We start from the raw sequence: 57,671 nt of genomic DNA, 5'->3' as shown, positions 1-57,671 counted from the left end.
TTGGCACACGAGAAACGCACGCGACATGTGTGTTAGCACACTTGGTTCGTGCCTGGGAAGTGCTTTGCAATACATCCCGTAGGCAGGGGTTTTCTGGGATGGTCTCTTCAGGCCAGCTCGACGCGTCGCAGCCAGCCACACAAAGACATGATCGTGCGTGTATACACCATTCTCATTCTTCTCGTAAACGGCATGGCTGGTGATCGAGGATAAGCGAGGCGGATTCGATGATCTACGACATTTCCCCCTCCGAACTTCAGGCCATCGGGACCATCCGGCTAGCGCGCAGCGGCCGGGCCCCATATCGGGCTCGGCAAACTGTCAGCGTTTGGCTGGAGCCTGAGCATCCCGCCCGGGAGATAGCGGTCTTGGCAGCGTCGGAGCTGGTCACCAACGCGGTGAGGTACGCCGACGCTCCCAGCTCCAGTGCTGGTCCTGGTGGCAGTCCGGAGGCGATCACGCTCGAGCTGTATCAGGGGCGCGACTACCTGCGACTGGCGGTGACCGATCCCGGATCGTCCTGCTCCGAGCCGTCGTGTATCCCGCTCCAGGCGCCGAGCCTGGACGCCGAGCGGGGCCGGGGACTGGCGATTGTGGAGGCCCTGTCACGCAATCGGTGGGGTAGCTACCGAGTGCCCCCGGACGGGCTGCGCCTGGTGTGGTGTCACCTCGACCTCAACCCGACACCAGCGCAGGTCGAGGAGTTGTTCCGCTCCCCCATATAGCTGACCCGCCTCAGCTCGCTCACGGGTTCCTACTGGCCGGAAGGTCAGAGAGCTGTGGTGGGCCACCGTCTCCTGTCCTGTTCATCCCGCTGATCGGCACCGCCATCTTGGTCGACTCACTCACCGCTCCCGGCAGCTACCCGCGTCGGTGACGATCACGGCACTCATGGGCGGGCCGAGCCCCTCATCTCTGTCTAGCTCGGGCACTGTAACCGGGTCCGCTGTCGGGCTGCTCATGGCCGCTTCCAGCTCACCCGGGCCCCTGAGCCTTCCCCGGTTCTGTCTCCCTCGTGAATGGAGTCTCTGGTCATGTCTCGCCAGAAGACGATCATTGTGTTGGCTGTGTTGCTGACCGCCGGCGACATCGTCTTCGCCTTGCTGGCCCCTGCCAGCATGACCAAGCCGGTCTCTCTGGTCCTGGTCATTGCCCTGCTGATCGGCTACCTCTTCGCCGCTCTGCGGTCGATCTACCGCGCCCGGCGAGCCGCCAGCCGCAACCAGGCCCAGCCGGAACACCCCCAGCCGCCGTACCCGCCTGCCCCGTGAACAGCAGGCCGTCCCCCTCCCGACCACCTGTCCATCCTTTGGAGCCAGCCATGCCCGAGCCTGTTACCCCGACCATGGCCGCGCAAGCCATCACCTACCTCACCAACCTGCAGGAACTACTGCATGATCTCGGCCTGCACGCCCGCCTGCTCACCCCGGACGAACGGCTACCGTGTCTACGGGTGATCAACCCTCAAGCCGCCACCATGTCGGAGATCATCTCCGCGGCGCCGAGGGACGACCGATGGTTGTTTTGGTGGTCATGGCCCGAACCCATCAATGACGTCACCGATCCCGCCACAGCCGCCAAACGCATCTGCCACGTCCTGGCCACCACACCAGCGGGCACCGCATAACCATGGTCAGTGCGACACAACCGACGTTCACGTGGACGCCCGATGCCGACGCCCGGCAACCCCAAGGATGCTCGTCAGCGGCGGGGTTGCGTCCCTTCGGGTTGTCTGCGTGCCGGGTGCGATAGCCTCCAGCATCCACGGTCGCCCCTCAAAGGGGTCGAACGCATGTGGGTGGCAGCATCCCATGACGTTTCTCGGGCTAACACTGAGCGGTGGCGCAGTCGCGCTCACCGCATCCTCGAGACCAGCGGCAGCCCCATTCCTCAAAGGCCCAGGTCAGCCACCTCCCTCGGCGACGATCATCACGACCCGCCGTTCGCCGGAACGTCACCGAAAGGCGATCCCTCGCCTCCTGCGATAGCCGCGGCCGGACCCCGGCGACGCGACGCAACGCGGTGGGCCGTCCAAAAGACGTCCGGCAGCAGCGCCCCCTCTTTTGTTTGCGTGTGCTGCTGTCGGGCTCGGGCCCCTGCGGGTAAGACGCGGATGCCCCACATCCCTGGGGCCGCATCATCCCTTCCTTACCCACAGGGCTCCTCCCCACGGGGAGGCCAGGAGCGGAAGATCAAGGAAGCAGGTCGGCCGAGCCACGGCCGACCTGTCTCCCCGACCACGTCTACTTCCCGAAGGTTAACGTGCCCCTCTCGGACGTGATTGTGGTCGCCCTGCCGGTGGCAGGTGGATCAACGAGCCGCCGATCTCTCTAGACGTGTCGTTCGCCGTCGGCTTGTGGTCTGTTCGGGGCCGGGCGGTGCGGCGTCCCGGCAAGGCCGACGGTGGTGCCGACGACGGTGCTTGCGCGGCGAGCAGTGCGGCGGTCGCTTCTGCTGCCGCGGCGGCGGCTTCAGGGTAGACGCTGGTGTAGGTGTCGCGGGTGAACGCCGACGAGGTGTGCCCGAGCGTTTCCTGCACAATCTTGATATCCACCCCGGCCGCGAGCATGGCGGTGGCCGCTCCGTGGCGCAGGTCATGCAGCCGGATCGGCGGCAGACCAGCTTCATAGCACAGCCAGTAGAAGCGGTCGGTCACGTGCTGTGGGTGCAGCGGCCGGCCCAGCTCATCGGTGAACACGAATCCGGACTCGACCCATTCTCCGCCGACCGCCAGCCGTTCCCGAGCCTGACGCTTCTTGTGCTCTTTCAGGATGGCCATCGTCTCTGCATCCACCGCGATCTCACGGTCACTGGCATCGGTCTTCGGGGTGCCCTGGATCGCGGCCCAGCCGAGCTGGGTGATCTGCCAATGCACGCCGATCCTGCTCTTTTCGAAGATGACGTCCGGCCAGCGCACCCCGACCCCTTCACCACGCCGCAGGCCGCGTACCGCGATCAGCCGATACAACGCGAACAGCCGATCCCGGCGGGCGTAAGCGAGAAACGCCGACGTCTGTTCGGGGGTCCACACCATCACCGGCGACGGACGCGGAGCACCGATGTAGGCGGCGATCGGGTCGACCCGCTTGCCTTCGCGAGCTCGCTTGAGCCGGTCGGCGTGCTTGGCGTGGTCCTTGCGCCACTGGGTGACCTTCTCGGCGGTCCAGATGACGGGCTTGGGGCGGACGGCGGGAGCCAGTTCAACGACGGCGGCCGGGTTGAAGTCCAGCAGCCGGTCCTGGCAGATCGCGACGTTCAGCGCGTGCCGCAAGGTGGCGCGGATGCGATGCAGGGTGGTCGGGCCGACCGGACGCCGGTAGCGGACCGATGCCACGCGGGCGGGGTCGCCGCTGGCGCGCTCGGTGGCGATGATGTCGTTGAACTCCTCGATCGCGTCGAACATGCCCGCGATGTCGGAGACTCGTAGCCGGTCCAGCCGGATATCGCCCAGGTAGAGGTTGAGGTAGAGGCGGAGGTGGGCCTCGTAGGAGCGTTTCGTGGTCGCCTCGATCGCGCGCTTGCGCCCCAGGAACTCCCCCAGCCATTCGGCCACGGTGATGTGCCGGTTCAGGTCTTGGCGGGTGCGGACCTTGCGCCGCACCTCTTCGGTGTCGGGCAGGTTCTTGGTGTCCTTGAGGACCGACAGCATCAGCTTGGTGATCTGGCGCCGCACGGTGGGGTCGTTGTCGAGGGCGAGCAGGCCGCGGGCGTGGTCCAGTTCGGCCTCGGCGTCCTCCAGGGTGGCGAATCCGCTGCGGCGCAGCGGGCTACGCCGCTTGCCGTCGGCGTGTGCGGGCAGTTCGAGCTGGTAGGCCCAGGAGCCGTGAGTGGTGCTCCAGCGCTGTCGGCCGTCTCCGTGCGGGCGGCGCAGTTTGGGGCAGGTCTTGCTGATGTTCTTGCCCGTTGCGGGGTCGATGCAGCTGCAGATCTTGAATGTGGTGCCCTTGGCGACTTTGAGCTCCTTGCTCGCCGCCTTATCCGGGTCTTTCGCCATCGTGGTCATCCTTCCTCGCGTGCGGGGCGGCTCTCGCTGCCGCCCTCGTTCGTGTGGTCGAGTAGCGCCCGCAGCCCGCGCACCGGCACCGCGTACCGGCCACCGATACGCAGCACCCGGCACGGAAACTCACCTGCCTTCGCGAGGCGGTATGCCTTGGTGCGGCCCATGCCGAGCAGCCGCCCGGCCGCGAGCAGGCTGATCACCTCCGGCGCCACCTGCACCGAGTGGCCGGTTGGGGTTGTGCTGGTCATGCATCACCTCCATGAGCATTGATGAACAGGACATACGGGCCGCATGGATCGCGCGTCCCCGGCGGGCTGTGGTGTGGGCGCTACGCCCCCAACCCGGGCCCCGCCCGGCCCCGGGCGCGGGGGTGTGACCGCCGTTCATCGACGGACGGCCACAACCCCCGGCTCGGGGTCCGGTACCGGGGCGGGCGGGTGGCAGGCGGTATCGACGCCCACCTCCACGGCCCGCGTCAAGCGAAATCCGCAGGTCCACGCCAGCGCCCCAGCGCCCGGCCCGAATCCGGGCCAGGAACCGGGGGCTACGCGGGGCTACTCCAGCTCGTGGACGGTTGCCAGTGCAGAGCCAGGATCGAGCTCGGCCGACGAACCCTTGGGTTCCTGCTGAAGATCCTTCAGTTTCCGTGAACCCGCCGGTATCTCAGACCGGCGAAACACGAGCAGATCCTCATGCGCGACGGCGTGAATCGGCATGCCGCGTGCCCACCCCTTGCGCGCTTCATGGAGCTGGAAGAACGACGCCCGATTCAGCAACCGACCCTCGCCGAGCCCACACAGGAGGCACACGATCCGATCCACGAACACCAACCCGGCCTCCTCGGCCAGGCGGTGGACGTGGCCGGGCAGGTCAACCAACTCGCCGCGTACGCGGTAGGGCCGGACCGTGATCGCCGCGACGCCGCCCGGCCGCAGCAGCGTCACGCATCCGGCCAGGATGCGGCCGAACCCCTCCAGCAGGTGCGGGAGCTGCTGGTGAGCGAGGTTGGCGCGGTCGGCCGAGTAGCGCTGGTTCCACTTGCGCACGCCCGGCTCGCCGGTATCGCGGGTGGAGCGGATGTGCCCGTGCGTGGCCGCCCCGTACGGCGGCGAGGTCAGCACCAGCGCCGCCCGCCCTACCAGGTCAGGCAGCAGCCGGGCAATGTGCCGGGAGTCCCCGGCCATCACCCGCCCGAAGCCGGGCGCCCCGTTCTTCTTGCCGTGGCCGAGATTGGCGACCGCCAGACGCGCCCACCGCTCCTCGAACTCCACACCTGCGGCATGCCTGCCGAGGTGAACGGCCTCGACAAGGGTGGTGCCGATCCCGCACATAGGATCGAGCACCAACTCACCGGGGGTGGTGTAGGTCTCGATCACTCGGGCCGCGATCGAGGGCAGCATCTTGCCCGGATGCCGCATCGACTCCGGCACATACCGGCCCTTGCGTTGAACCCGCGACGGCCGCTGCCCCGTCGCCCACACCGACGTCGTCACCTCCACCATCAACCCTCACCCCCAGCCAGCTCAGTGCACTCGGTGGGCTCCGTGGAATCGGTGGACTCGGTAGCGCCAGGCGCAGTGAACAGCAGCACGTCCCAGTGCACCCGGGCACTCGCCGGCAACCCCGCACACTCCGGCAGCCCCTCGATCGCAGCCAGGGCTCGACGAGAGAGACCCGGGGCGATACGTTCGCCACGAGCGGGATGCCGCAGAGCGATGACGTGCTGCAGATACACCAGCCCCGCCTCCCGGGCGAGCGCGATGATCTCGGGGACCGGGTCAGCCACATCGCCTTCACAGTGCAGGCCGGTGACCACCACTAGATGCCCGCCCGGCTTGACCAGCCCCGCCGCACGAGCGACATCGAAGACCTCGGCCTCGGCTTCAGGTTCGGGTTCGGACTCCGGCCGGCCGGTGGCGTGGCCCACGGGCTGCCGGCAGGTCTGCTCGGCCACCACCAGCCCCGCGCCGCTCGCGAGGTCAGCCAGCACCCAGGCTTCATCGCCGGGCTCGGTGACGCGCAGGTCGGTGACCTCCAGGTCGTAGTCGGGATGGGTGCGCGCGAGGCAGCTCCAGGACACCCCCGCGCGGGCCACGTCGGTGAAGACGGCCACCGGCAGGCAGCCCGCCGTCAGAGCGGCCGAAACGAGCTGGTGATCGCTCGCGCCGAGATGAACCACGGTGTCGCCCAGCCGCGTACACGCCGCGACCAGATGCCGGGCCAACAGGCCGCTGACCGGATGGCAGCACCCTGCCCGGCAGGTCGCAGCCGACTCGGTGTCGGCTGCTGCCAGCCACACCGACAGCGGCAGATGCCCCCGGCCCGCCTCCTGACCCTCCCGGAACAGCAGAAGACCGGGCTCGCCGAGCTGGGCGTCCGGTCCGGACGCGGTGGACAAGGGTCCAGCCGGGGCAGCCCCCGGAGCGGCAGAAGAACTGGTGGATGCGGATGCGGTTGAGGTGATGATGGGCTTGGTCATGTGGGTGTGGCCCAAAGTGCCGGGCCACCGATCCCTGTCACTATTCCAAATACCTGCCGCGAGACCGAAGTTCGGACAGGGCCTCACGCAAAGATTCGGCAAGATCAACGGTGTGCGGTCTCGCGCCCCTGCCGGACAGCACCGGCCAGAACACCCCGGCTACTCATTCACAACCTATGGACAACCGTGCCGGTCAACCCCTGGCCAGATCACCGGCTGTCTCGCCAGGAACCACGAATGGCCGCGCCTCACCTGCGTAATTCACCCTCCGCACCCGACTAATCACGCCCACAATGGCGGGGCGTGGGGGTGGATGCCTGGCGGGCGTCCGGCCCGTACAGACGGATGTACAACCCGGCGTGCCACCTCCACCGGGCCCGCGTCCACACTCCCACTCTCCTCATCCGACGCACACCATGAAGCAAGTTTTCGCAGGTCACAGCGCTTTCGGACATCTTCCGGGCAACACTCGTCACCGGCTCCACCACGGCTGGTGTCCTGTGACAGCGAAGGCTGAGCATTGTCACCGAAGGTTGATGACCACTAGTTTCGTGCCACCGAAGATTGAGTGACGCGTCGCCAGTCGTCAGGAGTGACGGTGGAGGAACTCGCGGTTGATCACGGTGATCCGGCTCATGGCGGGTTTGAGCTGGACTTCTACCACGATGGCGTGCGGTGTCGTAGACCGCTGGGAGCCAGCTGGAGCGTCCGGTTTGAGCAGGTGCCGCCGGTGCGTCCCTTCGGCTGGTCCAAGGGGGGAACGAGTTTCGCGGGCTGGTATTACTCGGTCACGAACACTGATCACATCGGGTACGAGTCCTGGCTGGAGCGCGACCGGCTGATCCTGCTCGATGCGGATCCCGAGGTGAGGGGCATTGCCTCGCAACCGTTCTGGCTGCACTGGCATGACGGGGTGCGCCAGCGTCGGCACGCCCCGGACTACTTCGTCCGGTTGGCGGACGGCCGCGGGCGAGTCATCGACGTTCGTGCCGATGATCAGATCGACGACGCGACGGCGCAGGCGTTTGAGGCCAGCGAGCGGGCCTGCCGGGCAGTGGGCTGGGAGTTCGCACGGGTCGGCGTTCCCGATCCGGTGTTGATGGCGAACATGCGATGGTTGGCCCGCTATCGCAGGCGCCGCTGCGTTGATCGTCGAGACGTCGCCGATGAACTCGTACGCGTCTTCGGCGGGCCGGCGCCGTTGCGGGTCGGGGCCTGCTCAGTGGGTGACCCGCTCATGGTGCTGCCGGTGCTGTTTCACCTGCTCTGGACGGGCGTGCTGGTCGCGGACATCAGTACGCGGTTGCTGGGATCCGACAGTCTGGTGCACGCGGCGAAGGTGGCGGGCCGGTGAGTCGGCTGGCGCGTCCGGCCCGGCTGATGGTCGGCGAGCGGGTGCGGTTCGATGGGCAGGTCCGCGTCGTGCTGGCGGTCTCGGGCCACGCGGTGATGCTGTCTGAGCTCGGTGGCCAGCCTAGGGTGGTGCCGCCGGCTTTGCTGTTCGCCGATGACGACTTTGAGATCGTGGACAGCGCAGGGCGGGTGCCGATGCCTGCGGTGTCCTTGCTGGAGACGCTGCCCCCACCTGTGCTGGAGAAGGCGCTGTGGTGGGAGAGTCACATCCTGGAGGTCTTGCACGGGCTGCCACCGGATGCGCCCGGCGATGCCGAGCCGCGACCGGAGTATGCGCCGACGAGGTCGCTGACGTCCCGGGAGAAGGCCAAGGCGGTCGAACTGACGACCGCCGGGCATCGAGTGAGCGCAAGTACGGTGGCCAACTATCGCCGCCGCTATGAGAGCGGCGGCGTGCTCGGCCTGGCCGATCATCGCCCGATGCGCAAGAGGCCCCAGTACGGGACCGTGGACGATCGGGTGGTCGCGGCGATGCGGCAGGCCATCGCCGAGGCCGTGGACGCCTCCACCCGCACCGGGTCGTTCCTGCTCTGGCGGACCGGCGAACTTCTGCGCGAGCAGGGTGAGCCGGTCGAGCTGCCGTCGCAGCGCACGCTCTATCGGCTGCTGGCCAAGTTGACCGCTGGCACCCACACCACCGGCTCTGCCGTCACCCGAAGATCGCGGGCGCATGGTGCGCAAGCGCCGTTCGGGGAGTTGCCCGCCTTCGCCCCGGGCGAGGTGATGCAGATCGACTCCACCCCGCTGGATGTGCTGGTCCGGCTGGATGACGGCGTGGCGGGCAAGGTCGAGCTCACGGGCATGATCGATGTCGCGACCCGGACGGTGACCGCCGCGGTGCTGCGGCCGGCCACCAAGTCGGTCGACGCGAGTGTGCTGCTGGCCCGCACGCTCACCCCGGAGCTGATGCGGCCGGGCTGGGTGGAGGCGTTGCGCATGTCGCGCTCGGTGCTGCCGCACCGTCGGCTGCTGAGCCTGGATGAGCGGCTAGAGCACGCGGCGGCGCGGCCGGTGATCGTGCCAGAGATGATCGTCTGCGATCACGGCAAGGTCTTCATCTCCCGCAACTTCCTCGCTTCCTGCCGGTTCCTGGAGATTGACGTTCAGCCTGCGCACAAGGGCTCGCCGTTCGAGAAGGGCCACATCGAGAAGATGCTGAGCTCGGTGGGCACGCTGTTCGCCCAGTTCGTCTCCGGCTACACCGGCCGCAACAGCGACCGGCGCGGACGGCACCTGGACAAGCAGCCCATCTGGTCCCTGCTGGAGTTGCAGGAGCTTCTGGATGAGTGGCTGGTCGCCAAGTGGCAAAACCGCAGGCACGACGGGTTGCGCGACCCGATCCACCCGGGCAGGTCGTTCACCCCGAATGAGAAATACGCCGCGCTGGTCGAGATCTGCGGCTACGTCCCGGTCGCGCTCACCGGCACCGATTACATCGAGCTGCTGCCCGCCATCTGGCGCGCGGTCAACGACTACGGCATCAAGATCAGCCGCCGCACCTACGACGGCCCCGGCCTGATCCGGCGCCAGGACTCCGGGGTCCGGGCCAAGAAGGGACTCTGGGAGGTCCATCACGATCCCTACGACGTCTCCCGGATCTGGGTGCGCAACCACCACGGCGACGGCGAGTGGATCGAGGCGCGGTGGAAGCACCTGCACCGCGTCCCCGTCCCGTTCGGCGAGCTGGCCTGGGATCACGTCAGCCAGAGTCTGCCCCGGGCCACCGAGGTTGAAATCGCCGATGCGGTCGCCGCGCTACTGGCCAAGGCCGGCGCCGGACCCGAGCAACCGGCCAAGCCCGGCACCCGGCGCACCGCGCGGGACCGGCAGGTCGCGGCCCGCACCCGCGCCACCACAACCAGCGCACCTTCTGTTCCGCAGCCAGTCACGCCCACCGAAGCAGATGCCGAAGCAGATGCCGAACCAGACGCCGAACCAGGCCAGGGCCCGGCCGAGACCACAGACGAGCCGCTGGCCAAGGTGATCCCGCTGGGACTGTTCGACCCACTGGAAAACCCCTGGAGACGCTCGTGAGCGACCGCGGCCACCTCACCGGCACCGCCCTGCAGGCCACGGACGAGCAGTCCGGGCAGCACCTGACCACCATCCCCGGCTGGCGGCGGTCGCTGGCAGAGCCCCCTGCCCCGCCCGCCCTGCTGAACGCCGCCGACTACGCTCGGTTACCCGGCATCGAGCGCGACGCCTACGACGAAGCCCGGCTCGACCACCACGCGCGGCTGCTGGTGGTGGCCACCTCCGCCGTCCGCCATACGGTGACTTGCGGGCGGCGCCTGGTGCTGCTCAACCGGCACGCGATCAGCGCCCGCCGGGGGCTGATCGTTTCCGGCCCGGCCGGCACTGGCAAGACCATCGCCATCACCCAGCTCGGACGCGCCCACGAACTGCTGGATCGTGCCCGTCACCCGCACTGATGGCGCTTCGCGGGAACGGCTCTGGCGATCTTTGTGTGGTGCCGTCACAGGCAGTGGTCGAGGCTCCCGCCTGTGACTGATCGCAATCGTGTAACTGGCCGCGTATAGGCGCGGCCGCCCCGTGAGGATCTTGTTCGACCAAGAACGTGATCATCACCTGAGCGGCCGCGAGGTTCATTGTGCCCTGTGCGCAGCATGCGGTGGCGGGCGATGCCTGCTACCTGCGGATGTTCTTCCCCCACCTGGCCGAACTCCTCGTCGAGGAGGTGACCGATCACGGTGACTACGTGTTGGTCACGGCACACACCAGCGGCGAGCCGGCGCCCTGCCGGGCGTGCGGCACAATCTCGTCACGAGTGCATGGCCGCTACCGTCGGCTGCTGCATGATCTGCCCGCTGCGGGCCGCCCAGTCCTGATCGCGCTCACGATGCGCCGCCTGACCTGCCAGAACCCGGCATGCCCAGTCCGGACGTTCGCCGAGCCCGTGCCCGGTCTCACCCAGCGATATGCCCGCCGCACGAACCTGCTGCGCCGACTCCTGGAGTTGATGGCCCTGGCACTGGCCGGGCGCGCCGCCTCCCGGCTGCTGGAGCGTCTCGGCGTACGCGTCGGCCGGGACACGTTGATCGGTCTGGTCCGCGCCCTGCCCGATCCCGAGATCGGCCAGGTCACCGTGCTCGGGGTCGACGACTTCGCCAAGAAACGTGGGCACTCCTACGCCACCGTGCTGATCAACATGGATACCCACCAGCCCATCGACGTACTGGATGACCGGACCGCCGACGCCCTCGAGCAGTGGTTACGCGACCATCCCGGCGTCCAGGTGATCTGCCGAGACAGGGCCGGAGCCTACGCCGCAGGCGCCAAGGCCGGAGCACCCGAGGCAATTCAAATCGCTGATCGCTTCCATCTCTGGCAGAACCTCTGCGACATGGTCGAGAAGACCGTCATCGCCTGCCGCGCCGACCTTCGCCAACCTCACCCCGACGACGCTGAACCCGCCCAGGAGAATTCCGGCGACCAACAACTCGACAACGCGCTCACACCAGAGCCGATGCCGGATCAGACGCCGGCCACCGAATGCCGACTGATCGTCCGGACCCGTGAACGCTACGCCGCGGTGCAGGAACTGGCCGCCAAGGGCTGGACGATCTCGGCGATCGCACGGAAGCTACGCCTGGACCGGCACACCATCCGCAAGTTCGCCCGCGCCGAGTCTGTCGAGGACCTGCTGACCAAGGCCACCGGACGATCCGACCTACTCACCCCCTACCAGCCCTACCTGCTGGAACGCTTCCGCGGCGGCTGCACCGACGCCGCCCGCCTCACCCAAGAGATCCGGGCACAGGGATACCGCGGCAGCCCGCAGACCGTCCGCAAGTACCTGCACCCGTTCCGATCTGCGGCCACAGCCGCCCACACCCCGTCATCGGCCCCGACCGTTCGCGAGGTCACCAGGTGGATCACCAGCCACCCCGAACACCTGACCACCGACGACCAGACCAGACTCGCCGACCTACGATCCCGCAGCCCCCGCCTGGACGCCACCGCCAGCCACGTCACCACCTTCGCGACCATGATGACCACACTGACCGGCACGAAGGAGAGCCTGCACGCGTGGATGGCCGCCGTCGACGCCGACGACCTGCCCGCCCTGCACTCCTTCACCCACGGCCTCCGCCGCGACCTGGACGCCGTCGTCAACGGCCTCACCCTGCCCTACTCATCAGGCGCTGTGGAAGGCAACGTGACGAGGGTCAAGAACCTCAAGAGGAGCCGCTACGGCCGAGCCAACCTCGACCTACTAAGAAAGATCATCTTGTGCGCCCACTGAAGCTCACCATCGGTTACGCCACCACACAAAGATCGCCAGAGCCATCATCGCGTAGCCGCATCACGAACGAGCGCCGCGCCTGCTCGGCCTGGTCCGCACCGATGTGCCAGGCGGGGGTCATGCTGCCCGGTCCCCTGGGCGGGGGCAGAGGGCCGGGCTGGTGGAGGTGATCCATCGTGTGTCTTCCTTTCCTCGGGTGACAGAGACCGGTGAGGGGCGAGGGGATGGGGGTTATGGGGTGGCCGCCCGGCTGGCGGCTCGAGGGTTCGCTCGCCCAGGCCGAGGAGGCGCGGGCGGGCAGGCCGGACGGTAGGTGGCGGGCGATGGCCGCGCCGGGGATGGGACCGCGATCAACGGCAACCCCACCTCGTGCGGGCCCGCGCCCGTGAGACGCCGGTCATCCGCACCGCCTGCGCTATCGGCTCGGCCTTGTGCTTCTCGCCGGTTCAAGGCGGGGATGAGGGAGGCCAACCCTGCCCACCGCGCGGCGGCGACACGGGCAGGCTGCTTGGTGGCGGCCAAGAACCTCGCGATGGCGAGGTCCCGTTGCCAACCCATCAGCTCGAACCGGGAACCGCCCGCGCACGGCGTCACGGGCGGTTACCCTCGGCCGAGGCCCGATCGTTCGCGGTAGCTGAGGTGCCGGTGTCGGCCGGAGGGGCGTTGTGATCGGAGGGGAGGGCGAGCACCTCGGCGAGCTTCTCGGTCGCGTCCAGGAAGGCACGCGCACCACCTCTGCGGGACTCGGCCATCGCCAGGGCGAACAAGCCGCCGTTGTTCACCGGGCGGGCGTTGATCAGCAACTCCCGTGCCCGTTGCCGCACGGTCAACAGCGCGGTCGCGCCGTCGACCGTCTCCTCGCGACCGTGGGTGAGGTCGGTGACCTGCAGCCACCACGACATCCGCTGGTAGGCGTAGGCGATACGGGCCAGGTCCTTGTCGCGCAACGTGCCTTCATCGTCAAGGGAGGCGATGCGGTTGAGAGCCTCGCCGAGTTCCCAGCGGGCGGCGTTGGCGTGGTGAACTGCCAGGTCTTCGAGTCGTCCCATGATGATCTCCTTGATTGGGGGTTGGTGACATGGAAGGGGTGTCGTCCGGGCTGGGTGCCACGCCCAGCCCTCGCCTGGACCGGTCGCCGGGCATCGGTCCGGATCGGGGGTTAAGCAGACGTGCGGCGGGTCTGTCCGCCCCTCCACCGGGGCACATTCGAGGGATGGGGCTGTGGCACCTCGTACGGGGGGGCGTAAGGCTGCGGCCATCCGGTACGGCCCCGCGCTGGGGCCGTACCGAACGCCGGGCTGTGGGTCAGGCTGTGGCCAGCAGCCGGAACGCGCGAGCCTTGAGTTTGGCGTTGTCGTGGTCATCCAGCAGGGCCCGCTCCGCCCGCACCGTCGCCACGTCGCGGCTGCCGAACACCGGGCTCTTGTGGTCCAGCCGCTCGGTCACCGCGTTGTACGCGGCCCAACGCGTGTTACGGATCGGCTCCTGAGTCGGAGCCTGCGCGAACAGGTACTCCAGATCCCGCATCGTCAGGTCGTGATTACGCTTCGCCAGCTCTTTCGCGTCGGCCGGAAGGGGGTGCAGGCGGGCAGCGAACTGCCGGAACTCCTTCACATCCATCGGCATGGCAAGAAGCTTCTCGGCCTCAGCGGCGAACGCTTCGCCGTGCTTCCAGGTCAGTTTCAGCGCCTCACGCGCCTCGGCGATGCGCCCGGCCACGTTGCCGGTATGCCGGACGGTGAACTTCGAGGCGTGGTTCGCGAGCGCGGCCCGTTCGGTGTTCGCGCACACCACCCGGACCGGGGTCGCGACCGTGACGAACGCCCCCCACCCGTCATGCCGGGAGAACGCCGCCAGGTACAGGTCGAGCTGATCGAACCCGCCGACCATGAGCGGCTCGGGCAGGCGCATCGTGACGAACACCCGGCGTCCGCCGTTCAGCGAGCCGCCTGTGTCGAAGATCGCCCCCGATTCGTCTACGAGGGTCTGCAGGAAGCCAGTGACGTCCTCGTTCTGCAGGACCTGGTAGTCCCTACCGACACGGCCGAGACGTTCGGGCTGGCCGGTTACCGGGTTGGTGCGCACCACGAGGAAGTCCTCGTCCGTGACGACCGGCAGGCCGGTGACCGGGTCGGTGACCTGGCCGACCGGCACCTTGCGCACGTTCCACCCGGCGAGCTGGGCGTGGAACAGCAGTTCCTCGGCGGTCATCGGGCCGGGCGCGGTATAGCCGAGCCCGTGCCAACCCGGCTTCCCAGCGGCGGCGAACCCGGCCGAACCGTTGGCGAAGATCTCGATTTCGTGAGCCATGACAGTGCCTTCCTGATGCGTGGTTCTGATGTGTGGGCATGCGAAACAGACGCGATGCCGCGTTGGGGGTGTAGTGGGTCCGGCTCCGCCGTGTCGGGGCCGGTGTGCCGGTGATCAGCGGGTGGCAGGGGGTTGCCGCCCGGCGGGCGGTTGCGGGTGGGGTGGGATGACTGGCCGGTTTATGGGTGCGAGCGGGGCTGTAGGGGTGCCCTGCCCGCTACCGGTCCGGGGCGGGCGGGCCGGTAGGGGCGGCCCACCCACCCCCCGGCTCAGCCGCCGTAGGCGTCGGCCCCCACGGTGTCCTCGTCCTTGTCCGCCTCGGCGGGCGTCCCGGGCTCAGCCGCGATATCGGTGGGGGTGGCGGTGGGAGCGAGGGCGAACCTGCGGGGCCGCTCGCACGTCAGTACCGCATCCCCGAGGCTGATCAGGCGGTCCAACGCGTTGGCCACCGCACCGGACGAACGGTCCAGCGCCCGCCCGATCTCATACGGGGTGAAGTCCTTGTCCGGGAACTCGATCAGGTGCGCGTGAACCATGTCCCGCAACGCACCCGGCCGGACCCCGTCCCCCGCACCCGCGCCGCTAGCGGCACCCGGACGGGCCTCCGCTGGGCGGGTCGGGGCGGCGGTGGTGCCGGTCAGCGCCGCCCGCGCGTTACGGTGCGCCGAGGCGACCTTCGTCATGGCCATTTCCAGGCACCCCAACGCCATCACAGCATTCCCCTGATCCTTGGCCATGATCGTTCCGCTGAACAGGTCCACCAGCTCCGTCAGTTCGGCCCGCACGCGTGCCCATGCCGGATCATCGGTCACCGGCTCCGGCTTCACCTCGGACGGGTCGGCGTCGGGAGCTGGGGCAGATTCACTATCCGCCCAATCCAGCGCCTCGCCGGTCGTCCCGTTGGCGCTCAGGCCCTCCGGCTGACTGTCCTCCTCGCCGGTCAGGGCCTCCTCTTCGGTCAGCTCGTCCGCCGGGGGAAGGTCGGCCGCATCGGCGGCGGGGAGTGCCTCCTTGTCCGGTGCGCCCTCGGCGTCACCGTCCTGGGTGTCGGCGTCCGACGCGGTCGGCTCGGCGGGCGTGACGTCCGGAGTTCCGTCGTCCAGCACTTCGCTGATCGGGGGGGCAGCGTCCGGGGCGGACGCTTCGGCCGTGTCGGTGGTGATCGGGTACCACCGGTCCGCCGCACGACCCCGCGTCTGACCGTCGTTCACCCCCGGCTCACGGCGGGCGCGCCCGTCGGCCTCGATCTGGTTGAGGATCTTGCCTGCAACCATCCGGCTCAAACCGGCCGCCGCCCCGATCAACGTGGCCGACGCGCCCGGCTCGGCGTTCAGCGCCGCCCACACCGCCGCCATACGGGCGTCCGCGTCCGTGGCGGGGTCGGTGTCCGTGGCGGCGGTGCCGGGGCCCTCAGGGGCCACCACAGGCGCGGCGGTGGCGGGAATAGCGACAGCGGTTTCGGTGCCAGCGGGGACGGTTTCGGTAGCGGTCATTTCCGGGGTGTGAATAGCCATTGCGTGACGCCCTTTCCGGTCGCATTACCGGCTCTCGTTCGGGCCGGTGTTTTTCGTTTACGCCACGACCATCCCTCGCATATAGCGCCGACGGCAAGTCGACCGGGCCATTTTTGTGTCACCCCAACGGCTGGAGAGGCTAACCTAATAATCCAACCACTGATCTGCGAAAACACCTCGCGAGAAGTCTAAATGATCGGCTTGACATTAGACGTCAGTCCAGCTCTTCACCTATTTCACCGGACGATGGCTAACGATGCCCGATTGCCCGAATGCCGCGCTAAAGAATCCGCGAGATTAACACGCATCCCGGTTGACACGCATTGCAGATCGAGCGTCCATGGAATTAGGCGGTAAACACCGCCGACACGGCACCTGAATAACACTCCGGGAAAACGCCGCTTTTAGGGCAACCGGCAGGCCCACACGTTCAACCAGCTCTACCGCTCACTCGTCGGTCATGCAGATCCCCCTGCCCAACGCACCCGCCGACGCCCCCGCTCTCCCCCTCACGATCGAGTGGACCTACCTCCGTCCCCGCCCCACCAGCCCCGACACCCCCACCCCGGAAACCAGCCTCCCCGCCGACATCGCCGCACTGATCCGCCCACATCGCCATCCACCCACACCGCACCACGCCGGGCGACACCACGGACGCCACGAACGCGTATGAGGGGACCCACACGCCCGCCACCGTGTAACCCCGACCCCCGGTCAAACGTACGGCCCTGGCACCGCCTCACGGCGGCACCGGGGCCGTACGCGTCCCCGGCCGTGCCGCCCCTCCGCACGTCAGACACCGCACGACTGCTCAAGACGAAGACGCTGCTCGCCGCTCACGGCGAGGTCAGGCTCAGGGGCCGGCCTGCGGCCAGGGCGCGGGCCGGCAAATACTGCTGGCAGGAGGGAGGCGAAGAGACCAAAGCGACGGAGAGAACCGAGTAGCACAGCCAGCCACGAAACATACGCGCACACATATTCAAGGACTCGTCCTTAGACGAGTCGGGCCGCCCAACGCTATGCCCGAAACCGGCGAGAACCGCGAAAACAGCAGGGGTACGGGGCAGCGATCTTAAGCACTAATACGAACGCTACCCCTATTTCCCGTATGGAAATCTGCTCCCATCTGACACGCACCTTCGCTGCCGACCATGCCCTAGAGCGAACGCGGGACCCAGGCTGACGTAGCCGTCTTCCCGGCCCCAGGGGTGGGTTCGCCTCGCCCTCGACGCAAGGCGAACCCACCCAGGTTCGCCCATCCGGCACCCCCCTCCGCGCCGGACGGGCGGGCCGGTATCAACGCCCACCTGCACCCCAGGTGTCAAGCCCGCGCCCGGCCACCGCACGCGGGCTCATCACCGCTCAGGCGGCAACGGCAACGGCCACCACTGCTGCCGTGGGCTTCGACCGGACCCGGCGGTGGCGATGCCCTCCCACTGACTCGTCCCGGCCAGCCAGGCGATCCTGTCTCCCGACGTGCCCCGCTGAACGCGAACGGTCCCGACGCTTTCTCCACGGCCACAACGACCACCCGTGCAGCCACCACGCCACCCGCGCCCGATCGGTTGCCGGAACGGCCCACGTGCCCGTCCCGGACCGCTCGGCGGCCAACGCGGCAACGGCCCCGGACGGCGGTGCACCAGCCGCGACGGTGCCGCTCAGCCCCACTCCTGCACCCCCACGCGAACCGCTCACCCTCGCCCAGCTCACGCCAGGCTCCGCCGAAAGCTGCTCGGCCACGGTCGGCAACCCCGGGCCAGGCTCTGGCACGCCGCCCTCGATCAGGCCGGACGCAACCGAGCCGGACCCCGACAACGGCTCGGTCGCGTTTGGCCCAGTCGAGTTCGGCTTGGGCGGGATGGATGGCAAGGCCTGACGGAGTTCCTGCGGCCCGGTCGCACTGATCACCACCTGCTTGCCCCGCATCGCGAGCCACCGATACCTCACGACCAGGAAAGCCCAATCAGGCCAATCCCGGCGCAACCCGGCCAGCGCCCGCTGCGCCCACGGCTCCTGACCGAACGCGGACACCTGGCCCGCCCCCTGCCTCACCTCGGCCTCCCGCAAACCCACGGAAGGGTCCAAGCCAACAACCTCCACCCCGCCAACCGAGCCTCGCCTACTCACCGCGACCATCAAACCGTCCGACAGGTTGTCCGGCATATCACCGGCAGATACCTCGCAGCCCATCGACGCGGAGCCGATACCAGCGGCAGCACACCCGGCTCTCATCGCGATCACCCTGGTGGACCCGGATACCAGTTCATGCGAACCACTCGACACCGCCCCTGCCAAACCGACCCAGGCCGCCTCACCCGCCGAGACCGGCTGACCCGGCTCGCCAGTGAGGGCCAGCTCCGCCCACACCGCGTGCCCGGTGACCGCATCACCCGCCGCCCCCACCCGGACCGCCAGCTCAACCACCCCGGCCAAACCCCGCCCATGCTCGGCAACCTCAGGTACCGAGCCGCGCGTACGGGTAAAGTCCGGAGCCTGGCCGCCGCCCAGGTCATAAACCACGATCCGGGCCACCGCCACCCCGCGCAGCACCTCCACCACGAAGAACCCCCGCGCCTGCCCCGAACGCGTATGGTTCAGCGCGTTGCTGACCAGCTCGGCCGTCACCCACTTCGCGTCCTCCACCCGCCCGGTGTCAGCCAGCAACTGGCCCACCATCCGACGCGCGGCAGCCGACTGATCCCCCCGCCCCGCAAACGCCCGCCGCCAGGCCATTCCGCTCCACACCTGCCGCGAACGGTACGTCGACATCACCAGCCCCGGAGCCAGATCCGGAAACTCCTCCCCACGCGGCTGCTGGTACATCGGCGAGGCGATGAGCTGGCTCTGCTCGCCCGAGACGGTGTGCTGCGTGCGATCGTCCATGCTGACTGTCCCTTTCCGGCCACGCCCCGGCCGATCCGGGAGCGGCCAGCACCATCACCCACCTCGCCGCCCGAATCACACCCCCAACCCGCAACCCCACCCCGGCACTGCGCCGACCAGCACCAACCCCGCACGCCGCCCCATCGCACGCCCGCGCGGTCCCCGGCGATCACCCCACGCAGATGCTTGAGCCTCTCGGCAGAGCCCGCCTACCGTCCCCCAATCCCGTGCCCACGGGGCACCAATGCGCCGTCGCACGGCGAACGAAAAAGAGGGGCTCACACATGTCCGGCACCGGCTATCAGACGCTTCTCGACTGCCGCCGCCGCAGCCGATACCTGCGCCAGCACGGTTTCACCATCGACCAGATCGCCGTCATCCTCGGCCTCGACCACCCCGCCACACCACTACGCCTCTACCGCCACGCCGCCGGACTCACCGCCGCCCAAGTAGTCGCCGCCTACCACCACCTCGCCGACACCACCGGAGCAGGACTGCGCGAATCCCGCCTCTACGACCACGAGAACTGGCCCGAGACAGGCCGGCGTCCCTCCCTCTACACCCTGCGCCTCCTGGCCCGCATCTACGCCACCCAGCCTGCCCACCTGCTCACCCCCGCCATGCTGGCCACCTACACCCCGCGCGACCAGCACGCCCTACGCCGAACAGATGGATAAGACCGGGGCCTGACCAGGGCCTCTGCGTCGCCCGCTTATCGCCCGCAGGACCGGCTGACTAACGCACGAATCGCTCATAAACCTGCCGGGCCTGCGGACTCGGCACCGCGTCGATCTCCGCCAGCCGCTCCCGCAGCAGCTCGAACGAGCGCCGTACCGCAGGCAGCCGTCCCAGCTCGCCATGGACCGACATAATCCCGCACCACAGCACCTCGCTGTGCGGGTCGATGCGCTCCACCGCCAGCATGAGCACATCCAGCGCGCGATCCGGATCGGCCTTGCGCCGCGACTCAGCCAGCCGGGCGGCGGCATCGACAGCCTGCGTCTGTACAGCCTGGCGCAGGGGAAGCACCCACAGATCATCACGTCCGGCCAGCAACGGCCCCCGGTACAAAGCCAGCATCTCCTGCAACGCAGCAATCCGAACAGGCTCCTCCTCCGCGGTGCCCGCCCGGACGAAGGCTTCCTCAAACCGCCAATAGTCCACATCGAAGTACGCGGCCGCCAGCTGGCGCCGCTGCCGCACCTTCACCACGAACTTCACCCCCACCGCAAGACCAGACGCCTGTCGCATCACCTGGTTGAGCTGCCGAACCGCCGACTCCAGCAGACGCCCGCCGCGCTCACCATCGCCCGGCCACAACGTGTCGATGATGCCCTCCGTCGAGACCCCCTCCCGTGACGTCGACAGCAACGCAAACAGATCGGCCGCCTCCGCACGACCGAAAGAAACCTCCGCCCTCCCCCACGACAACCGCGGCACTCCCAGCACCTCGGCCTTCGCCTTCCCCAGCGCCGCCACGAACCCGGGCACCGTCAGCACCGCGGAAGGAGCAGCTGATGCTGTGCCCTCCGAGTCGGTGACGCCCGTCTGGCCAGCGTCTGGCTCGGCCTTGCCCAACCGGGACACGTCGACGTCCGCTTCCTGTTCGGTCTTCTCTTCTGCTTCCTCGGTGCGGCAGTCGCCGGCAACGAACCCCGCCACGGCAGCGTCAATCTCAGGCGCCTCCGCAGAGACCGCGGTCACCAAGCTGTCGTCTCCCCTGCCATCACAGCGCCCGGCAGTAAGCCCGCCCGAAGTACCCGCAACCGCCAAGCCCGGCCGAAAGCGCCGGCGGACGATCAGCACGGCGCCCAGCAGCATGACTAGCAGCCCGAACACCAGCGCAGCGCCGAGCGGCTGCCCCACGTCAGACGAAGCCCCCACGCGCTGGCCCGTCGCAGCGCCTTCGCCACCAGTCGCCGTAGGCGACGGAGATGATCGAGCTACCGAAGGTGACGGGGCGGGCAACGGCGCAGCGGTCGGACTCAGTCGCTCCTCACGCCGCGGCGGGCGTGAGGCGTTGTCCTGACCTTGCCGGTGATTGACGCGCCTGGCGTTGTTACCTCGGGCCGAGACGGTTTTCGACGGCCGATCCGGCCGCGGCAGCGCCTCCAGCTGCCCGCGCGGCCCGCCTCCCCCTCGGTCCATACTCGGCACAGGCGCAGGCATAGGCGCTGGCGTGGACGGCTTCTCCCTGGAGAGCGAGCCCTTCGGCATCGAACGCGCCCGGGACCTCGGAGACGACGCCGTTTTCGCCGGCACACGCCGAGCCTCCGCAATCCGCTTGTCGAGATCAACTGCTCGGCCCTCTGCCAGGTCCCCGTGTACCAGCGCGCACAGCTTCTCGATGTCGAACATCTGGTGCCCCTGCTCCGGGACCGACTCCGACGGACAATACGGATCCACACGCGCCACAGCCACGCTTGGACCACCCAGCAAAACGACCATCAACGCGCCCGCGATGATAAATCGGCCCAAAAACCCGGAACCTTCGCACTTCCAGTGGCTTGGAAGGCATTCCCGAATCACCAGGCTCCTCCAGAGGGGTTGACTACATCATCCCGATCTACCACCGCGCCCTTCGCATCACGCCACGGAAATAGAATGCAATTCACAAAGGCTTGAAATCGTGCCGCGCCCCGTGCTTGCGGCCCCATTCCAGCACGCCGGGCTCAGCCTCGACGACAGTGGCATAGGAGCCTACGAGCTTCGCCACGGGCAAGGCGATCACGCCGGGACCGGTGCCCAGGTCCAGGACCCGCTACATGCCTTCGAGGTCAGAGACTGAAACGCTCGGCGAGCGCGTCGTAGAAAGCGGGACGGCAGCCGGACTGGCATTTCGCGTTTCACACGGCGGTGGAGGCGAACACCTCATCGAGCGTGTCGGGCCTTACTTCACATCATCACTGAAGGTGCCGGGGATGTCGCGCGGGCCGGAACTCCTCCACGATCCGGGGCGGGGTCGCCGAATGCGCCGAGCCAGCGATGGCCGCACTGCACCATCGCTGCCAGGCGAGCACAGCCGGAGGCGTTCAGACCACCCGGGCGCCAGACGCGTTTCTCGAGCAAGCACCACATCGATGGGCCCGATGCCAGCAGTGACGGCACCCAGCGAATCGATCCTGCCGACTGCGGACGCTGACCGGGCCCATGCCCAGGAGACTGCCGGGCGCAGGGCCACCGCCAGCCTCGACCTGCGCACCGCCCACCTGCTGCTTCACCACGACCTGGACGCCATACAGGGACCCGTCTTCCCAGCCCCTGGCCGTCCCGGCGGAACAACGCGCCACCATCGGGAATCAAGCGCCTCGACCACTCCCTGATGAGTGGATCCGCGCAACCAGCCAACCGGCCAGCACATGTCGGCTGAGACCGTGGGCTCCGTCAAAAGCGGAAGACTGGGCCCGTCTTGGCGTAGAGCTCACAGGCGTTAGGAAAGGTCTTCTGCCAGCCGATCGTCCGGTTCCGCCACATACCGTCCATCGTCGCTGTGACCGGGGCGTGCTCTTCGGTGCACCGGCGGCGTGGGTTGCTAGGAAGACGGTCGAAGTCTCCGTCCACCGCATCGATTGCGGCGCATGCAGCCCCGCCGTACGGGTGTCCCTGCGTCAGACTTGGACACTGCATGAAAACCGCCTTCAGAGTGGTGCCTCCATGAGCTGTGACGGAGAGGAAGACTGCGTCTGGCCGGGCAGCACCGTAGGCCGGGATGGCTGCGAGAACGAGGCTGGCACAAAGACCGGCGCTGGCGATCAGCAGGGGCGGGCGCATCGGCACTCCAAGCATTCGATGACTTAAAGTAGTTATAACGCTACCGTAAGCTGCGCGCCTTCGCTTGGTATCCAACCAGTAAGCCTCACGAGACAAGACTTTCGAGGCGCCACCCCCATACAGCCGAACGAAAATCCCACCCCGCACCGATCCGACGTGATACGAACCCCTGCTGGACGCGTCTGCACACGAACAAGCCCAGCCTCAGCCCCGGCAGCCACCAGGGAAGCGGCCTTCTCAACAGGGGTTGGAGTGCAGCCACCCGGCGAACGGCACGGGATTCCAATGTCATGAATCATCCAGGGAAGATCAAAACCTGCAGGACACTCGAAGAGCCGCAGCTACTCTACGCTCCGTAACGATCAAGAGCATCGGGGAGCAGAACATGCCCGACAATGGTCCGCGACTGAGTGGACGAGTGCGCACCAGGACTCTGCTGCTGGGGGGCGGAGCCGTCGCCGTCATAACCGCCGCGATAGCACTGGGCGGCGCTGGAACATCCCGACCCGGCAGCCAGCAGGACTCTTCACTTCAAACCGCGGAGACCCTACGAGACGACACCGGCCATGATGTCGCTATGTCTTCTCTGCCGTGGCACAAGTCGAGCATCTCATCCACCTCCTCCGCACCGGTGTCGCTGATCTTCCTCCCCGGGAGGACTGGAGAACGAGACGAGGGCAGGGGCGGTGCCAAGCAGATGGGCGCGGCCAGAAACCGGGCACACATCAATGAGCCGCATGACCGCCACGAACGCCTTCGCCCACGGCCGCCGGCCGGTCCCGCAACCGACCACCACGCTCCCCAGCCGAGCCCCCGAGTAAAGCGCGCGCCGAGCGGTCCGCGCCCGCCCTCGCCGGGCACCTCCACAGGCGGTAGAAGCCCATCGCTGATCGCCATGAAGTGCGATGAGTTGTTCCCACCTCACAAACGTGAGTTTCGGCTGCGCAACATTGCATGTCATCGCCTCTTGGGCTGACCCACCGCGCCTTTGTCCCAGTTCAGCACTGTGGCACGGCATCAACACGCCGACGGGAGTGGGCAGCCTGTGTCTTGGCAACAGTAAGGACCGCGATCGGAGCAGGCTTCCCTGGTCACAGCACCGACGTGGTGGCCAGGACCGATCTGCCTCTGCTGGACATGCCTACGTGCCGGGCGAACGCATGGAGCTCCGGCTGATCTTCGACCAGGATGTGCCAGGTGTAGAAGGAGCGGCCGACGCGCCAGCCTGGCCGCCACCACCAGTGGCCACGCGTCTCGGTATCGTCCGTAGCCAAGGCCCCTCGCGAATTGGCCGTCGCCCAGTCTCGGCGTGTTCAGCGCCAAGCTTCTCCTATTCGTTGCAGGCTGGCGAGGCTGCCGTCCGCAACCCGGCGGGAGACCTCTTCCCATTCGCGGATCACGCGTCGCCTGCCGTCAGGGATTGATGGCCAGTCCGCTCGAGTCACGGACTTACCAGCATAGACAGGTTCCCATCCGATGGTGTGAAAGGCCCCGATGTCCGGGAGAAGAGTCTTGAGCATGTGAATGGTGCGGCGGTGGTACCACTTCGAGACCGTCGTGACCGTCAGCCCTGACAGGAGCGCTTCCTGGAGAAATGGCAGCGCGAATTCGACGTTCTGCCAGGTATTGGCCGACTGATCCTCGCAGCGGATCACGTCCTCTGGTACTCCACGCTCGACAAGGAGGCGTTGGAAGGTGCGTCCTTCAATGATCCCGTTGTGGCGATTCACCCCGCCAGTGACGATGATCAGCGGAGCGAGTCCCACATGGTAACGGTTGGCCGCGATCTCGGTCGGTGATGCCTGATTGGTGCCGAACAGGAAGAGTGCGGTCGGCTGGCCGTCAGGCGGCGGTGCCTGGATGTCCACGAACGCCGTGATCTCGGCAATCTGCTCAGGGCTGATGTCGTCGGTCATCCACGATCCTCAACAGTTCGCTGGAGTTGCAATTGGTGCGCAGCCGGTGCGTTGATCGCTTCCAAGTAGCGGGTGTGATAGTCGGCGGTCTGGTGAGCACCGGCAAATTCCTGAGCCAGCACCTTGTCGAGCTTGTCGGCCAGGACCATGGTCGGCCACGTGGGACGGCTGCCTGCCAGCGCCGCATGGCCGGCGGCCACAGACTCGTCCAGATGGCCGAGTGCGGCTTGAGCGAGGCCCAGGATGAGCAGGGAGCGCGCGTATCCGGACGGGTGCTCGCCACGCTGGCGGGCCTCCGGCTGATAGACGATCTCGATGACGCGGTTGGTGGCGGTGACGGCTTCGCGGTAGCGGCTGACGAACAGCAGGGATGTGGCGGTGTGAGGCGGATCTTCCGACAACGCGATGGATAGAGCTCCCGTGGTTGGGGCGTCGGGGGGAAGCGCTGCGATGGCCTTGCCGGCTTGGCGCCGGGCGCGGGTCATGCCATCGACATCGCCGGCCATCGCCGCCGCTCGCATCTCCTGCGCGGCCAGCTTGGCGTAGACGACCGTCCCCTGCTGCACGACCTTTTGTCCGCGAGCTGACAGGATCGCTGACTGGCGAGGCTGCCCTTGATACCACGCGACCATGGCCTTGGTCAGGGCAGCCCATGCCTCCAGCTCCGGGTGTCTGGCTTCCCTGCTTTGGCGCACGGCATCGGAGCACCAGACCCGGGCAGCTGCGTGTTCTCCCATATCGCATGCCGCCACGGCGAGCAGGTGGGACAGCCAGCCGGTTGCGAGAACGAGGTCTTTCCGCGGCGGAGCATGTCCGACGTGGTCGAGAAGTTCGCTGGCGTATGACCTGACGGTAAGAAGCTCGTCGTACACGTCTGCCGGAGGAAGGGCACAAATGGTTTGTGCGTAGTGGTCGATGAGCTCACCCAGGCTGTCCACGACGCCACCGAGATGGGAACTTCCCACCATGTTGAGTGCTTGGATGACGCGGCGATCGCCGTGGACGCGCATATTAGGCACCACGGCGGCCGCGATCCCACGCTGTAGAAATGTCCGGCGTAGCACGTCGCTCACCTGCTCCATCTCGTCGCTGGGGACAGTGTAGGGAGCGGGTGGAGCCTTTCTGTCTCGTGCCTTCTTGTCGGGTCTATCGGGTGCTCTCTCCAGCACATTCAGGTCTGTGTTGAGGACTTCTGCCAGCGCTGGAAGCCATGAGGTCGGCCGGACACGACCCTGCTCCCATCTGCCGACCTCGAACCGCGTGATGGTGCAGGTGCCGGTGATCGCACACAACGTGTCCGCCACCTGCTGCTGCGTCATTCTGGCGGAGTTCCGCAGGTGTTTCAGCAGGTCCGGAAGTGGGAGGTGTGGCGCTTCCACCTGGCTATCCCTTTTCGGTCAGCGTGTGGGCACGGTGTGGGCACGCTTGGTGTGCCCCTCCATCGTGCCCCCACTTGACGGATGCTGCACAGGTAACACCGGAGTGCCTGCGAGGGGTGCCCGACAATCGCGGCTCTCGTAGTCCTTTTAGACCCTTTTGGCCCGTTTCCAGACAAGCAACGGTGAGCGCTCAGTGCGCTCCCGACCATTGAGGCTCGCGATGACTGCTGAACCGACCACAGCGTCACCCCCAGAGTGGACCCGAGTGCGCGCTACGGCGCGGGCAGACCGGGAGTTCTTGGCTCGCGCGGCAGAAACCGTCGTCACGGTGGGCATCCAGCAGCTCGTTGATCTGGGCACAGGTATCCCGACATCGCCTGCGCCATCGACCATCCCCTCTCCAGGAGAAGCCCATCATGGTGGCGCGTGAGGTCGAAGCTGCCGCTGATGAGGCAGCGCGCAAGACCGTTCATGAGTTGGAGGAGACTGCCCGCGGCTGGTTCCACGTGGAGTATTCACTCTACGAGCGCACGTTCATCGCCTACTACCGGGGACGCGACTGCCCTCCCGGTGGACTCATCCTCCGGGCGGCCGTGCCCGCCCACCTGCTGGCTCTCATGGACCGTGTAGCGCCCCCAGGCTGGCGCATGCCAGACCTCCCGCTCGTGTCCGCTCGACCGAGCCGAACCGTCCAGGGAAGTAGCCGATGATGACGAGACGCCGTCTTCCCGCGTCCGACGCCACTGACCAAAACGATCGAACACGCACGGCTGCACCGCCGCTTGTGCCCGCCGACCCCGCGTGGGAGACGTACACCTCCAGCGGCGCCATCCTCCGCGTCAGACACACGTCCTGCTGCGGCGCCTACGAACTGGCTTCCGAGGGCGGCCAATCGCTCGTGCTGCACCCGGACGGAAACGGCGGCTACCAGGAGACCGGGCGCGGCAGGGACGCCAAGACCATCACCGCCGTCTACACGGCTCTCGTCACGCAGCACCGGGCAACCCATCACCACCGAGGCGACGGCGACCAACCGGGACACCACATTCTCCTCGGCACGTCCGGTGGACAGGAATGCTCGGCCCGGTCAGCGTGAACCCGCGCCGCACCAAGCCCTCTCCGCGAAGCCGCCCACCAGACAACACAACGCAAGGAGACCCATCTGTGAATGACGAGACCATCGACCAAGCCCGGGCCGCCGAGCTGAGGGACAAGCTCGCGGACGAGCTCAAGGAGGCCGGATTCATCGCCTCGGCCCAGGTCGAAGCGGCGTTCCGCACGGTACCTCGGCACGCGTTCGTGCCGGCCGGAACCCCGCTGGAAGTCACCTACCAGGCCGACAGCGCGGTGGTGACCAAGAAGGACGAGCACGGTGTCGCGATCTCCTCCGTCAGCGCCGCGTACATCCAGGTGGCGATGATCGAGCAGGCGCGGCTGGAGCCGGGCATGGCCGTGCTGGAAATCGGCTCCGGTGGCGTCAACGCGGCAATGCTGGCCGAAGTCGTCGGGCCAAACGGCCAGGTGGTCAGCGTGGACATCGACCCGGAGGTAACCGAGCGCGCCATCACGCTTCTGGACGCCGCCGGGTACGGCAACCGGGTCACGGTGCTCACCGCCGACGCCGAGCACGAGCTTCACGGGTTCGGGCCGTTCAACGCGATCATCGTGACGGTCGGCGCGTGGGACCTGGCCCCGGCCTGGCTACGCCAGTTGGCCGAAGGCGGCACGCTCGTGGTGCCGTTGCGGATGAACGGCATCAGCCGCTCCATCGCGTTGCGCCGCACGAACGACCACCTCGTCAGCACCTCCGCCGTGGTGTGCGGGTTCGTCCCCATGCAGGGAGCCGGTCAGCACAACGACAGGGAATTCCGCCTGCCCGACCCGCACGGCCACACCATCACGCTCCGGTTCGACGACGGAGCACCCGACAACCCCAACCTGCTGGACGGGGTACTGGCCGGCGACCGCAGCGAGGCATGGTCCGGCGTCACGATCGAGCACGGGGTGTCGTTCGCCGACCTGCACCTGTGGTTCGCGAGCTTCCTGCCCGGCTTCTGCAAGCTGGCCGTTGATGAGGGAAGCGAGCTGGCCCAGGAGCGCAAGACCTGGTTCCCCTTCGCCGGAGTGCTCGGCGACTCCTTCGCCTACCTTGCGGTGCGGCCCGCGCTGGAGGGCGCGGGCGTGGAGTTCGGGGCAGGAGCCTACGGTCCACACGGCCAGGAGGCGGCGAACGCGATAGTCGCCCAGATCCAGGCGTGGCACGAGCAGGCCAGAAACCGGCCGGAGCCCACCTTCGCCTACTGGCCAACCGGCAACACCCCCGCCGTCCCAGCAGGTACGGCGGTCCTCAACAAGACCCACGGTCTTGTCACGATTTCCTGGCCCACCGGCTGAGTGACCGCCCACCCGGGCGGGCCAGGATGCCCACACCCAACCCCGGAATGCAAGGAGTGTGATCAGATGGCTCCACTGCTGACCCTCGACGCCACCGATGTTCTGAACCCTGCGGACGTCGCGGCCGATGAGGAGTTCGAGCTGGACATGCGCGTCGTGGAAGCCACCACGCCGCTGGTGACCATGATGTGCGCCACTGACGACGGGTGCGGCACCTCGTGCAGCACCAGCGCGTGTACCACCAGCTCTAACGACCCTTCCTGAACCACTCTCTGCCACCGGCGCCCACGAGCCGCGTGGGCGCCGGCGGCGCGGCTCACCACCGACCTATAAGAGGGGATCACGATGAGCGTCCCCCCGCGCTACCAGCACACTGGCCTGATCATGGTGCGAGCGAGCACCGACCCGGGCAATCTCGAACTACCTGCGCACCTCGATCTGAACGACCCCACCGTCATCCTGAAGAAAGGCCGGGCGTGGCTGGCCAAAGTGTGGGCCCGCAGCGACGTACGGGAGGCCCTGCGCATGGCCAGCCCCGCATTGGCTGCCCGCGTCGACGGCTTGTGCAGCTCTGCCACGGCATCGGCCAACGACATGCGACGCGCCGTGCTGTCCACCGTCGCCTACCTGCTGCGCTGGCAGCGCCGCCCGACCCCGTTCGGGCTGTTCGCCGGAGTCACCACAGCCGACATCGGGCCCGCGAAAGCCGACCTCGGCACCCGGCACCAGGCGTTCGCCCGAGTGGACGCGGACTGGCTCACCCGCCTAATCGACCAGATCGAGCAGCATCACGACCTGCGCCAGCGACTGACGGTGGTCGCCGACAGCTTCGGGATCGCCCGCGACGGCCGCTTCATCCTGACCACCCGGGCGCAGGGCGACGCGCGCATCCCCGGCCCGATGCACGAGGTGTCGGTGCGTCTGACCCGGCCCGTGCGGTTCGTGCTGGCCGTAGCCGCGACGCCGATCCGGTTCGACCAGCTCGCCGCTGAACTGGCCGCGCACTTCCCCGACACCTCGCAGGCAAAGATCCTCGCACTGCTGCACACGCTGGTGGACCAGCACATCCTGATCACCAACCTGCGCCCACCGATGACGGTCGCCGATCCGCTGCAACATCTCATCGACGTCCTGCACAAAGCGGGCGGCGAGGACCTGACCGACGTCAAGGCGCTGCTGCGCCACCTTGAAGACATCCGCGACCTGCTGGCCCACCACAACACCTCCGGTCCCGAGCAGGCCGCCGCGATCCGCGTCGCGACCAGCACCCTTATGGCCGCGCTCGCCCCGCGCCCTAGGCTGGCCGTCGACGTGTCCCTCGACGCGCGGATCGCCGTCCCCGAGGCGGTGTTGGAGGAGGCGGCGCGCGCCGCCACCGTCCTGCTGCGCCTGTCCACCGAGCCGTTCGGCCGCACCGCGTGGATGGACTACCACGCCCGGTTTCTCGCCCGCTACGGCCCCGGTGCTCTCGTACCGGTGAAAGAGCTCGTGGCCGACTCCGGGCTCGGCTTCCCCAGCGGCTATCTCGGCGCCCCACGCGCCCGGCCCACCTGGCGCATGCTCACCGAGCGAGACGCCCACCTGCTGGCCCTCATCCAAAAAGCCGCCATGGCAGGAACCGACCAAATCACCCTCACCGAGGCGGACATCCAGGCGTTGACCGTGGGCGACCACGACACCGTAGTGCCGCCGCAACGTATCGAGCTCGGCGTCACCCTGCACGCCACCTCCACGGAGGCGATCAACCGCGGCGAGTTCGACCTGCGCGTCGTTGCCAACCCCCGCGCCTGCACCAGCATGGCCGGACGATTCGCCCACCTGCTGGACGAGGACGATCGTGCGCGGCTCGCCGCCTCCCACACATATTGCGACGCTGACGCCGTGGCGGCGCAGCTCTCCTTCCCGCCCCGTCGCCCCCACAATGAGAACGTCACACGGGTCCCACCGCTCGTCCCGCACCTCGTGCACCTGGGCGAGCATCCCGGCGACGACGCGATCGGCGTTGACGACCTGGCGGTCACAGCCGACGCCGCCCACCTGTACCTGGTGCAACCCTCCACCGGCCGGCGCGTGGCCCCCAGAGTGCCCCATGCGTTGGACACCGCCCTGCAGACGCCGCCGCTGGCCCGGTTCCTCGCTGAGATCGCCGGTGCCCGCAGCGCGGTCTACCGGCCGTTCAACTACGGTGCCGCCCGCACACTGCCGTACCTGCCGCGCATCCGTTACCGGCGCACCGTCCTGGCCGCCGCCCGCTGGCTCCTCACCACCACAGACCTACCCACCACCAGCCACGACTGGGACGCGGCACTGCGGGTGTGGCGGCGCCGGTGGCGCCTACCAGCGCGTGTCCAGCTCTGCCACGAGGACCTCCGGCTCCCACTCGACCTCGATCAGCCGATGGACCGCGCCGTCCTCCGGACACAGCTGGAGCGAACCGGACAGGTCGAGCTTCAAGACGACCACCCACAGACCGGGTTGAACTGGATCGGCCGACCGGCCGAGCTGCTGATCCCCATGACCGTCGCCAACCCGCCGCCCCGCCGCCTCCCCACCACGGCGGGCCCAGGCATTACCCACCGGCCGGGTGCCGCCGCAGTGGTGTGCGCCCACCTGATGGGCAACCCCGCCCGATTCGATGACATCCTCACCCGGCACCTGCCGCCCTTCGCCGCCGAGGCCGCCGACCTCGTCACCGCCTGGTGGGTGCGCCGCCACCGCGACATGATCCGGCTCGACGCCGACCAGCATCTCGCCGTGTTCCTGCGCCTGGCCGACCCCGGCCAGTACGAGCTGGTCACGGCGAGCCTGGCCGCGTTCGCCGCCCGCCTGGAGGCAGGCGGCCTGCCCGCACAGCTCACTTTGGCCACCTACCAGGAGCAGCCCGGCCGGTACGGCGAAGGCGCGGCCCTGACGGCGGCCGAGCAGGTGTTCGCCGCCGACACCCAAGCGGCCATCGCGCAGATCATGATGGCCGACACCGCCCGTCTGCCTGGCCAGGCGCTGGCCGCCGCCTCGATGGCGCACCTCGCCGCCGCGTTCGCTCCCGACTCTGCCACCGGTTATTGGGCGCTCATCCGTTGTCTGGAGCAGCAAACCGGCCCGCTCGATCGCACATTGCGTGACCACACGCTCGACTGGGGCGACCCCACCGACGACTACCGGGCCGTGCGCGCTCTCCCAGGCGGCGAAACCGTCGCCGCCGCGTGGCGGACCCGCGATGCGGCGCTGGCCGCCTACCATCGCGTTCTCGCCCTACAGCGCGGCCCGGCCACGGTGCTGCGGACCTTGCTGCACGACCATCACGTTCGAGCGCTCGGCGTCGACCCGGAGTTTGAGAAGGTGACGGGCCGCCTCGCCCGCGCGTCTGCGCTGCACCGCCTCGCCTTGGCAGGTGTCCTGTGAACGGCCGTACAGCGCCCGAGGTCGTGACGCTCACCAGGCAAGAGATCGCGAGCCAATCCTTGACCAAGGCCACGGCCGCGACTGCGCTCCTGCATATCGAGCGAGCCCTGACCGGCACTGGAGACTGGAACAGCGCTCACGCCCACATCCGGCAGGCCACCGCCGGACCCATCGACAGCGCACCGCACGCCGGGCTCTACTACGGGACACCGGCTATCGCGTTCGTCCTGCACGCCGCCAGCACAGGAGGTAATCCGCGCTACCAGGCGGCGGCCCGCGCCCTCGACAAGCACCTCGCGCGGCTAGCCCAGCGACGCCTGGCCACCGCAGCGGAACGCATCAGACGACGGGCACCTGCCACGTTCGCCGAATACGACCTGTTCCGCGGGCTGACCGGCATCGGGGCGCTGCTGCTCCTACGGGTATCGGGCAGTGACCTGCTCGCCGGCATTCTCAGCTACGTGACCCGGTTGACCAAGCCGCGCCGCGTGGACGGTATGGAGCTGCCTGGTTGGTGGGTGGCCCACGACCCGGACCCGCTCCTGCCGACCCCTGGCGGGCACGTCAACCTCGGCCTCGCGCACGGCGCGGCCGGGCTGCTCGCCCTGCTGTCCCTCGCCGCCCTGCGCGGCTGCACGGTGCCCGGCCAAGCCGACGCGATCGAAGCCCTGGGCGGATGGTTCGACCAGTGGCGCCAGGACTCACCGGACGGAGCCTGGTGGCCGCAGTGGCTCACCCACGAGGAGCTACGCACCGGCCGTACCACTCAGCCCGGCCCGGGCCGGCCGTCGTGGTGCTACGGCGCAGCCGGGATCGCCCGCGCCCAGCAACTCGCCGCCCTCGCCACCCGCGACCCGATCCGGCGCGGGATCGCCGAAAAGGCCATGGCCGACTGCCTGACCGACCAGCAACTCCAGAAGATCACTGAGCCAGGCCTGTGCCACGGCATGGCCGGGGTTTATCAGACCGCCTACCGGGCTGGCCTTGACACCCACAACCCCGCGATCCGCCGACGGCTCCCCGCGCTCGCGACCGCCCTCGCCCAGCACGCGACGGCCGACCAGGACGACACCGAAGGTCTGCCAACCGGGCCCGCCGGGGTGGGCCTGGCCCTGGAAACCGCACGGCACACCACACCCCCACGTTCGGGATGGGACGCATGCCTCCTCATCACTTGACCACCGCCGCGCCGCACCAACTCGCCGCCGGCGTCCTCGCCCTCCTCTCAGGGGCAGACCTGAACACCGCAGCCGCCGACATCGGTGTGGACCCCGCCGAACTCGATGAAGCCGCCATCGCGTACCAGGCCGCCGGGCTCGCGGCGCTCGAACGCCGCGCCGAGGCGGGCTGGTATCAGCTACGCGTCCAGTTCGCTGACTGGGATGCTGCCGAGAAGATCGGCGCCCACCAGCTCGGGCCACGCCTGGAGGAACTCCAGGCGTGCGGGGCGATCGACGGATGGTGGTTCCTGCGTAAACACCCCTGCTGGCGGCTACGCCTGCGCGACGCCGACATCCCGACCGTCGACCAGACGCTCGGCGAGATGACCACAGCCGGGGTACTCGTCCGCTGGTGGCCGACCGTGTACGAGCCGGAAACCGCCGCGTTCGGCGGCCCGACCGGAGTGCAGGCCGCGCATGACCTGTTCTGCGCCGACAGCCGCGGCGTCCTCGAGTACGCCCGCCAGAACGCTCCCGGCCTCGGCCGCCGTGAACTGTCCATCGTGCTCATCAACGCCCTGCTCCAAGTGGCGGGCCTGGACTGGTTCGAGCGCGGCGACGTCTTCGCCCGCGTGGCCCAAGTGCGGCCATTGCCTGCCGACGCCGATACCGCCCGCATCGAGAAGCTGGCCGCCAACGTGCGCACGCTGCTGGCCGTACCTGCGCATGTCGAGGAGGGTCCGTTCGCTCCCGGCGGGCCCGTCGCGTTCGCCGCGCCCTGGCTCGCCTCCTGGCAGGCCGCTGGCGACCAACTCGGCCGCGCTGCGGCCGAAGGCCGCCTCGACCGCGGGCTGCGCGCGCTTCTCACCCACGTCCTGATCTTTCACTGGAACCGGCTCGGCCTGTCGGCCGCCAGGCAGAGCATCCTCTCCCGCGCAGCCGCGGCCGTCTTCCTGCCCGGGAGCTGACCATGGATCTCACCACGTTGCACGCCGTCGTTCGCCGCTTCCCTCTCGTCGGCCGTGCCCGGCCCTGCTGTCCTTCTCTCCCGGAGCGGGTCCAGGAGATCGCCGACATTGCCGACACCGCCGCGCGCCAGGACGCTGACACGCTGCACGAAGGGGCTCACGCGCTCAACAAGGCCGCACTGCTAGCCAGCGACTGCGGCCTCCCGGATCTGGCCCGCGACCTGTGCTGGCAGCACATCAACATCTACCGTGAGGCCGGTCACCATCTGACCGTCCACCAGGCAAGGTACATGCTCGAACCCGCGCTCAACCTCGCCCGGCTCCAGATCCGCGCCGACGCCGGACAGCAGGCGCTACGACTGCTGGATGCGATGTACCAGGCGGTCAGGGACGGCACCGACCTGGTGATCGAGAATCGCACGCTGCCACTGACCGATCTCTCCGGCACCCGACAGGAGCATTACAAGCTGCGCGAATGGGTCTGGCTGCAGTACCTCGCGGACGGCATCCGCGCCTTGGCGCTCGCCGACCGTTGGGACGAGGCGGTCACGCACGCCAAAACCCACCAAGGCATCGGTCTGCACCTCATGGAAGGACGGCAGGCCGCGATCATCGCTCACTGTCTGCGCGGCATGCCGGGGGGAGCGCGCGCCGTGCTGGAGGAGAGCTCACCCACGGAACCGTGGGAGCAACAGGTCGTTCCCTGCCTCCGCGTGATGTGTGCCGAGCCGAGAGGAGCGGCGGCCAGCCAAAGCATAAAAGTGATGATCGAACACTTCCTCGAGCACAAACCACTCGCCGGCTACGCGGTCTTCCGGGCCCGGCTCGGGCTTACTGTGGCCACCCTCGCCAGCAACACCGATATCGCTGCGGCCAATCACGTTCACGCCCAGGTGACCAGGGAGGTGATCGAGTCCGGCGACGGATACGCCGCACGGGATGCTCTCACCCACCGCCTTCTGGGAGACACGCCAGACGTGCACCGACAGGCGCTGGCCAGTCTGGTGGCCTCTTCTGGCTTGGGGGCGGGCAAGTTGCCAGCAACGTTGCTGGACACGCTGACCTGCTCGGCGAAGATCGCGACTGAGGTGTTGACCGCAGCTCTGCAACCGAACCGGCCGTGCGGCCTCCTCGACGGCCAGCCCGGATCTTGATGTTCGCCCGTGCACCAAATGTTGATCAAGCCATGGTGGCGACGACTCGGCTTGCGGGACTTCTTGCCCGCAGCGTTCCACAGTGACTCCGTTCTGATCGCCCACACGGAACGGACACCCTCACCATGGCCAGTCGTATCACCCTCGCGGCCACTATCCTCGCTGCCCTGCTGACCGCTTCCCCAGCATCCGCCCATGTTGCAGACGGCTGGCACGACGAGGCCGGTTGGGGCTCGGTCACCATCTCGGCCGACCGCAAGCACATCACGGTATGCGATCTGAGCAACGACGGCCGAGCCGTCCGGGTCGAGTACGCCACCTCCTACCTGCAAAAGTGGGCCGTCATCGACAGAAACGGCGCGCGATGGGGCTGCGGCACCGATTCCACCTTCTTCAGCCGCATCACGGCCTTCAAGCTCTGCGAGGGCCGCGCATTCGGAACCTGTCGCCTACCCGTCTGGATCTCCCGGTCCAGCGTGAGGTAACACTTGACCCGAGTCGAGGAAGAGCACCAATCCCTCCAGCAGGGCCGCGCCGCCCTGGCCCCACCGGGCTTGCTTCCCGTGACCTAAGGCGGGAATGACCACGCTCGCCTGAGGAGGCTCGGCATTCGCCGCCTCCCCGGGCATGCGCGGGACAATGCTGCCCGCATGACAGATCCGGCTCCCTACGCCGCGTAAGATCCGCGCCGGCGGCCTCGGCTTCTGCGGCGAGGACATCGCGCTGATCCGCCGTGACTGGCCGAACGGCTCTCACTACACGCCACCGGGATTAGGCCAAGGGGATGTCGGGAACCGTCCGCCGGATCTGGGCATCGGCGCGGTGGTTCAGAGTGGCCCTATCCCGTGCGGCCTGTGCGAGGCGAAGTTCGCCGAGGCTGCCTGACCTTTCGTTGCTCGCGCTTGTGTCGGCCCCCTCCGCTACGATGCGGGCGGGTCTGAAATTCCGCCTGACTCCCCGCGTACGCAGGAGGCCGAGGTGCGCGAAGATGGCCTCATAACGCCCCCGTCAGCGGACTTGCGTTGCCTTGCGAGGGCGCGACTAGCCCAGTGGGCCGGCGCAGCCAAGCATGTTGAGCGATTCCTGTGAGGAGCCTTGTGAGCACGCTAGGTAGTTTCATCTGGTCAATCGCCGACCAGCTTCGGGGTCCCTACCGCCCCAACCAGTACGGGAACGTGATCCTCCCGTTCACGATCCTTCGGCGCCTCGATTGCATCCTGGAGCCGGACCGCGAGACCGTCCGAGACCTGGCCGCGGCATACGAGAACCCGAACCGGCTCCGGATCGAGGTCAAGAAGAAGACTGGCCGGCCGTTCTACAACACCTCGAAGTACAGCTTCGCCAACCTTCTGAAGGACGCGGACGGCCTTGAGGACAACCTCGTCGACTACATCGACCGGTTCTCCGCCGATGTCGATGTGTTCGAGTACTTCGACTTCAAGAAGGAGATCATCGCCCTGGAGAAGGCCGGTCTCCTGCGCGAGATCGTGAAGTCCTTCGGCGCCGTCGACCTGCATCCCAATGTCGTGTCCAACGCCGACATGGGGGATGCGTTCGAGTACATCATCCGCAAGTTCAACGAGGCCGCGAACGAGACCTCCGGTGACCACTACACGCCGCGTGACGCGATCCGGCTGCTGGTCGACCTACTCTTCGCCGAGAGGGACGCCACCCTGACTGAGTCGGGCATCGTCCGCACGCTCTACGACCCCACCGCCGGCACCGGTGGCATGCTCGCCCTGGCTGAGGAGCACCTGCTCGCGCAGAACCCGGACGCCCGGCTGAGCCTGTACGGCCAGGAGTACAATCCGCAGTCGTACGCGATCTGCAAGTCCGACCTGCTTGCCAAGGGTCACGACGCGTCCAATATCGCCTTCGGCAACACGCTCACCGACGACGCCTTCAAGGGCCGCCAGTTCGACTTCTGCATGTCCAATCCGCCGTACGGCGTGGACTGGAAGCAGTACGCCAAGGCCGTCACCAAGGAGCGCGACGAGGCCGGCCCGTACGGCCGGTTCGCGCCGGGCCTGCCGGCCACCTCGGACGGGCAGATGCTGTTCCTGCTGCATCTGGCGCACAAGATGCGCGCTCCCGAGGACGGCGGCGGCCGGGCCGGGATCGTCATGAACGGCTCGCCGCTCTTCAACGGGGCCGCGGAGTCCGGCCCGTCCAACATCCGGAAGTGGCTGCTGGAGAACGACCTGGTCGACGCGATCGTCGCGCTGCCGACCAACATGTTCTTCAACACCGGCATCGCCACCTACATCTGGATCCTCGACAACACCAAGCATCCCGATCGCAAAGGGCTGGTCCAACTCATCGACGGCACCTCGTTCTGGACCAAGATGCGCAAGAACCTCGGCAGCAAGGGCCGCGAGATCAGCGAGGCCGACCGCGCCAAGATCGTCCGGCTGTACGCCGACTTCACCGACGCCGACCCCAACTTCTCCAAGGTGCTGCGCAACGACGAGTTCGGCTACTGGACCATCGCTGTCGAACGGCCACTGCTGGAGGAGGACGGTAAGCCCGTCGTCGACCGCAAGCGCAACCCGAAGCCCGACCCGAAGAAGCGCGACACCGAGAACGTGCCGTTCACCTACGGCGACTCGACCGCCGGACCTGCGGGCAAGTTCGAGGTCATCCAGGCGTACTTCGACACCGAGGTGAAGCCGCACGTACCCGACGCCTGGATCGACTGGGCCAAGATCAAGATCGGCTATGAGATCCCCTTCACCCGCCACTTCTACAAGTACGTCCCACCCCGCCCCCTCGCCGAGATCGACGCCGACTTGGAGAAGCAAGTTGCCAAGATCCTCGACCTGCTGCGGGAGGTTGAAGGGTGAGCGCCCGAACGCTGATCGGTGCACATCGAGCGGTTGAGGCGCTGCTGGAGACCCTGCCTGAGTTGTGGCAGGTCGTGCGGTTCAAGGGCGTGTTCGACCGGCTCGATCGGAGAAATGTCAACCTCGAATACGAGATGCTGTCGTTGCGCTCGACGGGCGAGGTGGTCGCACGCGCTGAGATGGGGGGACGCCAGGAGCCTGACGACGCAAGCCTGCCGCGGTACCTTGTCGCCGAGATCGGTGACCTCGTGGTCAACCCGATGTGGCTGATTGGCGGTGGAATTGGCGTGTCGCGCCGGGCGGGCGCAGTCAGTCCCGATTACCGGGTCTTCAAGCCCCGCCCCTCCTTGACCCCGCGGTTCATTCACTACTTGCTGCGATCGCAGCCGTACCTTGACCAGTACCTGCTCTACACGCGGGCACAGACGACGTTCGACCGCCGCGTGCAACAGCCAGACTTGGACAACCTGCCGTTGCCGGTTCCGCCGCTGGACGAGCAGCGCGCCATCGCCGACTACCTCGACCGCGAGACCGCCCGTATCGATACGCTCATCGAGGAGCAGCAACGCCTGATCGAGATGCTCCGCGAGCGCCGTGGTGCCGTCGTTTCTGCAGCAATCGGAACTGGCTGGGGCAAGGCGCGGCTTGGACATGTGCTCGCGGGTATCAAAGACGGTACGCACGGGTCTTTCGAACGACTGGCATCCGGCGAGGGCCGCCCGCTTCTTGGCGCTCGGAACGTAATGAACGGAGCCGTCGTGATAGATGGTCAGGAGTCCTTCATTTCCGACTCTGACGCGGCGAGGATCGTCGCTAACGGATACCCGTTGCGTGGAGACGTTCTCTTGGTCATCGTCGGCGCCACGATCGGAAAAACTGCGGTCTACGAACTCGATGAAAGTCACGCGTTTCAGCGCAGCGTGGCGTTCTTGCGGCCAAACGACGTTGTAGATTCGAGATTCCTGTGGCACCAGATCCAAGCAAAGCAATTCCAGGATGAGCTTGCGCTCCGGGCGAAAACGTCAGCGCAGCCGGGGATCTACATGGGAGACGTGGTTGCGATTCCTGTCTACGTACCTCCGATCGAACACCAGCGGCGGATCGCCGCGGATCTCGATCACCATACAGCGAAGATCGACACCCTGATCGCGGAGACCGAGCGGTTCATCGAACTCTCGAAGGAACGCCGGGCGGCGCTGATCACGGCTGCTGTAACGGGGCAGATCGACGTGCGTGAGGCGGCGTGATGGCTGACCACAACGAGGTCGTCTTCGAGACCGAGATCTGTGAGTACCTCGCGGCCCGTGGCTGGCTGTACTCGGCGAACGACACCGGCTACGACCGTGAGCGGGCCCTGTTCTCCGAGGATCTGTTCGTGTGGCTGGAGGCGACACAAAGGTCGGCGTACGAGAAGGCGTTGAAGGCGGCTGGATCACAGGCGAAGTTTCTCGACGTACTGACCACGGCGCTTGACAAGCCGCTGGAGCATGGCGGGGGGATGTTGAACATCCTGCGTACCGGAGTGCAGTACATCGGCGGTGGCCGGTTGAAGATGGCGCAGTTTCGTCCCGAGACGACGTTGAACGAGACGACGAACGCCGAGTATGCGGCGATGCGGGTGCGCGTGATGCGTCAGGTGCGTTTTTCGACCGCTGACCAGCGCAGCATCGACCTGGTGTTCTTCGTCAATGGGCTCCCGGTCGCGACTGTGGAGCTGAAGACCGATTTCACCCAGTCGCTGGACGAGGCGGTCCAGCAGTACCGGAAGGACCGCAACCCGCTGACCAACGGTCGGCGCGAGCCGCTGCTGTCGTTCGGGCACCGGGCGCTGGTCCACTTCGCGGTCTCCAACGACCTCGCCGCGATGACCACCCGGCTGGAGGGCAGGGAGACGCACTTCCTGCCGTTCAACACCGGCTTCGACGACGGTGCCGGGAACCCGCCCGGTGCGGACGGAAAGTCGGCGACGGCGTACCTGTGGGAGCGGGTCTGGGAAAAGCACGCCTGGCTCAACATCATCGGCCGGCTGATGATCGTGGAGTCTAAGGAGGAGTGGGATGTCGCGACCGGCACGTCGGTGCGCCGTACCAGCATGCTGTTCCCCCGGTTCCACCAGTGGGAGGCGGTCACGAACATCGTGGCCGCCGTGGCTGAGGAGGGTGTCGGCCAGCGTTACCTGATCGAGCACTCCGCGGGATCCGGGAAGACGAACACGATCGCCTGGACAGCGCACCGTCTCGCCCGGCTCCACGTCAACGACGAGAAGGTCTTCGACTCGGTCATTGTGGTCGTCGATCGCACGGTGCTCGACGGGCAGCTTCAGGACGCGATCCGGCAGATCGACGGCAGTGGGAAGATCGTTGCGACGATCAGTCCCGAGGACGTGCGCAAGGCCGGTGCGAAGTCGAAGTCCGGCCTGCTCGCGCGGGCACTAAAGAACGGCGAGCTGATCATCGCGGTGACGGTACAGACCTTCCCGCACGCACTCGATGAGATCCGGGCCGACTCCGGTCTGAAGGGTAAGCGGTTCGCCGTCATCGCGGACGAGGCGCACTCCTCGCAGTCGGGGCAGATCTCCTCGAAGCTGAAGAAGGTCCTGACCGCCGAGGAGATCAAGGAGATCGAGGAGGGCGGCTCGATCGACGTCGAGGCGGTCCTGGCCTCGGAGATGGCCGAGCGGGCCGAGTCGGAGAACATCTCCTACTTCGCCTTCACCGCAACCCCGAAGAACAAGACCCTGGAGCTGTTCGGCCGCAAGGGGCCGGACGGCAAGCCGCGCGAGTTCCACCTGTACTCGATGAAGCAGGCGATCGAGGAGAACTACATCCTCGACGTGCTCAAGGGCTACCAATCCTACGACACCGCGTTGAAGATCGCTGGCAAGGCTGAGAGCGGCGATGGTGGGGAGGTAGAGGAGTCGGCTGCGCGCAAGGGGCTGATGCGGTGGGTGCAGCTGCACCCAACCAACATCAGCCAGAAGGTGCAGATCATCGTCGAGCACTTCCACGCCAACGTCGCCCACCTGCTGGAGGGCAAGGCGAAAGCGATGGTCGTCACGGACTCGCGCAAGGCCGCGGTGAAGTACAGGAAGGCGATCGACGCCTACATCGCCAAGCGGGCTGCCGAGGACGCGTCGTACAACTACCGGGCTTTAGTCGCCTTCTCTGGGTCGGTGTCGATGACCGAGAACGACGAGTGGAGCCAGGATTGGGGGCCGGCGCCGTCGAAGGATGACGAGTTCACCGAGGCCAAGATGAACCCTGGAGCGGGCGCCGACCTGGCTGCGGCGTTCAAGGGCGAGACGTACAAGATCATGTTGGTCGCCAACAAATTCCAGACCGGCTTCGACCAGCCGCTGCTGTCGGCGATGTACGTCGACAAGAAGCTCTCCGGGGTCACCGCCGTGCAGACGCTCTCCCGGCTCAACCGAACCCACCGAACCGCCGGCGGGGAGCAGAAGGCCAAGACGTTCGTCATCGACTTCGCCAACAAGCCCGACGACATTAGGGCCGCCTTCGAGCCGTACTTCACCAACGCCACCCTGGAGACCGAGACCGACCCGTACGTCGTCGTACACCTTGCCAACAAGCTCGCCCATGCGGGGATCTACACCGAGGAGCAGGTCCGCCAGGTCGCCGAACTGTGGGTCACCCGCAAGGGCAACAACGCGCTCTCGGCGGCGATCAGCCCGGCCCAGCATGACTTCCGGCGTCGCTATGCGGCAGCGATCGAGGCCGAGGACAAGGTCACGCTCAACATCCTCGACCTCTTCCGCAAGGACGTCTCCACCTACGTGCGGCTCTACGACTTCATGAGCCAGATCGTCGACTACGGCGACCCGTACATGGAGATGCTCTCGATCTTCCTCCGGCTTCTGGAGAAGGTCATCGCCGAGTCCTCGTGGAGCGCCGACGTTGACCTTTCGGACGTGGTCCTGGTCGGTGTGAAGCACACCAAGAAGATCGCGGTTGACATCTCGCTGACCGGAGACGGTGAGCTGAAGGGGATCAGCGCGGCAGGAACCGGCGCCAAGAAGGAGCCGAAGTACGTCGCGCTCCAGGTCGTCATCGACAAGATGAACGACCTCTTCGGTGCCGAGTCGTTCGCCGAGTCCCAGATCCGAGAGTTCGTGCAGGGGCTCGTGCAGCGACTGCTCGCCGACCCGGACCTGGTCCAGCAGACCCGAGTGAACTCGAAGAAGCAGTTCATGGAGTCGCAGGACTTCCAGTCCGCCGTTACTGAGGTCGTCGCCGATAACCAGGAGGCGCACAACGCCATGGCTGACTATTTCTTCACCGACGGGCCTGCCATCAAAGGGATCATCGTGGCGCTCGCCGACGCGTTCTACGAGGCTGCGATCGACAAGGGTCCGGTCAGCCTTGCTCAGGATCTTGAGGCGTCCCCTCACAGTTCTTCCTGAACCGCTCCGGGTCTGATGGGGCCTCCACTTTGCGCCTGCCGAAAATCCCATCCATGCAGGCCAAGCCGCATGCGCGTACTCCTGGAGGGTTTCGCTGAGCCTGCCTCGTCGGCCGTGGTTTGAGCGCCGGGTCTACGCCAGCTGGTTGGTGAAGCGGGAGGACAGGGGGCCCGTTCTCAGAGCTATGGGCGCTCGCCAGCTCTACCGCCACGGCGGGCCCGCCATCCCGCCCCTGAGCATCCTCCCGCAGTGGGAGCCTCGAGCCGGTCCGCGGAGGCCGGTGACGCCGTGGTGATGGCGTTTCTGGGCCGAGCCACCCCCGCCAACAGCGTCGTGCACAACCCGGCCACGCCACGCAAAGGTGGCAGCCGGCCCACAGCCGCCGCGCGCTACAACCCCACCACCGCCGGAGAACTAGGCCGCAGCGGTCCCCGCTGGCGGCCAGCTTGTCGAGCGAGATCTGTCGGTGCGGAGAGCTACGGTATGTTCACCCCCCGTCCCTGTCCGAAGGGAGACCAGATGTCATACCGGGACTATCTGAGCGACATCACCGAGTTCGGCCCCTGCATGTCCTGCGGCTGCACCTCCGAGACCCAGTGCGAGGGCGGGTGCCAACGTGACCAGAAGTGGTGGCGACCCAGCGTGGGCCTGTGCACGGCGTGTATGTCCAGTAGAGGCGCCGAGGGCTGCTACCCAGGCACCAAGTCCCACGCCAAGCGCGGAAACTCACTCTCTGAGGCCCAGATCGAACAGTTCGGCGGCAGAGTATGCCACATCTGCGAGAACGGCGAGATGCTGGTGAGCGGCCTGGCGCCAGCGGACCAGCAGGGCTGGCGCGGGGTTCAGCCCTATCGCCACCTCTGGGACCCGAGCACCTGGGTCGGCATGATCTGCAGCATCACCAACGCTCGCGGCCGCGCGTTCGACGGCTGCTCCCGCTACCTCGGGTACGTAACCCGCGGAACCCCCTACGGATCCGTACGGCGCCTGCGTGCCCTCGCGCACTACCGCGACAACCGGCTGGACCTGATGCCCTACCGCGACACTCCGGTCACCCAATACGATCGGGACGAGGCCAAGCGACGCCGCAAGGACTTCGGCATCTCGCCCGCCGAGGTCGCAGCCCTCCGCGCCGCAGCGGGGCACAAGTGCCAGATCTGCAACCGGCCTGAGGCCGAATCTGTCCCTGCGGACCGCCGGCACCGCATGGTGATCGACCACGACCACGAGACCCACCTGTGGCGCGGGCTGCTCTGCCCCGAGTGCAACAGCAGCATGAAGTTCTTGGACTACGGCCCTCGCGAAGATCGCGAGCGCTACTACAGCAACGCCCTGCAGCTGTTCAGCCGTGTCGACGGTGTGCGGGTCGAACCGAACTACGACAAGCTCCGTGCAGGCAACAAGGCCAGAGCGGAAGCCCGGCGCTTGGCGAGCTGAGCCACCGCTTACGGCCCGGCGCCCTACCCGCTGCTCACGTCGCTAGGGTCTGCTGCGCTGGCCCCAGCCCGACGATCACGACTGCTGCGGTTCCTGAGCGTCCTGCCCCTGATTGCCATGGCCCTCTCGGCGCCGCCCTCCCGGCGCCGAGGCATCCAGTTCCTGCCGCCCGCGACGCCGTGGTGATGGCGTTCTGGGCCGACCGGCTGGCCTCCTCCAGCGTGCGCAACCCGGCCGCGCCCCGTCAGGGTGGCGGCAGATCTGCGGCCGCTGCCCGGTATGGCCGACCCCATGACCTCCAGCGTGCCCGGCCACAGCCGCCGGACCCGCTGACGGCACCATGGCGATTCGGAGATACAGCACGCGCACGAGTGCTCGGGGAAGCACGGGGAACAGTACGCGGGGAAGAACGTGGAACGGGACGTGGGAAAGAACGCGCAACGAAAGATGCCGAAGTGCTGGCCGCAGGGCTAACAACGGGACAAGAATGCGTGCGAGTGAATCCGCCGCAAGGTTGCACGCGTGCAACCCCGCCGTACCGTCTGTCGCAAACGTTTGATAGAAACAACCGATCAGCGCATTCCGAACATGAGTTCCCGGAGAGTAGGTATGCGGACAACGGAGGAGCAGGCCAAGCTGCTCGCCCTGTGCAAGCTGAAGGGCGCCAGCTGGTACCTGCTCGCACGTGAAGCGCAACGCCCAGACGGCATCGACCGGCTATGGAACGGCGAGACACTCGAAGTATCCGACGAGGCAGACAAGGCCAAGACGATCATCCGCGCCAGCCGCGAGGACCTTACCCGGCACATGGCCGCGGCCCAGGCCGACGTCGACCGTTCCGCCCGGAATGGAGCGCGGCTCATCACCGTCCTCGACGAGGACTACCCGCCGACGCTGCGGCTGATCTACAACCTGCCGCCGTTCCTGTTCGTCCGCGGCCACATTGCTGAAGCCGACCTACGTAGCGTCGCAGTCGTCGGCACCCGCCAGGCCAGCGACATCGGCCTGCGCCGCGCCCGGAACATGGCAACCCTCCTGACCGAGCGCGGCGTCACCGTGGTCTCAGGTCTGGCCCGCGGCATCGACACCGCCGCCCACACCGCCGCCCTGGAAGCCGGAGGCCGAACCATTGCCGTCGTAGGCACCGGCATTCTGCGCTGCTACCCGGCCGAGAACCGGCCCCTACAGGAGCAGATCATCGATAAGGGAGCTGGCGCGGTCGTCTCCCAGTTCTGGCCGGACGCCCCCGGCGCCACCTACACCTTCCCGCGACGCAACGTAACCATGTCCGGCATTGCCCAGGGCAGCGTTGTCATCGAGGCATCCAGCACCTCCGGTGCGAAGATGCAGGCCCGCATCGCGCTGGATCACGGCAAGAAGGTGTTCCTGCTCCGCAGCCTCACCGAAGCCCAACCGTGGGCCGAGAAGTATGTAGCCACGAGAGGCGCCATCATGGTTGACAAAGTGGAAGACGTCATCGCGGCCCTTTCTGAGCCGGACCGGGTACACCAGGCCGACGCTCGCCGTCACCAACTTGCGCTGGACTTCGGGTAGCCCGATATGCTGAGCGCCTGGGAGCGCCCCGCGCCTAACGGATTTGCCCAATGCGGGACGTGTCCGTACGTGACCACTGGCCCCATAGCCACCTGCTACACATGCGCGTCCGAGCAGATCAGTCAACTGGCCAACCCCGGATGCCCCGTCTGCCATCAGCGGCTCGATGGGGTTGGCCGACAGTGCATGAACTCCCTGTGCACCTCTCCGCTGCGCCGGTTTGATGGCACCGTAATCATCGGCGTCAACGCCGGGGCTCTCGCCGTCACCATCGACCAGCTGAAGAAGAACACCTTAGGGTGGGCCATCATTCACGCCCGGATTATCCTCGGGTACCTCTACACCCACCCGGGCACGCTCGCCGGCGTCCACGCGATCATCCCAAATCCAGGCAGGCCGGTCCCTTATGGGCAAGGAATGCGGCCGCACCACCCGGCGCTCGTCATTCAGCAAGCGCTTGAGCAGGATGAGCGCAGCTTGCCGTTCGTCCTTGACCCGCCACTGATCGAGAAGACCGCTGCCACGGGCAAGATGCGCGAAACGAGAAGCATCGGCGAACGGACGGCGCTTGGACAGACGGTATACGAGGTCCTTCGCGTTCCTGACCCCGGCCGCGTCGTAAGTCGCACGATCATGTTGTACGACGATGTGTTCACAAGCGGGACCACCCTTAACGCTGTCGCCCGCCGGCTGAAGGAAGCAGGCGCGGCCAGAGTGATCGGGCTCGCGTTAGCTCGTCAGCCCCGCTGGTAGGCTGCGGCAACCGGTGCCCGCCGTGGCCAGGCACCGGGCCGCCCGGTGTGTTGGTGAACGCAAAAAACCGCCAGCGATCCACCAGCTCGCTAAGCACGTCCTTGACCTCATGGGCGCCGTCGACTCGTCATCTCGGCGAGGACGGCGCAGCGTGCCCTAGCGAGACGACCGCCAGGTGAAGTTCCTATACGTAGGCCTGTACCGACAGTGGAGCCCGGATGCCGCTGGCGCCCAAGGCACCGGGTGGAGCAGCATCGTCGCCCGCCCGGTCCGTGACGTCGCCGCGGACCTCCAGCTCGCCCACCTGCTGAGCGGCATGACAGGAACGCCGAGGATGACGAGGCCAGCCCGTTCTGGGCGCCGGACCTCCCGGACGACCTTGACCAGGAGCGTGAAGGACCCAGCGGCGACCCCCACCTTGTGGTCGTGGGCCGATCATTTCAGCGTCTACTTCGATCGGATGCGGACGCAGACCGCCGTTTTAGCCCGCGCAGACGTGGCTCTCCTCATCGGCCTTGTGTGGGTATCTCGACGACCGCGGCGACTCCACTATGCGGCGTCCTGAACACTGGCGAGAAGTCGAGGCCATGCTCCGCGACTCGTACGCGATGAGCCAGCACCTGCTGTTGTCGAACCCACTGACAGCGCGACTGCCAGCGTTACCTCGCTCCACCAGCGACGCGAACACGTTCGTCCGGGGTGCGGGTGCCGATTAATCATCCGGCCAGGTCAAGCCACGTATCGGTATTCCTTCAGGACACCCCCGAGCCGATCACGTCGGCGGACGTCGAGCAAGGTGATCGACGCCAAGTCGATGTCGGCATCGGAGAGCGGTCGAAGCGGGGCAGCCTGGCGGAGGGCCCGGTGGGGCCGGTGTTCGTTGTAGAAGGTCTCGAACTCGCGCAGCGCATAGAGAAGGTGGCGCTCGTTCCAGATCAAGGTTCGGTCCAGCAGCTCACGCCGACAGGTCTGGATCCATCGCTCCATGATGGAATTCATCCGCGGCATACGTACGCCGCTCTTGATGATGCGTACGCCGGCGCCGGCAAGCACGGCGTCGAAGGCCGCGGTGAACTTGGCGTCTCGGTCACGTACGAGGAACTTTGCTGAACTGCCCGCATCCTGCAGGTCCATGACGAGGTTACGGCCGAGCTGGATGCCCCACTGCCCGGTGGGGTGAGGGGTGACACCGAGGATCCGCACCCGGCGGGTGGCGTGCTCGATGACCGCCAAGACGTACAGCCGCGCCCCCATCAGCGTGCGGACCTCGAAGAAGTCACAGGCCAGCAGCGCGTTGGCCTGACTGCGTAAGAAATCGGACCAGGCGGTGTGCTCCCGTTCCGGAGACGGATCGATGCCGTGGGCTTTGAGGATCTCCCACACCGTTGAAGCCGCGACCTTGATGCCGAGCGCGGCCAGCTCGCCGTGGATACGCCGGTAGCCCCACGAGGAGTTCTCCCGGGCCGGTCGCAGCACCAGGACGCGGATGGATCGGACGGTGCGCGGGCGCCCTGGCCGCCGGTGAGCGCTTGCTGCGGCGTGCCGGCGCCGCAGCAGATCTCGATGCCAGCGCAGGATCGTGTCAGGGCGGACCAGCAACGTGAGGCGGCGCAGCGTGCCCGTCTGCAGACGATGGAGCAGCCCCGCGAGGAGGAACCGGTCCTCCCGTGTGAAGGCGGGCTTGTTCACTTGCCGTTGCAGCACCGTCAGTTGGTGGCGTAGCACCAAGATCTCGATGTCCTTGTCGCGATCGCTGGTGGACAGCGGCCGCAGGAGCGCGAAGACGGTCGTCACCGTGAGGTAGGCCAAGCGCAGCAGCACGACTGATCATCATGCCGCTATTTGGCGCACCGCTCGAGAGCTCACCCGAACGGAAGGGTCGTCCACCATGCCTTTGACCTGCACGGATGAATATTCGGCACCCGCACCTCGCCCGTACCCGAATCTGCTCGCCCTCGTCCGCCACGTCCTCCACGTCCTCCACGACCAGCGGTGATAACCCCGAAAACACCATGCGCACAAGATCGTCTACACCAAGCACGGCTCAGCGTGACGCTACGGTACGTTCGGTCACCACCGAATCTGCGACAGAGCCCGGTTTTCGGTGTAACTCCTGATCAAGGAGAACGCACCTGATGAGTACTGTGATCCAGGCATCGACGGAGATCGACCTGGAGGACGCCGCGGTGGCGCGTACGCAGCCCGAGGACAAGCAGCCTAAGGACTCGGACCGGGAGCTGGTGGCCCGGCTGGTCCGACATCGACTGGCACGAGGGTGTACTGCTGATCCGCGAGTCGAAGTTCGGGAAATCCCGCCTGGTCCCGATGGATCCCAGCACCCTGCAGGCCCTGGCCCGTTATGCCGAACTCCGCGACGACCTTCAGCCGCATCCCTGCGACCCGAGCTTCTTCGTCTCCCGCACGCAAAAGCGTCTGATCTACGCGGTGGTCTGCCCAACCTTCCGGCAGCTCATCATCGGAACCGGCGTCGGAGCCGAGGCGCCATCTCCACCCCGGCTGCACGACCTGCGGCATTAGGCGGACGGCTGGCTTATGCGCCCTGCCGTGGTGTTTCCGCTGGCAGGAGCGGCGGGGCTCGTGTTGTAGTCCGCATAATCCTCCTGGGCTGGCGTCAGCGCCGCAGGGTGCATTGATCGCATCGGCGAAGAATCACCTTGTGTTCATTCCTTCACCGAACAGGGGTGATTTTCATGGGAGAGGCGGATGTAAGGGTCGCCGTGGGCGGCGTCGTGACGGCGTTGCGCGAGGCTGGGAGGTCCGAGGGCACGATCCGGCGCTACCAGGCTGTGCTGGACCGGTTCGCGGCCTTCCTGGCTGGACGCGGCCTGAGCACGGCGAGCGACCAGGTGTGCGTGGATTTCATCGCCGGGCAGACCGGGACCAGGCTGGGGGCGTTGCGGGAGCCGGTGGCGGACAGGGATGTCAAGGCGGTTCGCCGGCCGGTGGTTCTGGTGGCGGACGCGCTGGCAGGCCGGGCGGTCGTCATCGACCGGCCGGTGATCCCGGCGAAGGACGGCTGTCCTGCCCGGTTCCGGCTGCTGGGGGACGACTACGTTGCCTCGTGCCGCGCTCGCGGCAACGCCGAGGCCACCGTGGCCGCCAAGGACAAGGCGGCCAGCCGGTTCCTGGGCTACCTGGACGAGACGGGCGTCGGTCTGGCTGCCCTCGGAGTGCGGGATGTGTCGGGTTTCCTGCTGCGCCAGCGCGGGCTGCGCCGCAAGACCATCGCGGGCATGAGGTCGTCCCTGGCGGACTTCCTGGCCTTCCTGGCCGCCGCGGGCCGGGCACCGCAGGGCCTGGCCGACCGGCTTCCGCCGCACCGGCACCTGCGTCACGAGTCCGAGCCGCACCTGTGGACCGCTGAGGAGATCCGGCGGCTGCTGGCCGTGATCGACCGCCAGTCCGCCGCCGGCAAGCGCGACTACGCGATGATCCTGCTGACCGCGCGGCTCGGCCTGCGGATCTCCGACCTGCGGCAGCTCGAGCTCGGCGACCTGGACTGGCGGGCGAAGACCCTCACGATCATCCAGCACAAGACGGGTCGGCCGTTGAGCCTGCCACTGCTGGACGACGTCGGCTGGGCGGTCATCGACTACGTCCGGCACGGCCGCCCCGAACCACCTGCGCGAAGGTGTTCATCAAGCACCGCCATCCCTTCGACGCGTTCGGCTGCTCCTCCTCGGTCGCCTGCCGGCTGTCGCGCTACGCTGCCCGCGCGGGGATCGAGTTCCCGCCCGGCCGGGCGTGCGGGATGCATTCCCTGCGCGGCGCGCTGGCCGTGGCCATGATCGGCAACGGCGCGCCGATGCCGATGCCGATGATATCGGCCGTGCTCGGACATGCCTCAAGCGACACGACCCAGGCCTACTACCTGCGCTTTGACGTCGAACGGCTGCGATGCTGCGCGCTGGACGTCGAAGACGTCCTCGGCCAGGCGGGGGCGGGTGAGCCCGGTGCCTGATACGACGCTGCCGGGCCTGGTCGCCGAGCTGGCCGCTTCGCGTCACGCCGGCGGATACAGGTTCACAGTCCAGGAACGGGTGCTGCGCCAGTTCGCCAGCCACTGCCGGCGGGAAGGCTACCCGGACGGGTCCATCACCCGGGAAGCGGTCGACGGGTTCCTTTACGGCCGTCACCTGCGGGCCTCCACCATCCGGCGCAACGAGCTGGCGCTGCGCCAGCTGGCCGAGTACGCCCGGGCAGCCGGCTGGGATGCCTGGACCCCGGCCGTGGCAGCTCAGGTCCGCGTCCGCCACCAGCCCCCGTACGTGTTCACCGACGACGAGGTGCGCCGCCTGTTCACCGCGATCGATTCCCAGCCCATGTCCAGCTTCTCGAACAAGGCCATGGTCGACCCGGTCCTGTTCAGGGTGCTCTACGGCGCCGGGCTGAGAATTTCCGAGGCGCTCAGCCTGACCCTGGCCGATGCGGACATCCGCAGCGGGACGCTGCGCATCCGCGACTCCAAGAACGGCGAGAGCCGGACCGTGCCGGTCACCGCCCGGCTCACCGCGACCCTGGAGGGCTACATCGCCGCCGCGCACCCCGCCCCCGAAACCAGCGACTATGTGTTCTACAGCATCGCGCCCGGCAGGCCGGTCAACCAGTCGACCGTCTACCTGCGGTTCCGCGGCTACCTGGCCGACGCCGGCATCCCCCACTTCACAGGCGGCCCTCACCCGCACTCGCTGCGCCACGGATTCGCCGTCGCCAACCTGCGGCGCTGGGCCGAGCAAGGCGCGGACCTGGCCGTGATGCTGCCCTACCTGGCGTGCTACCTGGGCCACGCCGATCTCCGCGGCACCCAGTACTACCTGCGGCTGACCGCGGACGCCTACCCCGAGGTGATGGCCAGGGCCCAGGTCCGGTTCGGCTACGTCATCCCCGAGCCGCCCGGGGACCAGCCGTGAACCCGCGGCCCGCGCCGCCGCCGGAGCTTGCCGGCCGCTGGCTGTCGAAGTTCTTCACCAGCCACCTGGCCGGGGAACGCGCAGCCTCGCCGAAGACCATCTCCTCCTACCGGGACGCGATGAAACTGCTGCTCACCTGGTTCAGGGACGCTGAGCGCATACCGCCGGACAAGCTGCGCCTGGCCGACATCGACCGGCCCCGCATCCTGCGGTTCCTGGACTGGCTGGAGACCGAGCGCGGCTGCTCGCCCGCCACCCGCAACCAGCGACTGGCGGTGATCAAGTCGTTCTGCCGCTACACCGCCGTCGAGCAGCCCGACCGCCTCGACCAGGTCACCCAGGTCCTCGCGATCCGGCAGAAAAAGACCCCGGCCCCGCAGCTAGACCACCTGACCGGCGACCAGGTCAAGACCCTGCTCGCCGAACCCGGCATGGCAAGCGCACGCGCCGTCAGGGACACCGTCCTGCTCGCCCTGGCCTACGACACCGCCGCCCGCGTCCAGGAACTCTGCGACCTCGACGTCGCCGACATCCGCCGCGGCAGCCCGATGACCGTGGTGATCCACGGGAAGGGCTCCAAGATCCGGTACGTGCCCGTGATGGACCCGACCGCCCGGCTCGTCGCTGGCTACCTCGACCACCGCGACCGGCATCCCGGCGTCGGCGCCGACGCCGACCCACTGTTCGCCGGGCCGAACCACTCCAGGCTGACCCGGTCCGGGATGGCCAAGCTGCTGGCCCGCCACGTGCGCGCCGTCCGGGCCCGCGACCCCGGCTGGGCTCCCGGCCTGCCGGTCACGCCTCACACGCTCCGGCGGAGCCGGGCCATGCACCTGGTCCAGGCCGGCGTCAACCTGATCTACATCCGCGACCTGCTCGGCCACGCCGATGTCTCCACCACCGAGATCTACGCCCGTGCAGACGCCGAGGCCAAACGCAAAGCGATTGAGAACGCCTACGAACCACTCACCCCGGACGCCCTGCCGGACTGGACCCTGGACTCGTCCCTGCTCGGCTGGCTCGACTCGCTGGGGCACTGACGCCAGCCCAGGAGGATTATGCGGACTACAACACGAGCCCCGCCGCTCCTGCCAGCGGAAACACCACGGCAGGGCGCATAACCCAGCCGTCCGCCTAATGCCTTTTATGAGGAATTCCTCATAAAAGGCACACTTTCGCGGTCCGCACCCTGCTCAGCTGGTATCGCGCCGGGGTGGACGTTCCCGCCAAGCTCCCCGCGTTGTCCACCTATCTCGGCCACCGCGAACCGGCCACCGCCCACCGATATGCCGTCCGGGGCTACCTGTCCACCGCTGCCAAGCACGGCACCGACGTGATGGCCGCCATCCGCGACGCCTTGCTCGGCCGTGCCTGGTTGCCACCGGCCCCGATACCGGCCTGAATCCCGCCACTGCGCGCAACCACGCACGTCCCTCAACGATCACACACCGCGATCATGCAACGCTGGAATGCGCTGGGCGTGAATGCTTACGGCCGATCATCCTGCCGCACTCAGTTCCCCTCCCGCGTGTCCTGAGCTTGCGCACGCGATACCAAGCCCTGCAAGGCCATGACCTGTGCGGATGACATTATCGGCAGGCACAGATACTCTCGGACATCCACGGATTCCTGGCGCTGCCAGGTCATGTCACCAGGCGATCTCGTAGGGCATGGCAAGGCTCGACGGGACGATTACCTCCGTGATCGAAGAGGCTCCCTCACCGATCGACGAACCCAACGCCTCCGCGATCTGCGCGCGGTCTGCTTCAGTCTTCTGGTATCGCCAACCGTATGCCTGAGCCAGAAGCTCGAACGAGGGATTGGTGATTCGGGCGACCGACAGCTCCGGAAGGCGGTTGCGGCGCACGTCCGCGTGAACCGCGCCATAACCGTTGTCGTTGAACAGCACGACGTGGACCGGCAAGTCGTGCAGGTTCGAGGTCGCCATCTCCTGGGAGTTCATGAGGAACCCCGCGTCACCGCACAGCGCGACCACTGGCGCGTCGCCCACCGCCACCTTCGCTCCGACTGCGGCCGGGACCCCGTAGCCGAGAGTCCCAAAGTAGTATGGCGAAATGAGTCCGCCGCTTGCGTACACAGGCAGGAATCGCTGCGCCCAATAGCCGACTACGGTCATGTCGCTCACGAAAGCGGTCTCACGCGGTGATCCCTCGCGGATGCCATCCAGCAGGTCCGCGATCAGCGGTGCACCGGATCGGAAGCTGGCGTGCCACCGCGTGACATGTTCCAACGATTCCTTCACGAAGCTGCCACGCTCGGCCGTGGCTCCGAGCCCGGCGGAACGCCGGTCGAGTAGGCGCCTGAGCACGTCCTTCACATCGCCGCGGATTGCGAGCTCGGGCTTGTAGAGCCGGCCCGGCCGCGAGGGGTCAATGTCGACGTGCACCATCCGCCCCAAGGGAAGGCCACCATTGCGGGTCGCCAATGGCGCGAGGCTGGTTCCCAGGCACACGACGAGGTCGGCGGCGCACGCAATCTCGTCACGCGGCCCGAAACGGTCCCACACCGGGCCGAGGGCCAGCTCGTGATCCTCTGGAATGATGCCTCGGCCCTGGACGGTGGTGACCACGGGAGCGCCCAGCGTCTGCGCCAGTTCGAGGACTTCGGCCTGCGCGCCCGACCTGACGGCCCCCGCTCCGGTGAACAGGATCGGCCTGTCTGCCTCGCGGAGCAGACTCGCCAAGGCGTCGAGGTGCTCCTCGCCCGGCGCCGGTGCTGATTCTCCCGGAGCAGGCAACGCCGCCACGTTCTGCGTGGGCTTCGTCAGCATGTCGCTTGGAAGCTGCACGATCGCCGGGCGCGAGGTGCTCGCCGCCAAGCGCAGTGCACGGTCCACAAGGGGGGCGACTTCATCAGGGGTTTGCGCTGTACCGGCCCAGTGAGCGAAGGGCTCAGAGGCCGATCGCAGGTCCGAGATGGCATGGAAGGTACCATCCGGCTCGGAGAGGGTCTCAGCATAGTTGTCGAGCGCCAGCACGCACAGCGGGACTGACTCGGCGTTCGCCTGTGCCAGCGGAGTCAGTGTGTTGGTGATGCCGGGCCCGGCGGTCGTCACCACCACGCCGCAGCAGCCAGCGAGCTTCGCGAATGCCTCGGCGAGGAACCCGGCGCCCTGCTCGTGGCGTGCGCCGACGGCTTCGATGCCCTCGGCCTCAATGGCCGCGAACAACGGGAGGTTGTGCCCGCCTGGCACTCCGAAGACCTGGCGCACACCCCAGGCCTGGAGCACGGCCGCCGCGCCCTCCGCACCGTTTCCCGAAGCACCCGTCGTGGCTGTGTTCGATGGGCTCATGAGTAGGTTTCCTCTCGTATGCGTCCGAAGGAACTCCGGGTGAAGGCGGTCTGGCGGGCTGCCGCCGCGATCGGATCGTCACCTCGCGGAGTCTCCAAAGTGAACGCGCACCGGCACCCTTGGCCTACAAGTTCGGCGAGGGTGTCGGCGATCGCGGCCACTCCCGTCCCAAGACGGACGTTGGCTCCGTTCTGGGTCTTGTCCTTGACGTGGACGTGCTGGATCGCCGGCCCCAGTAGGCGGGCCTCGGCGACGGTGTCGTAGCCTGCGGCGGTAGCGTTGCCGACGTCGTAGCAGATCCCTACGTTGTCGTGCGCCACCCGGCCCAGCAGCTCGTACACCTTGTCGGCGGGCAACAGCGACTCCACGCAGACCCGGACGCCGTGGCGCCGGTAGACATCGGCGACCCGTCGCAGCTGTCGGACATACCCGGTCGGGTCGATGCCGATGCCAGCGCTGGCCTCGAACATGGGTAGGACGGCGATGGAGCAGCCGACCTCGGACAGCGCGGGAGCCAGGCTGCACAGGTACTCGACCGTGGCGGACTCGGCGAGGTCGTGGTCGAGGACGAAGTCGATCGACGCTGTGGACGTCGCCACCCCTGTGCGTTCCGACTCCCTGCGCAACGCCGCTCGACCGGCGGGAGACAGTAACGGATTGTCCGGATCAGGGTCCCGTTCCAGGAGCAGCTCGATGTGGTCCAGGCCTATGGACGCGGCGCTGTCGAACTCCTGGGCCCACTTATCCCTCGGATGGCATTGCAGTTCGCCGTTCCACGACGGAGTGAGCCTTCCTTGTAAGATCCCGATCGGCGGCGACGGATCGCCCCGCGACGCGCGCGACAGCGCCTCCTCGGCCCGCAGCAGCGCCGACAGGTCGTCTATGTCCACCGCAACCTCGGGATGCAGCAGGCCCAGCACAACATCACCTGCCATGCTGTCCTTGTCGAGCACCGTGGTAGGACGCAGGACGTCCACCATGCCGTCCTGGACGAAGACGTCTGGAAGCGTCTGGCGGGGCTGGTCGTACCAGTCCCGGAGGGCGTGTTCGCGTATCACTGGGGCGGCGGCCCCATCCGCCCCCACGTACCACATTTTGTAAGGGGTCTCCTTAGCCAGGGACACCGAACGCACCGAATCGGCTTCCGGGCAGGCGCGGAGCTTCGCGATGGCGAGGTCGATGACCGCTGGCCTGCGCACCGGCGACGTGGTCCGGACCTGCACCAGGATGTCCGGGAGGACGCCCTCATGGTCGCGCAGGTAGCCGAGGAGATGGCGGAACACGTCCAGGTCAGTAGCCGTGTCGGTGGCGAACTTGGCGGGCCTGATGAACGGCACCTCAGCCCCGACCTCGCGGGCCACCGAGGCTATCTCCTCGTCGTCCGTGGTGACGATGACACGGTCCACGGACCGGGCCGCCTTGGCTTGCCGCACCGCGTGGACGATCAGCGGGACGCCTGCGAGCAGGCGGAGGTTCTTGCGCGGGAGCCCCTTGGACCCGCCGCGAGCCGGGATGACAGCGACTACGGTCACCGTTCTCCCCGGATTGGCTTGATATCCGTGCCGGATGCTAACTCTTCCTCAATCGCCTCCGTCAGAGCATGCACAAGGAGGAGGTGGAACTCTTGGACGGTGCCCGGATCGGTGGCGCCCGTCCGGAACGAGGCGTCACACTCGGCTAGCGGCGAGGGGCCCGCACCGAGTAGGGCGACAGTGTAGACCCCCAGCCCTCGAGCGGTCTCGGCGGCACGTAGCAGATTCTCGGAGCGCCCGCTCGTCGAGAACAGCACGAGGACGTCGTCCGGCCGGGCCACGGCGCGCAGCTGGCGGCTAAATACCTGCGCGTATCCGTAGTCGTTGGCGAGCGCGGTGAGGGTCGCCACATCGGCCGCGAGCGCCCGCGCGGCCAGCGGACCCCGCTCGCGGCCCGATGACAGGCGGCCGACGAGCTCGGCTGCGAAGTGCTGGGCCTGGGCCGCCGAGCCGCCGTTTCCGGCGGTCAACACGATGCCCCGGCTCCGGAGCCGGCGCGCGATAGCGACAGCCGTCCTGTCGATCTCACTCTCCTGCGCTTCGGCGTCGTCCACCGCCTTCCGCAGCGCCGCCGCCCGCCAGAATGTCGGCGAAGGAGATGAATCCTCGAGCGGCTCGATTTTCGCGTATTCGCCAATGAGCGAACGCTGTGTCAACTCATTCCTCCGTTCTGCAGCCGCAGCCGCGTCTGGTCGAGGCGGGCGAGAATGTCGCGGGCCCGAAGGCCGCTGATGGTGGGGTACTTCGAGGGAAGGGGTCCGGTGTCTGGCCGCCCTCGAACCAGATGCAGTACGCGATAGCCGGCGTCCGCCGCCGCTCGCGCACCGATTCCGGTGTCTTCTATCGCGATCGATCGGGCGGGCACGCATTCCAGCTGGTCGGCCACGTCGAGGTACAAGTCCGGTGCGGGTTTGGCGCGCAGCCGTGCGTCTGGGCAGGCCACCGCGCCGAACCAGTCGAACGGCAGGCCCATCGCATCGAGGTCGGCCTGCAGGCGCTTGGCGTCGCTGTTGGTAGCCAACCCAAGCGAGACGCCGTGGCAGCGCAGCTCGGCCAGGCATTCGACGGTGTCAGTGAAAAGTGCCAGCCGGTGCCGTTGCGAGTTCCTTCCGCGGCGCAGGTCCGCTGCCACCATCTCCTGCGGGGGAAGCTCGTGGCGTTCTGCAAGCCACCGGTATGCCTGGGGCCAGCCCATGCCGAAGAGCGCTTCGACGTCCGCGTTCGTCACATGGGCTCCGTATCGGTCTAGCTGTTCGCGCCAGATCGCGCTGGTCAGCGGGGCGCTGTCGATCAGCGTGCCATCCCAGTCGAAGACGATGGCGGATCCGGTACGGGTCACCACGCGGTCCTCCCGCCATCGAGGACGAAGCAGCTACCGTTCATGTACGAGGATGAGTCAGAGCACAGAAACACCAGCGCTCCGTCGTACTCGTCATGCTCGGCCATGCGGTCGAGGGGAATCCGGGTTCGGACACGGCCCAGGAACTCCTCGCTCTGGCCATTGTGGACACCACCCAGCACCAGTGCGTTGGACCGGATCGCCCCGGCGGGCCAGTAGGTGGCCAGGTAACGGGTCAGACCAATGAGTCCCGACTTGGCGACCGAGTAGGCAGCCGGTTTGGTTGGCTGCTGGTCAGCGTCCCGGCCGACCACCGCGTATAGCCGCTGGTCCGGGGCGATCACCGCGAGGTCGGAGCAGACGTTGACGATGTGGCCGCCGCCACGCAGAGCCATGTCGGGGCCGAACGCCTGGGACATCAGGAACGCTGCGCCGACACACGCAGCGAGATCAGCTTGGAAGACCTCGTAGGGTGTCGTTTCCAGCCGGTTCGCGCCGTCTATGTTCCCGTGGGGACCGATTGCCGGATTGCGAGCCGC

Annotated in this window: 48 protein-coding genes (1 of these 48 running past the window's edge); 29 read left to right on the top strand and 19 right to left on the bottom strand. The window is 67.5% G+C overall.

Translation table 11 applies throughout. The annotated features are described in order from the left end of the window. The first annotated feature begins 227 nt into the window (after nucleotides 1-227). From AB0J87_RS50520 to AB0J87_RS50510, 3 genes are all read left to right on the top strand, one after another. Entirely contained in the window at nucleotides 228-725 is a 498-nt protein-coding gene (locus AB0J87_RS50520) for an ATP-binding protein (protein WP_363979738.1), read from the top strand. A 309-nt stretch (nucleotides 726-1,034) separates the two neighbouring features. Continuing rightward, complete coding sequence (locus AB0J87_RS50515) at nucleotides 1,035-1,271, top strand: hypothetical protein (protein ID WP_363979735.1); 237 nt, start codon at nucleotides 1,035-1,037, stop codon at nucleotides 1,269-1,271. A gap of 50 nt (nucleotides 1,272-1,321) precedes the next feature. Beyond that, nucleotides 1,322-1,627: a hypothetical protein gene (locus tag AB0J87_RS50510; protein WP_363979732.1), complete on the top strand. Its 306-nt coding sequence runs from the start codon at nucleotides 1,322-1,324 to the stop codon at nucleotides 1,625-1,627. A 630-nt stretch (nucleotides 1,628-2,257) separates the two neighbouring features. Here AB0J87_RS50510 and AB0J87_RS50505 read toward each other — a convergent pair. The 4 genes from AB0J87_RS50505 to AB0J87_RS50490 all read right to left on the bottom strand — a co-directional run bounded on the left by AB0J87_RS50505 (nucleotide 2,258) and on the right by AB0J87_RS50490 (nucleotide 6,479). Beyond that, on the bottom strand, nucleotides 2,258-3,994 hold the full coding sequence (locus tag AB0J87_RS50505; protein ID WP_363979729.1) for a site-specific integrase: 1,737 nt from the start codon (nucleotides 3,992-3,994) through the stop codon (nucleotides 2,258-2,260). A gap of 5 nt (nucleotides 3,995-3,999) precedes the next feature. Further along, nucleotides 4,000-4,248: a helix-turn-helix domain-containing protein gene (locus tag AB0J87_RS50500; RefSeq protein ID WP_363979726.1), complete on the bottom strand. Its 249-nt coding sequence runs from the start codon at nucleotides 4,246-4,248 to the stop codon at nucleotides 4,000-4,002. 306 nt (nucleotides 4,249-4,554) lie between these two features. Continuing rightward, the gene (locus AB0J87_RS50495; RefSeq protein ID WP_363979723.1) at nucleotides 4,555-5,502 is read right to left on the bottom strand and encodes a DNA methyltransferase; all 948 of its coding nucleotides are present in this window, start codon (nucleotides 5,500-5,502) and stop codon (nucleotides 4,555-4,557) included. Further along, nucleotides 5,502-6,479, bottom strand: coding sequence for a hypothetical protein (locus tag AB0J87_RS50490; RefSeq protein ID WP_363979720.1), 978 nt, complete (start codon nucleotides 6,477-6,479; stop codon nucleotides 5,502-5,504). The genes AB0J87_RS50495 and AB0J87_RS50490 overlap by 1 nt, the downstream gene beginning before the upstream one ends. Nucleotides 6,480-7,077: 598 nt before the next feature. Here AB0J87_RS50490 and AB0J87_RS50485 point away from each other — a divergent pair. The 4 genes from AB0J87_RS50485 (at nucleotide 7,078) to AB0J87_RS50470 (ending at nucleotide 12,159) form a co-directional block, all read left to right on the top strand. Then, nucleotides 7,078-7,833, top strand: coding sequence for a TnsA-like heteromeric transposase endonuclease subunit (locus tag AB0J87_RS50485; RefSeq protein WP_363979717.1), 756 nt, complete (start codon nucleotides 7,078-7,080; stop codon nucleotides 7,831-7,833). Next, nucleotides 7,830-9,926, top strand: coding sequence for an integrase (locus tag AB0J87_RS50480; RefSeq protein WP_363979714.1), 2,097 nt, complete (start codon nucleotides 7,830-7,832; stop codon nucleotides 9,924-9,926). The genes AB0J87_RS50485 and AB0J87_RS50480 overlap by 4 nt, the downstream gene beginning before the upstream one ends. Continuing rightward, on the top strand, nucleotides 9,923-10,324 hold the full coding sequence (locus AB0J87_RS50475) for a hypothetical protein (RefSeq protein ID WP_363979711.1): 402 nt from the start codon (nucleotides 9,923-9,925) through the stop codon (nucleotides 10,322-10,324). The genes AB0J87_RS50480 and AB0J87_RS50475 overlap by 4 nt, the downstream gene beginning before the upstream one ends. Nucleotides 10,325-10,524: 200 nt before the next feature. Further along, the gene (locus AB0J87_RS50470; RefSeq protein WP_363979708.1) at nucleotides 10,525-12,159 is read left to right on the top strand and encodes an ISL3 family transposase; all 1,635 of its coding nucleotides are present in this window, start codon (nucleotides 10,525-10,527) and stop codon (nucleotides 12,157-12,159) included. Nucleotides 12,160-12,749: 590 nt separating this feature from the next. Here the strand turns inward: AB0J87_RS50470 and AB0J87_RS50465 are convergent. The 4 genes from AB0J87_RS50465 to AB0J87_RS50450 all read right to left on the bottom strand — a co-directional run bounded on the left by AB0J87_RS50465 (nucleotide 12,750) and on the right by AB0J87_RS50450 (nucleotide 18,866). After that, complete coding sequence (locus tag AB0J87_RS50465) at nucleotides 12,750-13,208, bottom strand: hypothetical protein (protein WP_363979705.1); 459 nt, start codon at nucleotides 13,206-13,208, stop codon at nucleotides 12,750-12,752. Nucleotides 13,209-13,464: 256 nt separating this feature from the next. Continuing rightward, nucleotides 13,465-14,469, bottom strand: a complete 1,005-nt coding sequence (locus AB0J87_RS50460) for a DUF932 domain-containing protein (RefSeq protein ID WP_363979702.1) — start codon at nucleotides 14,467-14,469, stop codon at nucleotides 13,465-13,467. 269 nt (nucleotides 14,470-14,738) lie between these two features. Beyond that, nucleotides 14,739-15,983, bottom strand: a complete 1,245-nt coding sequence (locus tag AB0J87_RS50455; protein WP_363979699.1) for a hypothetical protein — start codon at nucleotides 15,981-15,983, stop codon at nucleotides 14,739-14,741. 1,362 nt (nucleotides 15,984-17,345) lie between these two features. Next, a complete protein-coding gene (locus AB0J87_RS50450; protein ID WP_363979696.1) occupies nucleotides 17,346-18,866 on the bottom strand; it encodes an ATP-binding protein in 1,521 nt (506 codons plus the stop codon). A gap of 284 nt (nucleotides 18,867-19,150) precedes the next feature. Here AB0J87_RS50450 and AB0J87_RS50445 point away from each other — a divergent pair, with 284 nt between their 5' ends. Beyond that, nucleotides 19,151-19,543, top strand: a complete 393-nt coding sequence (locus AB0J87_RS50445; RefSeq protein ID WP_363979693.1) for a hypothetical protein — start codon at nucleotides 19,151-19,153, stop codon at nucleotides 19,541-19,543. Between the two features lie 58 nt (nucleotides 19,544-19,601). On the opposite strand, the gene AB0J87_RS50440 is transcribed toward AB0J87_RS50445, so the two are convergent. The 5 genes from AB0J87_RS50440 to AB0J87_RS50420 all read right to left on the bottom strand — a co-directional run bounded on the left by AB0J87_RS50440 (nucleotide 19,602) and on the right by AB0J87_RS50420 (nucleotide 25,932). Continuing rightward, nucleotides 19,602-20,732, bottom strand: coding sequence for a bacterial transcriptional activator domain-containing protein (locus tag AB0J87_RS50440; protein WP_363979691.1), 1,131 nt, complete (start codon nucleotides 20,730-20,732; stop codon nucleotides 19,602-19,604). Between the two features lie 1,518 nt (nucleotides 20,733-22,250). After that, nucleotides 22,251-22,637: an SSI family serine proteinase inhibitor gene (locus AB0J87_RS50435; protein WP_363979688.1), complete on the bottom strand. Its 387-nt coding sequence runs from the start codon at nucleotides 22,635-22,637 to the stop codon at nucleotides 22,251-22,253. A gap of 1,091 nt (nucleotides 22,638-23,728) precedes the next feature. Next, on the bottom strand, nucleotides 23,729-23,911 hold the full coding sequence (locus AB0J87_RS50430; RefSeq protein WP_363979685.1) for a hypothetical protein: 183 nt from the start codon (nucleotides 23,909-23,911) through the stop codon (nucleotides 23,729-23,731). Nucleotides 23,912-23,950: 39 nt separating this feature from the next. Further along, the gene (locus AB0J87_RS50425) at nucleotides 23,951-24,553 is read right to left on the bottom strand and encodes a YdcF family protein (RefSeq protein ID WP_363979683.1); all 603 of its coding nucleotides are present in this window, start codon (nucleotides 24,551-24,553) and stop codon (nucleotides 23,951-23,953) included. Continuing rightward, nucleotides 24,550-25,932 (bottom strand): helix-turn-helix transcriptional regulator, encoded by a 1,383-nt coding sequence (locus AB0J87_RS50420; protein WP_363979680.1) that lies wholly within the window; start codon nucleotides 25,930-25,932, stop codon nucleotides 24,550-24,552. The genes AB0J87_RS50425 and AB0J87_RS50420 overlap by 4 nt, the downstream gene beginning before the upstream one ends. A gap of 220 nt (nucleotides 25,933-26,152) precedes the next feature. On the opposite strand from AB0J87_RS50420, the gene AB0J87_RS50415 reads away from it, so the two are divergent. The 15 genes from AB0J87_RS50415 to AB0J87_RS50345 all read left to right on the top strand — a co-directional run bounded on the left by AB0J87_RS50415 (nucleotide 26,153) and on the right by AB0J87_RS50345 (nucleotide 46,017). Continuing rightward, nucleotides 26,153-26,362, top strand: coding sequence for an SAM-dependent methyltransferase (locus AB0J87_RS50415; RefSeq protein ID WP_363979677.1), 210 nt, complete (start codon nucleotides 26,153-26,155; stop codon nucleotides 26,360-26,362). 354 nt (nucleotides 26,363-26,716) lie between these two features. After that, nucleotides 26,717-27,028, top strand: a complete 312-nt coding sequence (locus AB0J87_RS50410; protein ID WP_363979674.1) for a hypothetical protein — start codon at nucleotides 26,717-26,719, stop codon at nucleotides 27,026-27,028. Nucleotides 27,029-27,096: 68 nt separating this feature from the next. Further along, nucleotides 27,097-28,326 (top strand): methyltransferase, FxLD system, encoded by a 1,230-nt coding sequence (gene fxlM / locus AB0J87_RS50405; protein WP_363979671.1) that lies wholly within the window; start codon nucleotides 27,097-27,099, stop codon nucleotides 28,324-28,326. Between the two features lie 66 nt (nucleotides 28,327-28,392). Continuing rightward, the gene (locus AB0J87_RS50400) at nucleotides 28,393-28,590 is read left to right on the top strand and encodes an FxLD family lanthipeptide (protein WP_350740391.1); all 198 of its coding nucleotides are present in this window, start codon (nucleotides 28,393-28,395) and stop codon (nucleotides 28,588-28,590) included. An 81-nt stretch (nucleotides 28,591-28,671) separates the two neighbouring features. Beyond that, a complete protein-coding gene (locus AB0J87_RS50395; RefSeq protein WP_363979668.1) occupies nucleotides 28,672-31,728 on the top strand; it encodes a lantibiotic dehydratase in 3,057 nt (1,018 codons plus the stop codon). Continuing rightward, nucleotides 31,725-32,906, top strand: a complete 1,182-nt coding sequence (locus tag AB0J87_RS50390; RefSeq protein WP_363979665.1) for a lanthionine synthetase C family protein — start codon at nucleotides 31,725-31,727, stop codon at nucleotides 32,904-32,906. Before AB0J87_RS50395 ends, AB0J87_RS50390 begins: the two co-directional genes overlap by 4 nt. Then, nucleotides 32,903-33,856, top strand: a complete 954-nt coding sequence (locus AB0J87_RS50385; RefSeq protein ID WP_363979662.1) for a thiopeptide-type bacteriocin biosynthesis protein — start codon at nucleotides 32,903-32,905, stop codon at nucleotides 33,854-33,856. The genes AB0J87_RS50390 and AB0J87_RS50385 overlap by 4 nt, the downstream gene beginning before the upstream one ends. A gap of 2 nt (nucleotides 33,857-33,858) precedes the next feature. Next, on the top strand, nucleotides 33,859-35,010 hold the full coding sequence (locus AB0J87_RS50380; RefSeq protein ID WP_363979660.1) for a hypothetical protein: 1,152 nt from the start codon (nucleotides 33,859-33,861) through the stop codon (nucleotides 35,008-35,010). A 125-nt stretch (nucleotides 35,011-35,135) separates the two neighbouring features. Continuing rightward, nucleotides 35,136-35,495, top strand: a complete 360-nt coding sequence (locus AB0J87_RS50375; protein WP_363979658.1) for a hypothetical protein — start codon at nucleotides 35,136-35,138, stop codon at nucleotides 35,493-35,495. 612 nt (nucleotides 35,496-36,107) lie between these two features. Continuing rightward, nucleotides 36,108-37,853, top strand: a complete 1,746-nt coding sequence (locus AB0J87_RS50370; protein WP_363979656.1) for a class I SAM-dependent DNA methyltransferase — start codon at nucleotides 36,108-36,110, stop codon at nucleotides 37,851-37,853. Next, nucleotides 37,850-39,100 (top strand): restriction endonuclease subunit S, encoded by a 1,251-nt coding sequence (locus tag AB0J87_RS50365; RefSeq protein WP_363979653.1) that lies wholly within the window; start codon nucleotides 37,850-37,852, stop codon nucleotides 39,098-39,100. The genes AB0J87_RS50370 and AB0J87_RS50365 overlap by 4 nt, the downstream gene beginning before the upstream one ends. After that, nucleotides 39,100-42,273, top strand: a complete 3,174-nt coding sequence (locus tag AB0J87_RS50360) for a DEAD/DEAH box helicase family protein (protein WP_363979650.1) — start codon at nucleotides 39,100-39,102, stop codon at nucleotides 42,271-42,273. Before AB0J87_RS50365 ends, AB0J87_RS50360 begins: the two co-directional genes overlap by 1 nt. 519 nt (nucleotides 42,274-42,792) lie before the next feature. Next, on the top strand, nucleotides 42,793-43,710 hold the full coding sequence (locus tag AB0J87_RS50355) for an endonuclease domain-containing protein (RefSeq protein ID WP_363979647.1): 918 nt from the start codon (nucleotides 42,793-42,795) through the stop codon (nucleotides 43,708-43,710). Nucleotides 43,711-44,319: 609 nt separating this feature from the next. Further along, nucleotides 44,320-45,264, top strand: coding sequence for a DNA-processing protein DprA (locus AB0J87_RS50350; RefSeq protein ID WP_363979644.1), 945 nt, complete (start codon nucleotides 44,320-44,322; stop codon nucleotides 45,262-45,264). Nucleotides 45,265-45,450: 186 nt separating this feature from the next. Continuing rightward, nucleotides 45,451-46,017: a hypothetical protein gene (locus tag AB0J87_RS50345; protein WP_363979641.1), complete on the top strand. Its 567-nt coding sequence runs from the start codon at nucleotides 45,451-45,453 to the stop codon at nucleotides 46,015-46,017. 729 nt (nucleotides 46,018-46,746) lie between these two features. On the opposite strand, the gene AB0J87_RS50340 is transcribed toward AB0J87_RS50345, so the two are convergent. Further along, the gene (locus tag AB0J87_RS50340; RefSeq protein ID WP_363979638.1) at nucleotides 46,747-47,838 is read right to left on the bottom strand and encodes an integrase core domain-containing protein; all 1,092 of its coding nucleotides are present in this window, start codon (nucleotides 47,836-47,838) and stop codon (nucleotides 46,747-46,749) included. A 438-nt stretch (nucleotides 47,839-48,276) separates the two neighbouring features. On the opposite strand from AB0J87_RS50340, the gene AB0J87_RS50335 reads away from it, so the two are divergent. The 6 genes from AB0J87_RS50335 to AB0J87_RS50310 all read left to right on the top strand — a co-directional run bounded on the left by AB0J87_RS50335 (nucleotide 48,277) and on the right by AB0J87_RS50310 (nucleotide 52,350). Continuing rightward, nucleotides 48,277-48,555 carry a tyrosine-type recombinase/integrase gene (locus AB0J87_RS50335; RefSeq protein WP_363979834.1) on the top strand — a complete coding sequence of 93 codons (279 nt, stop codon included), beginning with the start codon at nucleotides 48,277-48,279 and terminating at the stop codon, nucleotides 48,553-48,555. 173 nt (nucleotides 48,556-48,728) lie between these two features. Continuing rightward, entirely contained in the window at nucleotides 48,729-49,826 is a 1,098-nt protein-coding gene (locus AB0J87_RS50330) for a tyrosine-type recombinase/integrase (protein WP_363979635.1), read from the top strand. Beyond that, nucleotides 49,733-49,999, top strand: coding sequence for a tyrosine-type recombinase/integrase (locus tag AB0J87_RS50325; RefSeq protein ID WP_363979831.1), 267 nt, complete (start codon nucleotides 49,733-49,735; stop codon nucleotides 49,997-49,999). The genes AB0J87_RS50330 and AB0J87_RS50325 overlap by 94 nt, the downstream gene beginning before the upstream one ends. After that, complete coding sequence (locus AB0J87_RS50320) at nucleotides 49,992-50,948, top strand: tyrosine-type recombinase/integrase (RefSeq protein WP_363979632.1); 957 nt, start codon at nucleotides 49,992-49,994, stop codon at nucleotides 50,946-50,948. Before AB0J87_RS50325 ends, AB0J87_RS50320 begins: the two co-directional genes overlap by 8 nt. Further along, entirely contained in the window at nucleotides 50,945-51,988 is a 1,044-nt protein-coding gene (locus AB0J87_RS50315) for a tyrosine-type recombinase/integrase (protein WP_363979629.1), read from the top strand. The genes AB0J87_RS50320 and AB0J87_RS50315 overlap by 4 nt, the downstream gene beginning before the upstream one ends. Nucleotides 51,989-52,161: 173 nt before the next feature. Continuing rightward, a complete protein-coding gene (locus tag AB0J87_RS50310; RefSeq protein ID WP_363979626.1) occupies nucleotides 52,162-52,350 on the top strand; it encodes a hypothetical protein in 189 nt (62 codons plus the stop codon). Between the two features lie 246 nt (nucleotides 52,351-52,596). Here AB0J87_RS50310 and AB0J87_RS50305 read toward each other — a convergent pair whose 3' ends face one another. The 5 genes in view from AB0J87_RS50305 to AB0J87_RS50285 are tightly spaced (each overlapping or abutting the next) and all read right to left on the bottom strand, a layout consistent with a single transcriptional unit that may run on beyond the window. Further along, nucleotides 52,597-54,261, bottom strand: coding sequence for a thiamine pyrophosphate-binding protein (locus tag AB0J87_RS50305; RefSeq protein WP_363979623.1), 1,665 nt, complete (start codon nucleotides 54,259-54,261; stop codon nucleotides 52,597-52,599). Further along, nucleotides 54,258-55,793 (bottom strand): TIM barrel protein, encoded by a 1,536-nt coding sequence (locus AB0J87_RS50300; protein WP_363979620.1) that lies wholly within the window; start codon nucleotides 55,791-55,793, stop codon nucleotides 54,258-54,260. The genes AB0J87_RS50305 and AB0J87_RS50300 overlap by 4 nt, the downstream gene beginning before the upstream one ends. Continuing rightward, nucleotides 55,790-56,449, bottom strand: a complete 660-nt coding sequence (locus AB0J87_RS50295) for an SIS domain-containing protein (RefSeq protein ID WP_363979617.1) — start codon at nucleotides 56,447-56,449, stop codon at nucleotides 55,790-55,792. Before AB0J87_RS50295 ends, AB0J87_RS50300 begins: the two co-directional genes overlap by 4 nt. Then, nucleotides 56,446-57,135, bottom strand: coding sequence for an HAD family phosphatase (locus AB0J87_RS50290; RefSeq protein ID WP_363979614.1), 690 nt, complete (start codon nucleotides 57,133-57,135; stop codon nucleotides 56,446-56,448). The genes AB0J87_RS50295 and AB0J87_RS50290 overlap by 4 nt, the downstream gene beginning before the upstream one ends. Further along, a protein-coding gene (locus AB0J87_RS50285) for an SDR family oxidoreductase (RefSeq protein WP_363979611.1) crosses the window boundary here: on the bottom strand, nucleotides 57,129-57,671 show its 3' portion. It continues 285 nt past the right edge of the window; the window shows 543 of its 828 coding nt (coding positions 286-828); its start codon lies beyond the right edge, outside the window — the gene reads right to left on this strand; its stop codon occupies nucleotides 57,129-57,131. The genes AB0J87_RS50290 and AB0J87_RS50285 overlap by 7 nt, the downstream gene beginning before the upstream one ends.

The organism is Nonomuraea sp. NPDC049625 (assembly GCF_040675285.1).
Lineage (GTDB): Bacteria > Actinomycetota > Actinomycetes > Streptosporangiales > Streptosporangiaceae > Nonomuraea > Nonomuraea angiospora_A.
Note: the sequence above shows the minus strand (reverse complement) of the source record. Positions and strands in the feature narration are given on the sequence as shown.

Coding starts and splice junctions, on each gene's coding strand:
- AB0J87_RS50520 (WP_363979738.1), top strand. CDS start 228: ATGATCTACGACATTTCCCCCTCCGAACTTCAGGCCATCGGGACCATC.
- AB0J87_RS50515 (WP_363979735.1), top strand. CDS start 1,035: ATGTCTCGCCAGAAGACGATCATTGTGTTGGCTGTGTTGCTGACCGCC.
- AB0J87_RS50510 (WP_363979732.1), top strand. CDS start 1,322: ATGCCCGAGCCTGTTACCCCGACCATGGCCGCGCAAGCCATCACCTAC.
- AB0J87_RS50505 (WP_363979729.1), bottom strand. CDS start 3,994: ATGGCGAAAGACCCGGATAAGGCGGCGAGCAAGGAGCTCAAAGTCGCC.
- AB0J87_RS50500 (WP_363979726.1), bottom strand. CDS start 4,248: ATGACCAGCACAACCCCAACCGGCCACTCGGTGCAGGTGGCGCCGGAG.
- AB0J87_RS50495 (WP_363979723.1), bottom strand. CDS start 5,502: ATGGTGGAGGTGACGACGTCGGTGTGGGCGACGGGGCAGCGGCCGTCG.
- AB0J87_RS50490 (WP_363979720.1), bottom strand. CDS start 6,479: ATGACCAAGCCCATCATCACCTCAACCGCATCCGCATCCACCAGTTCT.
- AB0J87_RS50465 (WP_363979705.1), bottom strand. CDS start 13,208: ATGGGACGACTCGAAGACCTGGCAGTTCACCACGCCAACGCCGCCCGC.
- AB0J87_RS50460 (WP_363979702.1), bottom strand. CDS start 14,469: ATGGCTCACGAAATCGAGATCTTCGCCAACGGTTCGGCCGGGTTCGCC.
- AB0J87_RS50455 (WP_363979699.1), bottom strand. CDS start 15,983: ATGGCTATTCACACCCCGGAAATGACCGCTACCGAAACCGTCCCCGCT.
- AB0J87_RS50450 (WP_363979696.1), bottom strand. CDS start 18,866: ATGGACGATCGCACGCAGCACACCGTCTCGGGCGAGCAGAGCCAGCTC.
- AB0J87_RS50445 (WP_363979693.1), top strand. CDS start 19,151: ATGTCCGGCACCGGCTATCAGACGCTTCTCGACTGCCGCCGCCGCAGC.
- AB0J87_RS50435 (WP_363979688.1), bottom strand. CDS start 22,637: ATGCGCCCGCCCCTGCTGATCGCCAGCGCCGGTCTTTGTGCCAGCCTC.
- AB0J87_RS50425 (WP_363979683.1), bottom strand. CDS start 24,553: ATGACCGACGACATCAGCCCTGAGCAGATTGCCGAGATCACGGCGTTC.
- AB0J87_RS50415 (WP_363979677.1), top strand. CDS start 26,153: ATGACTGCTGAACCGACCACAGCGTCACCCCCAGAGTGGACCCGAGTG.
- AB0J87_RS50400 (WP_350740391.1), top strand. CDS start 28,393: ATGGCTCCACTGCTGACCCTCGACGCCACCGATGTTCTGAACCCTGCG.
- AB0J87_RS50395 (WP_363979668.1), top strand. CDS start 28,672: ATGAGCGTCCCCCCGCGCTACCAGCACACTGGCCTGATCATGGTGCGA.
- AB0J87_RS50380 (WP_363979660.1), top strand. CDS start 33,859: ATGGATCTCACCACGTTGCACGCCGTCGTTCGCCGCTTCCCTCTCGTC.
- AB0J87_RS50375 (WP_363979658.1), top strand. CDS start 35,136: ATGGCCAGTCGTATCACCCTCGCGGCCACTATCCTCGCTGCCCTGCTG.
- AB0J87_RS50360 (WP_363979650.1), top strand. CDS start 39,100: ATGGCTGACCACAACGAGGTCGTCTTCGAGACCGAGATCTGTGAGTAC.
- AB0J87_RS50355 (WP_363979647.1), top strand. CDS start 42,793: ATGTCATACCGGGACTATCTGAGCGACATCACCGAGTTCGGCCCCTGC.
- AB0J87_RS50350 (WP_363979644.1), top strand. CDS start 44,320: ATGCGGACAACGGAGGAGCAGGCCAAGCTGCTCGCCCTGTGCAAGCTG.
- AB0J87_RS50345 (WP_363979641.1), top strand. CDS start 45,451: ATGAACTCCCTGTGCACCTCTCCGCTGCGCCGGTTTGATGGCACCGTA.
- AB0J87_RS50330 (WP_363979635.1), top strand. CDS start 48,729: ATGGGAGAGGCGGATGTAAGGGTCGCCGTGGGCGGCGTCGTGACGGCG.
- AB0J87_RS50305 (WP_363979623.1), bottom strand. CDS start 54,261: ATGAGCCCATCGAACACAGCCACGACGGGTGCTTCGGGAAACGGTGCG.